Source organism: Bradyrhizobium sp. WSM1253, from assembly GCF_000244935.1.
GTDB classification, from domain to species: domain Bacteria; phylum Pseudomonadota; class Alphaproteobacteria; order Rhizobiales; family Xanthobacteraceae; genus Bradyrhizobium; species Bradyrhizobium canariense.
Genome location: NZ_JH600073.1, coordinates 1,088,107 through 1,145,014, shown reverse-complemented (window position 1 = coordinate 1,145,014; position 56,908 = coordinate 1,088,107). Strand labels below are relative to the sequence as shown.

Here is a 56,908-nt window from a genome sequence, read left to right as displayed (position 1 = left end):
AACTCCGCGCAACAGAACCGCGGTAAATCGCGAAGCTAACGAATTGTGCGCGTGAGCAGCAGTCAACTGGTTCGCCTAGCCGAGACGAGCAAGCGACTATGATCACGCTCGAACGTCAAGACGGGAGCGTGCTACGTCAGGCGAAGTGCTACTCAGTTGCGGCATCGCCGCTGCACTGGCTGCACGCAGATCTGTGCCTTTCGTTGAGTCGCCTCAGCGCCGCTGGCGCATCGCACCATCCGCGAGGCGCTGATTCCGGATCTCGCGGAGGAGCAGTATGCGTTTGGTTTGGGCGGCATTGAGCAGCCCCTCGAACATCACGAAAATCTCGCGCGCCTGCACGTAGACTTCCGTGGTGATGACGTGTTGATCGAAGCCGTGATTAGCGAGACGCGTGTCGATCTCGGTTGCAGCCGCTGCATCGATCCGCCAGCTCAGCGCGTTTTGTAACGTGTAGTACTCGGCCTCATCTTCGAACCCTGGGACGATCCCGACCATGTCGATGCTGCGAAGCGCAGCTTCGATTGCGTTTTGACGATAGGTCTCCAGAACCTTGTGGCGCAGCACTCGGTAGCGCTGGATCTCCCAGGAGAGTTCGGCGAGATCCACCGCGAGCAGCCATTCAACGGCGGATCGTGGCGCAAGGTCGGCGAAGATCGCCTGCCGCAGCGCCTGGTAATGCGCAAGAGTTTCGCCCGGCAGCAGCAAGGGAGGCGGCGCCAACACCTCAAACTCTGCCGGCAGCGCCGTCGCGGTCAGTTGGTCCGCCGTTTGGAAGGACCCGTTCATCGTGGTGCGGCCTCCGAGCCAAGGTTTGCGGGTAAGGCTGCGCTCCGGATCGTGGCTTTGGTTGCATCGTGGACCGGGCTAGCCGCCCACAAGCCATGCGCCGCCGGCAACGGCGCGATCTGCAGGTTCGCCCACCAAGCCCGCTCGTCGCCGTAGCGGTGCAGCTCGTGGTGATGGACGCGGCACAAGGGGACCGTGAACTCGTCGCTGACCTTGCGGCTCAGGGTCCGCGGTTGGGCGAATTTCAGATGGTGGGCGTCGCACGGGGTTTGCTGGCAAACGAGGCAGGGCTGGTCGCGGACAAACAACAGATGCGCCTTGCTGCGCTTGCGCGGCGGCTCCTTGGGATGGGCCAGTCCAGCTTCCTGCGCCGCCGGCAGAGCCGGCTGCAGCGCGGCCTCGGCGGCGGCCTCCGGGAGCGGTTCTGGCGGCGCGCCTTGCGCTCGATCTAAGACAGGCGCTTGGCCGGCCGTGCTTGCTGCAGGACGGATCGGGTCCTGAAGCTTGCTCTGATAGGCGGTCTCCACCAGACGGGCGTCAGGTTCCAGAAGAGTGTTCTTGAGCGGGAGGCTGGCCTTCGCCCAGGCAAGCAGGCCCTCACCCTCGTGCAGGGCGGCGAGCTGGCGCAACAGCCGCTCCCGGAGCTCCGCGGACTCTGGCGGCCCCAACACCGGTGCGCGGTTGAGAACGTCCTTGGCGAGCTTGGCTTTCGCGCCAGAGGCTGCGTGCGGCACCGCGGCGGGCGGGCCGGCGACCACATCGGGGGCGTCGAGATCATCCTCGCCGGTAATCCCGACCAGCGCGAACAGGGCATAGCGCCTTGTGTAGGTCAGCGCCGCGCCCATGCGGTGCGGCGCCTCGACGTCCTTGAGTGCGCAGACCGGCCAGTCCGAGGAGATCCACTCGCCGGAGGCATGGGCGAGCAGGGTGGTGAGGTGAATGGTGGCGGTGGCCGTCTCGACCCGGGTGGTCTGGATGGTGGCGATCTCCTGCTGGCTTAAGGTCTTGCGCACGATATCGAGGCCGGACGCCAGAGAGCCGTAGCGAAACGTCCGATCGTCATCGCGCAGAAATGGCGAGCGGATCTGAGCCGTCAGGGTCTTCTCCGGGTTGGTCAGTTCCGCCTGCGCGCGGGCAAGCGCGGCGGCGATCGTTCCGATTTGCTCACTGGCCTGGTGCATGGATGCCCCCCATCTCCACCGGATCAAAGCTGATCGCGCCGGCTTTGGAGCGTTTGGCACGAAGGCCGTGGCCAAACGCTTCCTTGGCGTCCTCGGGCAGCAGCTTCTTCAGCTCGGCCTTGGCCAGTTCGTGCTCGCCATGGGCGGCGCGGGTGCGCAGATAGGTCGCCGCGCACTCCGCCCATAGATTGGACGCGGTCATGTCGACGACCTTGACGGCGGCTAATCGCGGCCGCGGCGGCTCGATCCCGAACAGGAGCGGCGGCTCGCCGGACTGCACGCAGCGCCAGAACTTCTTTTCTGCCGTAAGCAGCAGGTGCTGGTAGAGCGGGTCGGCATGCAGAGTGAGCTCGACCCATTTGCCGCCGCCGGTGATTATCGACAGCACCGCGGAACGGGCGGCGACCACCCACATGTTGTGCTGCAGTTGCGCCATGTGCTTGTCGGCCGCGGCGTCCTCGGTGAAGGCCCAGGGCAGCATGAACTTGGCCTCGAACACCGCGCCAGTTTCTAGGACGATGCCATCGAGCGTCGCCGCCATCCAGCGGTGGACGGGATGTCGGATCCGCTTCTGAATGTCGGTGACGGTCTGACCCGACGCGCGCTGATACCAGGTCCGGTTGAGGTCTTCGGTGACGGTGCCGAGCTGCACGATCAGGTTGTGCGCAAGATCTTGCGGCGCGATCTCGCCGCGCTTTTCGCGCCACAGACGCGTAAGATCCTCCTGATCATTGCCCATGATGATGCGGGCATCCGAGCCGCCGATGAAGGCCCGCCGGTCAATGGGGTCGAACTTGATGACATGATGTGGCGCCTCGGCGCCATTGGCTGAGATCGTGGCCACCCGGTATCTCCTTAGGTCTGACGCGGCTTGGCGCCGCACCGCCTAAAGCCCCGCCATTGCGAGGTGAGATTCCGGGGCTGGTGTGCCCGGTCCGACTCAGTAACGCTCCGTTTGCACGGGAATGCCAGTGCTTTCTGCAGCAAGATTCTTGCTCTTTTTAGGCCCAAATCCTTGATGGTTCGGCGCTTTGGAGCGACGTTTTAACGGACCGAAAGCGCGGGTCCTGGAGATGGCGTCAAACCAACAAATCGAAGCCAATCGCACCAATGCCAAGCGCAGCACGGGGCCGAAAACGGTGCCCGGAAAAGCAAAGTCCAGCGGCAACGCTTTGCGCCATGGACTCGCCAGGGGTTGCAAACGGGATAACCCGGAGTTCGCGAGGCTGATGGTCGCCATTCGCTCGGGCCTGGCATGTGAGATTGGATTGGAAACCGCAGCCGCCGTTGCGCACGCCAAGTGCGACCTATGGCGCGTGCGACTGGTCCGCCAGGCGATGTTGGCTGATCTATGGGATTGCCCGGTCGTAGACATCGCGCGGCGCCTAAACAAGCTTGAGCGCTACGAGCGCAGCGCACTGGCCGCACAGAAGCGCGCGCTTCGATCGCTCAGATAGAGCGAGCTAAGGTTGCCAAAAATGATTGGCTTCGTTCTGGAGAAAATTTCGACTTTCCACCTGACGGGGATGGGTTATGGGAAGTTATAATCATACCCCTCTCGGCCGACCGAAATGATGTCAAGTTCGATGTCATCGAACATTGCGTGGTTGCCCGCCCATTTCAAAAATTGCGAGGTGCTGTCGACCTGGTCGTCGTGCTTGCCGTATGGAAATGCCAGCAGTTCCAGCAAATAGTCGTCGAGCCAGGGGGCATCTGCGGGCAGATGCACTTGTCCGGCCTCGATCCGGAAGGATTGTGCCGCCATGCGATCCGCCTTGCTGCCTTCGGGCTTGATGCCAATCGGGCGCGGCATGCCGTTCGGCGTATCGCGTTGCAGGTCCTGCAACATCGCTGTACCGGGACCGGCGTCCTCGATCAAAACCGCGTCCGCTTTATGTGTTGTCGCCAGCGCGGCCAGGGCGCGCCGCAGGTCGGGATATTGGTGTCGGCCGCGGTAGAGATCCACGAGGTAATAGTCATTCTTGATCACGCGCCAGGTGGTGCAGACCGAGTAATCGTTGGCCTTTCCGGTCATCATGGCGGTGTCCCAGCTCTGCACGACATAATCAGATGCGCCAGCCGCCGGCAGCTGATCGTACCAGCGAAACCAGTCGCGCTTGATCAGATTGCCTTCGAGCGGCACCGGCCGCTGCTGGTATTGCGCCGAGAATTGCAGGCTGCCGATTTCAGCCTTGATCCGCTCCAGCACCAGCTTACCTTCGCGCCGCGGATGCAAAAGGTCGCCGGTGCGGCGGCGAAACACCCGATTTTTGCCGACAGCGATGATGCTATCTTCGACGGCGATGGCCGGCAGATCCAGATGATGCCAACCGCCCGCCTGCAACAGATGACCTGCGAGATCGTCTTGATGCAGGCGCTGCATCACCACGGTGATGCGGCCGGTTGCCTTGTCGTTCAACCGCGACACCAGCGTGCCGCCAAACCACTCGGTGACGCGGTTGCGCCCGGGCTCCGACATCGCGTCCTCCGCCTTGAGCGGATCATCGATGATGATGAGGTCCGCTCCCCGACCTGTCAGCGTGCCCCCGACCGTGGTCGCGTATCGGCTGCCCCCTGCCGTGGTCACGAGTTCGGTGCCGGTATCCTTGGCTGGACGCATGGCCGGAAACAGCTCTTGATACCAACCCGACTCGATCACCATTCTGAATTGGCGGTGCAGCTCGGCGGAAAGTTCGCTGGCGTAGCTGACCACGATGATGCGGCGGCTCGGGTCGTGACCCAGCAGCCAGGCCACGAAAGCGACCGAGACCGAGAGCGATTTGAGCGAACGCGGTGGCTGGTTGATGAGAAGCCGCCGGCATTCGCCATCGTGGAGGCGCATGAGCTGGTAGACGATAGCGTCGATATGCCAGTTCGATAGATACTCGCTGCCGGGGAAGACGGTCGAGAACACCCTTTGGATGAAATAACGCAAGTCGGTTCGGAGCAGCGCCGCCACTATTGGCATCATGTGCCGTCCTCCCCATCGCGCTGGGTCGGAGCCGCAGCGGTCGCATCGGCCAAGATCTGCTGCCGGAATGCATCCAGAATGGCCTGATCGTCGACAGATGGGGTTTTCGCGGCGTCCGGCGCGGTGTTGTCGCTCATGGCCATCGCGAGGGAGAGGAATTTATCCAGCGCCCTGACGTCGCCTTTCAGGGCTTTTTCCCGGAGGCGAAGCAATGCCGCTTTCTGCGTGGTGACGCGCCGTGGCTTGCCGCCGTCATTTAAAGCGACTGGGGCCAGCAGGGTGTTTTTCAGGTCGGTGGTAAAATTCAAGCTGCCCTTCGGGCGCCCGCGCGGATTACCGGATTGACCCGGTTTGAAACGGCTGTGACGCGGGGGTCTGGCGTAGCCAACGCCCTGATCGGATTTTTTAGCCACGGGCGCGCTCCAGGCTCGCGGTGCTTCGTTGGCCGAACGGCTCGCCCGTCTCGGCGTGCACCGCCGTTTTGCCGGTTAGATGCTGCCAGCGCTGGATCGTGACATCGACGTAGGCGGGGTCGATTTCGATCAGCCGGGCCCGGCGGCGGGTCCGCTCCGCGGCTATCAAGGTGGTTCCGGCGCCGCCGAACGGGTCGAGCACGATGTCGTGCTCGTTGGTGCAATCTCGGATCGCGTCGGCGACCAGCGCGACCGGCTTGACCGTAGGGTGAAGAGAGAGCTTTGACTTTGACGAATTTGTCCGGGTATTTTGGCTGGGATAGTCCCACACGTTTGAACGGTTGCGACCATGCCGGCCGAGGTGAACGTTGTTAACGTGGGGTGCGCGGCCCTTTTTGAAGACGAAGACGAGCTCATGTTTGGAGCGGTACAGCGATCCCATCCCCCCGTTCGACTTATTCCAGATACAGAGGTTCTTCAGCTCGCTGTAAAGGGGACGCGTGGCATTGAGGAGCGCCTGCATCGCCCGCCAATCCGAGCAAATATAGTGAATTGAACCGTCGCTGGCGTGCTGGGAGACATGCGCAAACACCTCGGTCAGCAACGCCTCGAATTCTGCAGCGGATAATTCTCCCGAACCCATGACAAAGTCAGGGTGCTTAATCCTGCCCAAGCCCGAGGCATGGCCATCGATCGGCACGTTGTAGGGTGGATCGGCGAAAATCATGCGCGCCTGCGCGTGTTCCAGGAGCCGACCATAGCTCTCTGCCTGCCGCGCATCACCGCAGCGGAGATAATGCTCACCCAAGATCCAGAGGTCCCCAGGCTGGGTGATCGCGGGGCCAGATTCCGGTGGCGGCAAGTCGTCTTCCAAATCGTCTGGATCCGAAACGGCAACATCGAGTTCTCCGGTCGAAAAGCCCGTCAATTGCAGGTCGATTTGAGGGTCGAGGGTCAGAAGCTCGGTTAATTCGAGGCGCAAGGCCTGGACATCCCAGCTGGCGTCCTCGACCAGTCGGTTGAGCGTAAGCTTCAGCACACGCAGCTGCGCCTCGCCGAGATCGACAATGGTCACGGCGGGCACGACGTCCAGACCGAGGAGCTTGGCCGCGAGGACCATTGCCCAGCCCGCTACCACCCGGCGCGTGGCGTCGACGATGATCGGCAGAACGAACCCGAACTCGCGCAAGCTCGCCGCCAGCTTCTCGATTTGGGATTGGGGATGGCGGCGGGTTTGATGGCCAAGCGGCCTGAGCTCGCCGATCGGAACGAGAACGGGATTCAAGTTGTGGCGGAGTGCGGCGCCATTGGTCAGTTGTTTCTTCAAGAGGGCCTCCGTGTTCGATATGCCTATCGGCATATTGGCGGAAGGCCCGCGGGATGCACTTAGAAGGACCTCTCCCTGATTTCCGAGTTGGGAGCGCGGGCGCGATTTCGCCATTTGATGGCCGCGGCCATCCAGTTGCTGACGGTTTGCGGGCTGGCGGACAGCGGCGGCTTGCATGTCCACATGAAGTTCAGCACGAACAGACCGGCTGGGGTCTGAGGGGAGCCGTCATACGCCGTTCCCACGTAGGGGTTGTGGGTGAATGTTCCGCCGTAGCGCTCGACCAGTTCGGCGAGCCAAATCACGACCTGCACCATCGTCGGCTGCGGAAGCGGGCCGCCCCGTTTCTTGCTCGTTTCGAGCGCGGTCCGGGTGGCGTGTTCGAGCCGCTGCGCGATACGGACGGCATCGACCAGATGACGCACCTCATAGTCGTACGCCTCAGGCAATTCCCGAGAAATCTTGTCCGATGACGCCCAATCTAACAGCATCAGGACGTCCGCGAGGCGATCGGCGGCGTTCGCCAAAACCACGAGCTCAGCGATGTCAGCGTGCCGAGCCTTCTTCTTGGCATAGTCGGCAAGCGTTCTTAGCCGTCGAGGAAACAACCAAAAGACGGTGAGGGGGCCCGGGGCCAAGATCGGCGACTCCTCGACGATCCAGTCGGCGTGACGTTGCTCCGAGGCGTCGACGAAATGGCGAAGGAGCTGGCCGGTCTGGTCCAGCGCTTCGTGAATCTCAGCCCGTGTTGGTTGCTGTGATCGCCGAAGACACTCTCTGAGAGCGTCCTCGCGAATCCAATTCAGCCAATCATGGCACTCGGTCCGGTGGCCGTCGAGCAACGGCAGATCGAGATCTTTGATGAGGTCGTCACATTGGGCGCCGGCCAGTGGACGATGCAGAGCCTGGCGCTGATCTCCGGCAGGTTCGGAGTGGCTATCGAGCTCGCCGAGCGCGCCATCGGGGCTGGCGTAACCCTCCAGTCGGACCATTCCGGTCCAGCCCCATTTCGGGTTGACGCGCTTAGGCATCGGCTCCGCCCCGCATCCCAGGTGAAGTTCTTAGATTCGCAGCAGACAAATTCGTCACGAAATGTCGTTCACGCAAGACCGGGCGAGCACGGGCCACCGCGGCGCAGCCGGCTGCATCGGCATCGGGCGCCAGGCGCCCGTAGATTTCCGGATGCCGAAGAGGTCAGGCGTTCACCGGCTTTCAGCGCTGCAGGGGGATCAATTGACGACGGTTGCTGGGCGCCAGTTCCAGGGAAAGAACTCGTCGAGCCGGCTCGAGCAGCCGCGGCCGTTCACGGCGCGGCTCCGTTAGCCAATCCCAAATTCGAGATGGAGCCCTCGAGTACGCGTGAAACGCGAGCGTCATTCCACACTCGTGGGCGACCGCAGATTTCGCCCTGATGCGCACGCGGGCAAGCGACCCAGAAAAGCGTGAACTGTTGGGACGCTTGGCAGATCAGATCGCCATAGCGGCTCTTGCGCTTGAGCAGGTGGTCAAGAGACAAAGCGGGAGCTTAGGTTCGAGCGACACGGTGGCCAGGGCACCGTCGCCAATGCCTCCGCCCACAATTACGATATCTCGCGATGCGCTGGTCATCGTAATGTCCTTCGATTGACAATCGATTCGCGAAACGGGAATGGAGCGAGTTTCAACGATCGGCGATAGCAACAGCGACATTTTGCAATACGGCTGAGCGGCCGCCGGTCGCTTCGGTTGTACCAGCAATCGCGCCGGTGTTGGCGTCGATCGACGTGCCGAGCTTGGTCTCCGAAAGGAATTTATTAAAGACGATCGATCAACCCGTTCATGTTCCAAACTCACTTATTGCAGCGGCTGCTGCTTCCTTCTGTTGTTGTTTAAGGCCTGTGCCGGACGTGTATGCCACCAAGGCGACGTTGTATGCCTGCCAAAGCGTGTGCCGGTCGATATCCGGGAAACACTTCAACACGAGCGGCTCAACGTTAGCGACTTGATAGGTATCCAAGCATTGAAGAATAACGCAGCTGACGTCAGCGATGCTGTGGTGTTGCATCGCCATTGCTCCCGGTTGTGGACATCAGCTGGTTCCGCGGCCGCGGTCTCTTTGCTTGCCAGGACGATACGTGCAGCCACAAGCGAAGCGACCGCCGGCAAGCATTGAGCGATGGCCCCATCACCTTACCTGAGGAGCCTCGCTCGCCCGCAAGGTTTGCGGCAAGCGCGACGCCCTTCTCAGAGCCGGTCGCGACCCGATGATGACGCGCGGACACTGAGCTCTGATGAACCGCCCGGTCCGTCGGTATGGTGGAGCTGTTCGAGTCGCCTGTCGAGTTCTTGCTTTTTGGCAACGATCCTCGCGGCGAGAATCTGATCGACAACCGTGTAGAGAGCCCACAACTCGTCGACGGACATCTGCTCAAATTGCGGTCGGTAATCACGAATGTCCAAAGTCCAGCCCCCGGTTGGGGCGGGTCGCAGCAAAGTCAGTCGTCAAAGCCCGGACTCTTACGCCGAGTCAGATGGTCGCGTTGCTGGCCGGGCCGACCGCGCTGCCGTCATAAACCGCCTTCCTAGCTCTAGTTTCGCGTGCCGCACCGACGATTCTGCGCTCGGCCTTGGCTACTCGGTCTCGAAGGGTCGGAGACTTGAGAGGCGAGTGCCTCAAAATGTTGGCGCAGAGCGAAATGACAACCATCCAGTCGCGCACGAGCGTCCATTAGAACAGATGGCCTGCGATTGGGACCACCCCGAGACTAGTCAAATTGGGCCATCAGGTCTGTTCGCTTTCGCACGCTGGCTGTATGGTTTTCTCGGTGTGGCTGAGAGCGGCAATCTGCCGCTCGGGCCTCACGGTTTTCGGAGTCCAAAATGGGCGGCTCAGGGCGACTGCCGCCCGCGGACAAGGCCAGCCTTGGATCTCGCCATCGTACAAAATACCGCCGAGCACCTTCTGCGGCCCGGCATTTGGGGTTGTGCTGGGGCCGTTTCGATCTGCGCGCGTTGGCTTCGATCGGCCGGGCGCAGTATCCCGCGCCGAGGAAAAATGGGCAGCCGGTTCTGGTCGGTTTTGAACAGGGGCTGCGGCAAGCGCGGCGCAGGTCCGAGGCGCGGTTCCGACCCGGCCCTGAAGGGTGGGGACGGCTAGTCTAATGATCGGAAGTCACGCCGAGCGCAGGGGTAGGAGCGCCGAGTGGAACGTGATCGGCAGAACCTACTGTTCGAGCTCGACGTACCGACGAAGCCTGAAGACGATATCCGGCAAAGCGTGTCGCAGGCGTTCAGCGTCTTGGGACGTGGTCGAGAACGGTGCGAACCTGATCATGGCATTCCAAGGTCGACTTCCGTAGACGGTGATCGAGACTCCGGATTTCGCAAAGCCATCAACTTTGCGAAGCTCACCAAGGACGAGGTCGGCGATCGCCACAGCGGGCAGTCGCGCTCGTTTTTCATCGGGGCCGCCGGCGGACAAGGGAGCGACTGGCTTCGCAGGTGGCGCTGCCGCGGTCACGGGCTCCTCTTGGAGCGTTGGCGGCATCTCCGGCGCCGGAGCGGGCGACGCGGACGGAGCAAAAATGCCACGGATTAGCGCCGCAAGGCCTGCATTTTTCGCGTCATCGCTCATCGCTCTCTCGCAGTTGAGCGTAGCCTAGCAGCTTTCGGAAAGGATACCACCACGCCCTGGGCAAGCGCAGGGCGGTTCCTGTGTTCGCGATCGAACATTCAGGCGTGCAAAGTTTCGCTAAGCTTCTCCTCAGCGAGATACCTGATTCACGAAGGGGGCGTCGAAGGTGTTGGGTGGTCTGGTGATGCGCTGGCGTATGCGCAATTTTTTGTTGATTTGTCCATCTTGCAAAAATGCCGCTTCCGCGATCCGCGGGCGCTACATGCTCGGCCAGGAGCGATTGACGTGCGATCGCTGCGGAGCGACTGACTCTGTGACTTTCTGGCGTTTTGAAGGGATCGCTCATCGCGCGTGCGCGATGAGCGGTCGGAAGGACTCTTGCGTTCAGGGCTAGTTAGCACGCCGCTTTTTTGGGGGATAAGAGAATGACAAATTGTGTGATCGTTCGGGCCTATGGAAGGCAATTGGATCAGTTGCGCGGAGAGGCATCCCGCATTTCGCGGGCAAACAAAATCGACTGGTGGATCGAGCGCGGCATCCAAGGCACACGATTTTGCTTTGAGGACGCTGAGGCGAAGAGGGCGTTCGTCTCAATCTGCGAAAACGTCGGTGTTTCGCATATTGATGGCGCCCCGCCAGCGTGAACAGGCGGGACCGCGACTGGTTTGGTCGAGGCGTTCTCCGAATGCCTTGATGGCGGCAGCAGCCAACCGGAGCGTGAGCATCGAACACTAATTCCATGAGGTTCGGAGGCAACCCAGGCTTCCGATGTAAGACCGGGCTCAACTTTCCCCAGCGTTGAGTGCTCTTCCAACTAGACGCGATTGGCATAGGCAACGCCCGCACCGAACTCACGACCAGTGCTGCCGAGCCGGACACGCCAAAACGCCTCGCCATATCGAACACGCAGCTGGCTCTCGTTCGCCCATCCTGGTTCTCCTTTCATCTGCACATCGAGGAGGAGAACAGATCGCGTCCACGCGCCGCGAAACACGTGTGTGAGAAATGGACGCTTAACGCACCGGATATCGCTCCCTGCTCAGGGCGACCCCATTCCCTGTTCGCCGGGCGCAAATTCCCTGTTCCGAGTTGGGCGCAGCGCGCCGCGAGGGGTGGGATTTCCCTGCGATTCTAGGATATTGCCGCAATTTGGGATGAGATTGCTCCTGCGGTGGAGGCGTGTTTTCCCTGTAAATTTCCCTGTTTGCAGGGAAAGATGCTTTCGGGCCCAAAAAACGTTCAATGGCGCAACTCCTGCGGGACGGTATTGGCTGCTGCGGGTCAATTTTGCCCAATCACAGCATCAGCGTGACGGCTGCCGCTGCGGACGATGACAACAACGCCATTGCGAACGGTAAATCGTGCGCCGAGCAGTTTCCGCACCTTCTCCGTGATCGGAGAGGGAAACGGAACGGTGTCTCCCACGACGGGTTCGCCGACCTTGATCGTTTCAGTCGCGGAGCCTGCAACTGGTGCAGGCTTGATATAGTCTCGGATAAGCTGAATCTCTTCACGAGATAGGATGAGCGGAGCCTGGTCAGGACGGGTCTCCAACGGCGGCTTGGATGTTTCACTGCTTGCTTTTTCACGTATCTCATAGGTGCTTGCGATCTGATCGAGCCTGGCTACGCGTAGCTTGAGCGCGATGATGTCACGTTGCAGTGTTGCGATCTCCAATTTGCGCGCGTTGGCCTGCATGAAGACGATGATCGCGCAAACGCAGCCCACGACAAAGCCGACGGTCAGCAATGCGATCAACCACCGCTCAAAGTTTCCCATCGACCGTCCGGCCGTCCGGGGGAGTTGTTCGCGCTGGAGATGGCTCCGCCAGATGCGGCGTGCTCGGTCCATCCAGTCTGTAGAGCCCGTTACGCTTGCCGCCGGCCGGCCTGACCCAAAATGCGCGGGCGACGAGGCGGCTTCCTCTCGGGCCGGATCAACTAACGACGCCGTGTCGACTTGCTCAAGCTCTAGATCCTCGAGGACGCGATCCTCCGTAGTCGGATGAGCGGCAGGGTGGAAGGGATCCATCTGCTTATCGAGCCGGCCCATCTCCATTCTCCGTGGAGCCATCTATCAACTTCACCAGTTCCGCCGACGCGGATAGAATAGGGTACCCGAGGATTCGATCAATCGGAACGAAAAAGGCGCCAAGCCGCGCCGTGAGCCGTTCTGAGGATAGCTTCAGGAGATAGGGCACCAACAGATGCCAAGGTTCGCCCCGCGAATGCACGTTCCGACCACGCGGACCGTAGACAGTGCAATGAGGCACCATGATCGCGCGACGAATGCCCAATCTCAGCTGGTTAAGGGTGCGACCGGTAAGTTGGGCTTGTTTAAATTCTTAGGCAGAACAAACCGGGTCTCGTGTAACGCTTTTAATGGTCGCACGCCGTGCGACGAGTCGGATAATTAGGACCGAGCCCATCCACCACTGTAGCACGAGACCCACCGGTCTGCGTTCAGCTCGTCATGACTTCCTTCCGCACCTACAGTTCAAGCCTGTCGATACCAGAATCGGCGCGAGCCGCATTGCGGGCGCGGTAGTGCTTCACGATGGTCTGCGCGCTTCGGTATGAATGCCCAGTGATGTCGCAGATCGTCAGCAACCGTAGATTCCGCTGCTCCGTCAGCGGGCGCTAACGTGCAACCAGACCGTTATGCGGCTGAATATCGAGGAGGCCGCGAGTTTTTCCGGGTTTTCGTCACGAGCGAGCGCGTTGATTTTGATTTGATGAGGTCGCTTTTGTGCGAAACAGGGCGTTAGAAATCGGCGAAAGCCGCCCAGGTATTTGCTTCGCTGCGATTTCCCTCTCGCTCAGGTCTGCCTCATGCCGATTGCTTGCGATATTCCGCAGGCGTGAGGTTCATGTGTCGGCGAAAGACCCGGTTGAGATGGCTCTGGTCCGAAAACCCGCTGAGCAGCGCGATCTCCTTCAGCGGCAAGCGGTCCTTGCGGAGATGCTGGCAGGCGTGTTCCACCTTGCGGCTCAGCACATAGGCGTGGGGACGCATTCCGTAATGCACATGGAATTTGCGCGCGAACTGCACGGGCGTGCAGTTGCAGATGTTGGCCAATTCCTCCAGCGTGATGTTCCTGGAGATGCTCTGTTCGATATAGTCTTCGATCAGCCGCGCATGGGCAGGCCTGAAGCGCCCCTGCGAGCAGGGCATCTTGAACTGCACGGAGGCATATCTTCGCAGGATGTGCACGCTGGCCTGAAGAGCCAGCGCATCGTAGCAGAGGCGGCCACCCGGTCCTCCGGCGGAAACCTCTTGCACCATCTGGTCGCCGATCCAGGTCAGGACCGGATCTTCGATCTTGAGGAGGTCGTGCAGTTCGACCGCCTCCGCGTCGCGATCGAAGGCCTCGCCCGCAGTCTTTGCCATCAAGGTCGGTGAAATGTAGAAATGGCTGACTTCGAGATCATGGCTCCATCGCCAATTCGAAGCTTCCGCGCGCGTGAGCAGCGTCGTAACACCTCGGCCGACGTGATCTTGCTTCCACGCGCCGCTGACGCGGCGGTTCATCGCAGTCGAGCCTTCGCGATAGATGACGATCAGATAGTTCTCGGACGGGGGGACCCAGATGTCGGATGGCGCATAGCGGAACACCCGCAGCCGAAAGTCGGCCTTTCCTACCGCCGAACTGTCCAACATCAACTTGCCAGGCGCGTACCGTGGCAGCTCGTCGACCGTAATGAACCGGCCCATCGCGCGAACTCCCTCCCTCTAAGGCGCGGTTGACCGCTTCTTCTTCTCATGAGCCGAACAGCTGCGCAGCAGCATAAGCCGCTTTTGGCTTTTGCCAAGCGAACTGCGTCCGGATCAGCTCCTTGAGACCGCGGCACCAGTGGCCTCGTTCAAAGGATTGTCGGTTTTGTTCAAGCCCCAGGCGCAGGCAATCTCGTAGCGTGCCGCAGTCCCTTGCCGAGTGGAAAGAACGGCACGAGCGTCGCAAGCAGAACAAGCCCATCCGATCGAGCCGTCGGGATCAACAATGACGCGATGCACCATCATCCGGTCACAGCACGGATGGGGGAGGCCACGCGCTCTTACACCCTAGGAAGGGGAAAATGGCAGAACCCGTGACCGAGTTCGACGGAAGCAACGGCGCGCATGTAACGGCGAAATTCGACGCCGTGGTGGTTGGAGCCGGCGTCGCCGGACTCTATCAGCTCTATCGCCTGCGTGAACAGGGATTGAACGTCAGGGTGATCGATGCTGGATCCGGCGTCGGCGGCACCTGGTACTGGAATCGCTATCCTGGCGCGCGCTTCGACTCCGAAGCCTATATCTACCAGTACCTGTTCTCCGAAGAGCTCTACAAGGGATGGAGCTGGAGCGAGAAATTCCCTGGCCAACCCGAAATCGAACGCTGGCTGAACTACATCGCCGATCGCCTCGATCTGCGCAAGGACATCCAATTCGGTACGACGGTCAAGAGCGCTCATTTCAACGAAGCCGCCCAGCGCTGGCTGGTCACGACCGACAAGGGCGACGTGATCGATACCCAGTTCCTGATCACCTGCTGCGGCATGCTTTCGGCCCCGCACGTGTCCTTTCCGGGGCAGGAGACCTTCAAGGGGCAGTTGTTCCACACCGCGCGCTGGCCGAAGCAGCCGGTCGATCTGGCCGGCAAGCGCGTCGGCGTCATTGGTAACGGCGCGACCGGAATCCAGGTCATCCAGACGATCGCCAGCGAGGTCGGTCACCTCAAGGTCTTCATTCGCACGCCGCAATACATTATCCCGATGAAGAATCCCAAATACGGCGCGGCGGATGTCGATGCCTACAAGTCGAAATTCAAGTCGTTCACGGAGCGCCTCCCGCACACCTTCACCGGATTCGAGTATGACTTCGAGCACGCCTGGGCCGAACTGTCGCCAGGGCGGCGCCGTGAGGTGATCGAGGATTGTTGGAATGACGGCTCGCTGAAGCTGTGGATATCCTCGTTCGGCGAGCTGTTCTTCGACGCGGAGGTCAACGCCGAGATATCCGAATTCGTGCGCGAGAAGATGCGCGAACGGCTCAAAGATCCAAAGCTGTGTGACGCGTTGATCCCAGCCGATTATGGCTTCGGGACACACCGGGTGCCGCTCGAGCAGAAATTTCTCGAGGCCTTCCATCGCCCGAATGTCGAGATCGTCAGCGTCAAGGAAAATCCAATCGAACGGGTGACACCGACGGGAATCCAGACCGCCGACGGCGCCATCCACGAGCTCGACATCATCATTCTGGCCACCGGATTCGACGCCGGAACCGGAGCCTTGACGCGCATCGATGTCAGAGGTCGCGGCGGCCGCTCGCTGAAGGAGGATTGGAGCCGGGACATCCGCACCACAATGGGCCTTCAGGTTCACGGCTATCCGAATCTCTTCACGACGGCCGTGCCGCTCGCCCCTTCAGCGGCGCTCTGCAACATGACCACGTGCCTGCAACAGCAGGTCGAATGGATCGATGATTGCATCAGGCATATGCGCGGCAAGAATCTGAAGGTCGTCGAGCCGACGAAGGATGCGGAAGACGGATGGGTGGCGCATCACGATGAGATCGCCAACGCGACGCTGATCGCGAAGACTAATTCCTGGTACCTGGGCTCGAACGTCGAAGGCAAGCCGCGCCGGGTGCTGTCCTATTGCGGCGGCGTCGGCGCCTATCGCCAGAAATGCGATGAAGTCGCGGCGAGCGGCTACCCGGGTTTCGACATGCATTGAGGGCTGCCAAGGGAAGTGTCGACCCAATCAATCCAATTCAGGCTGGAGAACAATCATGACCATGAATTTTGGTGCGGTGGCAGACACCGTTCTCGACGATGTCGTTACATCGACGCCGCACGTACCCGGCGTCGTCGCGATGGTGACGAACCGCCATCGTAACATCTACGAAGGGGCAGCCGGCAAGCGCCGTCTCGACCAGGCGGCCAACATGACGACCGACAGCATCTTCGGGATATTCTCAACGACCAAGGCGATCACCGCCACGGCCATCCTGCAGCTTGTCGAGGAAGGCAAGCTCGATCTCGATGAGCCGGCCAAGCGATACGCGCCCGAGATCGGCAAGCTCCAGGTGATCGAGGGCTTCGATGACAAGGGCGACCCGATCCTGCGCCCTCCGAAGCGCGACATCACCACGCGCATGCTGATGACGCACACCGCAGGCCTGAGCTATGATTTCATCAATCACACCTACAATCGGCTGGCGCAGGAAAAGGATCAGCCGAGCGTGATCACGGCGACCAAGGCCTGCCTGATGACCCCGCTGCTGTTCGATCCGGGCGAGCGGTGGGATTATGGCACCAATCTCGATTGGTGCGGCCAGATCGTCGAGGCCATCACCGGCCGAAGGCTTGGTGACGTCTTCAAGACGCGCATCTTTGAACCACTCGGCATCAAGGACATGACGTTCGAGCTGACCGATGCGATGCGCGGACGGCTGGCCGGGATCCATGCGAGAGGTGCCGATGGCTCGCTCACCCCGATGGATTTCGAGCTGCCGGCCAAGCCCGAAGTGCATATGGGCGGCCATGGCCTTTACGGCACGGTCGGCGACTACATGCGCTTTATCCGGATGTGGTTAAACGACGGCGCGGGCGAGCACGGCCGCGTGCTGAAGGCGGAGACCGTGCGCATGGCTGAAAAGAACCATCTGGGCGACAAGAAGGTGACGCCGATTACCGGCGTCATCCCGTCGCTGTGCAACGACGCGGAGTTCTTCCCCGGCCAGTCAAAATCCTGGGCGCTGAGCTTCATGATCAATGATGAGCAAGCCCCTACCGGGCGTCCCGCCGGTGCTCTGGGCTGGGCTGGCCTTGCCAATCTGTTCTATTGGATCGATCGGCAGAATGGGGTCGGTGGCTTCTGGGCCACCCAGATTCTTCCCTTCGGGGACCCGACATCGTTCATCGGCTACATGAATTTCGAGACGGCATTTTACCAGAGCCTGAAACAGCGAATGGCGAGCTAGGTTTGATGGAACGACACGAAACTGTAGGAATTGCGTGACGGTGCACTTAGCTGTGAGCGTTCGAACTCGCAAAAGGGACCGGAGCCATTGAGTGCACTGTCACTATAATCCCATGCCTTTTGCGGCACCGGCTTTGCCGAGCCGCAGCTCGCGAAGCAAGCGAAAGCTGGCGGGCCCGGCAGGCCTCGAACCTGCAACCAGACCGTTATGAGCGGCAGACTATCGATCGGGTTCGCTGATTTCGCTGCAGTTTCGTTCGGGCTCGATCGCGTTCGTTGCGGTTCGTTCACGCCGTTTCTGAGGCGAAACTGGTGCGGCTGCCCGGTTCGTGGCTCTAAGGATGGACCATCGTTTGGCCGGTGCTGACCACCTAAGTCGCTTACGAATCTTTGCGCGTTGCATGAGGCCAAGGGCGTCGACGCAACGTAGAGCTCAAGTTGGCAACGTAATCGGAAGAATGTTGACAAGCGCTTCAGCGCTGTCGGGTCCAAAGGTCGCCTTCATCCAGGGCAGCATGAACGCACCGACGACGGCGCCGATCGCCCTCGAAAGGGGAGCACCGTCGGTTAGATCGCAAGCCGAACTGAATGCCAGTATCGGTGGCTGCGTCTCCACGATTTTGAGCTGCGGCAGGATCATGGATCGAGAAGCAAGGAGGAAAGAGCGGTCCTTGTTTTGTCGTCTGTGAGAGTACACCGTCCCCGATTGCACCCAATTGGACATCGGTTGCCGGAGCTAGCTCATACTTGCCCATGATGGCTTGGAGGGAGAGACCAAGGTCTTGAACGGGCGTCGCGCTATCGCGGCGGAAATCTTCTCTGCTCGTCCCAAAAATGTCATTGCCGCTGACCGACAAGATCATGTCGAGCGCGGGCTCGTGGGGCCGCCGATACATGCCCGAACAGCCTGCTTGCAATGTTTAGTATATCGTGGTTCACTAAACAAATCGAGCTTGGCTGAATCCCTAAGAATCCAGGCAGGCACGAGGAAACGTCCGTTAGTCGTTCAGCCCGTGAAGGACTGTATCGCTCTGCTCGAAGCATTCGAGCGGGTTGGAGAGTCGCGCCATGTCGATGGCCGGCCCCACTGGGAGGGAAAGCGTTATGAAACAGACAGTAAAGGCGCTTCTTACTAGTTTCGGAGTTCTGGCATCCGCGCTCAGTGCCGGAGTGGGGACTACCCCTGCGCACGCGCAGGCGAAGACCATCACGCTGTGCTGGGCCGCGTGGGACCCTGCCAACGCGCTAGTCGAACTGTCGAAGGACTTCACCGCTAAGACCGGCATCGGTATGAAGTTCGAGTTCGTGCCGTGGACCAACTATGCCGATCGCTTCCTGAACGAGCTTAACTCGCACGGCTCGTTGTGCGATCTCATCATCGGAGATTCTCAGTGGATCGGCGGCGCCGCGGAGAACGGCCAGTACGTCAAGCTCAACGATTTCTTCAAGAAGGAAGGAATCAGCATGGACGACTACATGCCGGCCACCGTGGTCGGCTATTCGGAGTGGCCGAAGAATACGCCAAACTATTGGGCGCTGCCCGCCATGGGTGACGCGGTTGGCTGGACCTATCGCAAGGACTGGTTTGCGCGGCCAGAGATCCAGAACGACTTCAGGGCCAAGTACGGCCGCGATCTCGCTGCGCCGAAGACGCTCGACGAACTGCGAGACATCTCGAAATTCTTCCAGGGCCGTGAGATCGACGGCAAGAAGGTCTATGGCGCTTCGATCTATACCGAGCGCGGCTCGGAAGGCATCACCATGGGCGTGTCGAACTATCTCTACGATTACGGCTTCCAATATCAGGATCCCAAGAAGCCCTATGCGATGGACGGCTTCGTCAACTCGCCCGGCGCCGTCAAGGGGCTTGAGGCCTACAAGGAGCTCTACAAGTGCTGTACGCCACCCGGCGCCTCCAACTCCTACATGTCCGAAGGACTTGATGCGTTCAAGTCAGGCCAGGTCGCGCTGCAGATGAACTTCTTCGCCTTCTTCCCAGGCCTCTACAAGGATCCGAACGTTGGCGGCGACAAGATCGGCTTCTTCAGCAATCCCGCGGGCCCCGCGACACAGGCGACGCAGCTCGGCGGACAGGGTATCTCGGTTGTTTCCTATTCGAAGAACCAGGGCGAAGCGCTGCAATACATTAAATGGTTCTCCGGCGGGGATGTGCAGAAGAAGTGGTGGGCGCTGGGCGGTTATTCCTGCGCCAAGTCCGTGTTGAACGATCCGAGCTTCCCGAACAGCGCGCCGTTCGCCGGGGAGTTTCTGAAGTCGATGGGAATGGTCGTCGACTTCTGGGCCGAGCCCTCCTATGCGCAACTCCTGCAGGCCGAACAGAAGCGCGTGCATGACTACGTGGTGGCGGACAAGGGCACCGCGCAGGAAGCGCTCGACGGTCTGGTGAAGGACTGGAAGGCCATCTTCAAGGAAGAAGGCAAGAAGTTCTAAGGCAACCGCCTGGGGCGCACGCGAGCGCGCTCCAGGCACTCTTCGGCAATCTCGGCAGCTGTCGCATAGCTGATGGTCCCGGCGCGAGGATCGACCAAAGCCATGAACGATTTGAGTGCTTCGTCCCAGATCACCCGTCGGGCCGTCCCGGCCCGGCCAGCCGTGGCGCGTCGTATCCGGGGTTTGTCGGACCAGGCGCTCGCCTGGCTCTTTATCACGCCCACGATCGTGCTGCTGGTGGCGATCAATATCTTCCCGCTGGTGTGGACGATCTATCTCTCGTTCACCAACTACCGCGCCAATCGGGCGAACGCGCCGACGATATGGCTGGGCACCGACTGGTACCAGTCGATACTGACCGATCCGGATATCTGGGCGGCGATGCAGGTGACGGCGCATTTCGTGATCTGGACGGTGGTGATCGAGACCGTGCTCGGATTTGGCCTTGCCTACCTCATCGATAAGAAGTTCCGCGGCCACGGGATGTGGACCACGATCATCCTGCTGCCGATGATGCTGTCACCTGCCGTCGTCGGCAATTTCTGGACGTTCCTCTATCAGCCGCAGATCGGATTGTTCAACTACGTCGTCGCCTTCTTCACCGGACGCGCGGCCTCGTCGTTCCAGATGCTGGGCGACGTCACGCTGAGCCCCTGGGCCATCGTCATCGTCGATGCCTGGATGTGGACGCCCTATGTGATGCTGATTTGTCTCGCGGGCCTGCGCTCGATCCCTGGATACATCTATGAAGCGGCGGAGGTCGACCGCGCGTCGAAATGGCGGCAGTTCTGGTCGATCACGCTGCCAATGGCGCTGCCGTTCATCATGCTGGCGGTGCTCTTCCGCGGTATCGAGAACTTCAAGATGTTCGACATGGTCAACCTGCTGACCGGCGGTGGGCCGGGGTCGACCACGGAAGTTGCGTCGATCACGCTCAAGCGTGCGGCGTTCGAGAGCTGGCGCACCGGCTATTCCTCGGCCTTCGCGATCATCCTGTTCGTGACGGTCTTCGGCCTCGCCAACATCTATGTGAAGGCGCTGAACAGGGTGAAAAGCCGATGATCTCAGCCACCACAGCCCATTCCGTCGTCGAGCCGTCGACCACGACGCGGCGTTTTGCCGGCTCGCTCGTCGTGCTCTATGCCATCATCACCATGATCCCGCTGGTGTGGATCATCCTCACCGCGTTCAAGTCGCCGGACGATGCAATCTCCTATCCGCCCAAGATGATGTTCAAGCCATCGCTCGAAGGCTTCTGTAACGTCTTCACGACCCGCTCGCGCCAGACCCCGGAGTTCATCCGTTCGCTGGGGCCGCCGCAGGGGCTTTGCGACAGCCTCGCGCGCAGCCGTAACATGGTGGTCGCCGGTCCCTCGAACTATGTGCCGCGCTTCGTCAATTCGCTGATCATCGCGTTCGGCTCGACCGTGCTCGCCGTCGCGCTCGGCACCTTGTCGGCCTACGGCTTTTCGCGGTTCCGCGTGCCCCTGAAGGACGACCTGATGTTCTTCATCCTATCGACCAGGATGATGCCGCCGATCGCGGTCGCGATCCCGATCTATCTGATGTACCGCAGCATCGGATTGTCCGACACCAGGCTCGGCATGATCCTGCTGTACACCTCGGTCAACGTCTCGCTTGCGGTCTGGCTGCTCAAGGGCTTCATCGACGAAATCCCGCGCGAGTATGAGGAGGCGGCCATGATCGACGGATACACCCGCTTTCAGGCCTTCGTGAAGGTGGTGCTGCCGCAGGCCACGACGGGAATTGCGGCGACGGCGATCTTCTGCCTGATCTTCGCCTGGAACGAATACGCCTTCGCGGTGCTTCTCACCTCGGGCAATGCGCAGACCGCGCCGCCCTTCATTCCGATCATTATCGGCGAGGGCGGACAGGACTGGCCCGCGGTGGCGGCGGGCACGACGCTGTTCCTGGTGCCGATCGTGGTGTTCACGGTGCTGCTGCGCAAGCATCTGCTGCGGGGCATCACCTTTGGAGCCGTCCGCAAATGAGTATCGATGCCACCCGATCCGTCGCGCGTCGCGGTGTTGCCGATCGCGTTCTGCGCCGTGGTCCGCTCGAAGCCGCCGCGACCGCGATCATCGCCGCCGGCGTCGTGATGCTGATGCAGCCATTCTCCCTGACGCTGTATTCCTGGTCGTTTGCGACGACCCTGTTCGGCACGGTGATGTTCACCATCGTGTCGAAGGTTCGGGAGTAGGGCGCGATGGCACAGATCAGGGTCGAGGCACTCGACAAGTCCTTCGGGACGTTCCATGCGGTCAAGTCCGCCAGCTTCACGGTCGAGGACGGCCAGTTCCTCTGCCTGCTTGGACCGTCCGGCTGCGGCAAGACCACGACGCTCCGCATGATTGCGGGCCTGGAGCTGCCGACATCCGGCACCATCCGGCTCGATGGCGAGGACGTGACGATGAACCGCGCATCGGCGCGCGACATCGCCTTCGTGTTCCAACTCTTCGCGCTCTATCCGCACATGGATGTCCGGCGCAACATCGGCTTTCCCCTGAAATGCGAAGGGATCAGTGCGGCCGAGCGCGATCGGCGGGTCGTAGAGGCCGCGCGCATCCTGCGGATCTCCCATCTGCTCGACCGATCGGTGTCGGGCCTTTCCGGCGGCGACCGTCAGCGCGTCGCGCTGGGGCGAGCGATCGTGCGCAAGCCGAAGTGTTTTCTGATGGACGAACCGCTCGGCGCGCTCGATACCGAGATGCGCGAGGCCATGATTCATGAACTACGCGCCCTGCATGACCGCCTGGGAGCAACCACCGTCTATGTCACGCATGACCAGCTCGAGGCCATGGCGATGGCCGACAGGATCGCGGTAATGAACAATGGCGTCGTCGAGCAGGTTGCGAGCCCGCGCGACATCTACGACCGGCCTGCTTCGCTCTTCGTTGCGGATTTCATCGGCTCGCCGCCGATGAACCTTCTGCCGTTCCGTGGTCACCTGCAGACGGGCGCGGAGGCGATCCGGCTCGGTGAGCGCGACGTTCCAATTCCTCCCTTGCGCGAGGCGATGGCGGAAAGCGAGTTCGTGCTGGGGGTGCGGCCCGAGCATGTGCGCTTCACCGATCGCGGCATGGTCCGCGGGGTGGTCTATGGCACGGAATATCTCGGCACGACGCAGATCGTGACCGTGACGACGCACTACGGCGCACTGAAGGCCCGCTCACCCAGCAGCAGATCCTTCCGGACCGGCGAGACTGTCGGGCTCGATTTCCGGCCCGATACGCTGTCAGTCTTCGACAAGGTGTCGGGCCGGGCCATTCGTACCGCGTTGCATGAGGGAGGCGCGCATGGCTGAGGTCCAGATCAACGCCATTTCCAAGGCCTTCGGCAAGACGCAAGCTGTGAACGATCTGTCGCTGACAATTGGCGATGGCGAGTTCGTCGCGTTGCTTGGGCCGACTGGTGCCGGCAAGAGCACGGCTTTGCGCTTGATCGCGGGATTGGAGCAGCCGGACAGCGGTTCGATCCGCATCGACGGGCGCGACGTGACCTGCGATGCACCGGCGGACCGTGACGTCGCCTTTATCTTCCAGCAATATTCGCTGTATCCGCACCTGACGGTGTTCGAGAACATGGCCTTCGCGTTGCGCGCGCCGACCCGGCGCGTGCCGGAAGCCGATATTCGCGCGAAGGTGCAGGAGGTCGCACGTCTTCTTCATATCGAGACCAAGCTGGACAACAAGGCGACGCAGCTGTCGGGCGGGCAAATGCAGCGCGTCGCGATCGGGCGGGCTCTGGTCCGTTCGCCCTCGATCTACCTGATGGACGAGCCGCTCTCCTCGCTGGACGCGAAGCTGCGCGGCGAACTGCGGCTCGAGCTCAAGCGGATCCAGGTCGATCTCGGCGCCACGATCCTCTATGTCACCCATGATCAGACCGAGGCGATGACCATGGCGTCGCGCATCGGTGTAATCGAAGGCGGGCGGCTGATGCAGGTCGGCTCGCCGCGCGAAATCTACGAGAACCCGATCAACGCGCATGTCGCGGCAAGGTTGGGCCAGCCGACGATCAATCTGCTGCCGGCGGCCCTGTTCGGCGGCGCGCCTGATGGCGCCGAGACGATCGGTGCGCGGACCGAGCACCTGACGATTGCGCGCGGCGGTGGCGATGTGTCGGCGACCGTCAAACGGGTTGAACATCTCGGCGATCAGAGCCATCTCCATCTCGACCTCGCCGGCCGGCCGGTGGTGACGCTGGCGGATCCCGAGGCGGGCTTCGGCGCCGGTGATGTGGTGTCGCTCTGTCTGAACAAACCTCTGTTCTTCGATGCGATGGGCTGGAGGGTAGCGGCATGAGCCTTGATCGGGTAGCCAGGGAAAGACTGGTGCGAGCGCTGGCGGGGTCGATGATCGAGCACGCCGACGAATTGACGAGCCTCGACCAGGCGATTGGCGATGGGGATCACGGACTGAATATGAAGCGTGGTTTCGAGGCAGTGCTGGCGGCATTGCCGGGCCTTGCCGACAAGGCGCTCCCGGACATGCTGAAGGCGATCGGAACGACTTTAGTCATGAAGGTCGGCGGTGCTTCGGGGCCGCTGGTCGGAACTTTCTTCATGGAGCTGGGCAAGGCACTTCCGGAGCAGCCGAGCCGCGCTGATCTCGTCGCAGCGACCGAGAAGGCGATCGACGCCGTCAAGGCGCGCGGGCGTTCTGAGGCGGGGCAGAAAACGTTGCTGGATGTCCTGGTGCCGGTGCAGGTCGTGTTGGCGGGCGGTGGCGATGCCGAGGCGATTGCAGCGGAAGCGGCGCGAGCGGCCGATCGCACCACGCCCATGCTTGCGATCCGCGGCCGTGCGTCCTTTCTCGGCGAACGTTCCATCGGTCATATGGATCCCGGTTCGCGTTCGGCGTCCCTTTTGATTGGCGCGGCAGTCAAGGTACTGGAATTCGAGGCAAGTTCATGAACAGTTCAAATTCCTGCAATGTCGGGATCGTTATCGTTTCACATTCGCGCAAGATCGCGGAAGGCGCGGCGGATATGGTGCGCCAGATGGTAGGCAGCGCCGTGCCGCTCGCCTGGACAGGCGGCGACATCGATGGAGGGCTCGGCACCAATGTTGCCGGGATCCTCGACGCGATTGAAGCGGCGTGGTCGCCCGCAGGCGTGGCGGTGCTGGTTGATCTCGGCGGGGCGGAGACAAATTCCGAGATGGCGGTGGAAATGCTGCCTGAAGATCGACGCGCGCGCGTCGTCGTCTGCAATGCTCCGGTGGTCGAGGGAGCTGTGATTGCGGCAACCGAGTCTTCGGGTGGCTCGCCGCTTGCCGCTGTCAAGCGTAGCGCGGAGGAATTCTATGCATGATGCTCACGCCAGCCGGCCGGGCGAAACGGCGGTGCCACTGACAGCCTCGGCGGTTCTCGTCAACAAAGTCGGACTTCATGCGCGACCGTCGGTCAAGCTCACGCAGTGCGCAAAGGGTTTTACCGCGAAGATAGAGCTCGCCCTCTCGGCGGACGGGCCCTGGACGGACGCCAAGAGCCCGGTAAAGGTCATGCGTGTGAAGGCGCCGCAGGGCGCAACACTGCATTTCCGCGTTACCGGTTCCGATGGCAAGGCAGCACTTGCTGCTGTACTGGCGCTTGTGCATGACGGTTTCGGTGAGGCCTGATCGCAGTGGCAGAGATCCATCTCACCGGCCGTGCTGCCTCGCCGGGTCTCGCGATCGGACCGGTCACCATGCTGACTGCGGCTGTGGCCAGGCGGACAGCGAGCGACGATCCCGCGCAAGAGGCGGCGGCACTGCGGGCGGCGATTGAGGGCGCGAGGGCGGAGATCGCCAACCAGATCAAGACGATCCGGGGCGATGTAGCCGACATTCTGGAATTCCAGGTCGCCATGCTTGAGGATGATGCGCTGGCGGAGCCGGCATATGGGGTCATCTCGGACGGGATCACTGCCGACCACGCCTGGCGCTTGGCACTCGACGTGGAGATAGCTGGCTATCGCGCTGCTGAAGATGAATATTTCCGTGCCCGTGCGGCCGATATCGTCGACATCCGCGACCGCGTGCTTGCGCATCTGAGCGGCGTGGACACGGTCGCCAGGATTACCAGCGGCTCGATCGTGGCGGCTGACGACATCACCCCTTCCGCTTTTCTTGCTGCCGACTGGTCGCACGGCGGCGCCATCGCGCTGGCTGCGGGCTCACCTTCCTCGCATGTTGCGATGTTGGCGCGGGCGCGCGGGGCGCCCATGGTCGTTGGGCTCGGCCCACTGTCGTGGAACGGACAGCCACCTGCGCTGGCGCTCGTCGACGGCGATGCCGGCACCGTGATCTTTGATCCCGAGCCGGAAACGCGCCGCCTGTTCGAACAGCGCATGGCGGTTGCGAATGCCGCCCAAGCCGCCGCCGATGCCGCCTGCCTTGAGTCCGCACGCACGGCCGACGGCCGGCGGATCGCGGTCCTTCTCAATATCGCCGCGCCCGAGGACCTCGCCGGCCTCGATCCTGCAATCTGCGACGGCATCGGCCTCGTGCGTACGGAATTTCTGTTCGAGGCGGCCCAAGGCCTGCCGGATGAGGATGCGCAATATGCAGTCTATCGGCGCATTCTCGAGTGGGCCGAGGGAAGGCCGGTGACAATCCGCACCCTCGATGCGGGCGGCGACAAGCCAATCGCCGGCTTGACGATCGATAACGAGCGCAATCCGTTCCTCGGTCTGCGCGGCATCCGTCTCTCGCTCGCGCGGCCGGAAGTGTTTCGGGTGCAACTGCGGGCACTGTGCCGCGCGGCTGTGCACGGGGCGCTGAAGGTGATGCTGCCGATGATCGCGGTTCCTTCGGAGCTCGACCGTGCGAATGCCCTGCTGGATGCAGAGTTCACGGCGCTCAGGGCCGAAGGGATCGCCTGCGCCCACCCGCCGCTCGGCATCATGGTCGAGGTCCCGGCGGCGGCGCTCCGCGCCGAGGATTTCGGCGCGGCGTTCTATTCCATCGGCTCGAACGACCTGACCCAGTACACGATGGCGGCGGCGCGCGACGTCGGTGCCGTCGCGGACCTCAACGATACCGGCAATCCGGCGGTGCTGGCGCTGATCTCTCGGACTGTCGAGGCCGGACGAAAGCGTGGCGTGGAGGTCTCACTCTGTGGTGACGCCGCGGCCGATACGCGCCTGACCGCGGCGCTGATCGCCACCGGGTTGACAATTCTCTCGGTGTCGCCGATTGCCGTCGCGCGGCTCAAGGCCGCAATCGCAAAGGTGCGTTCATGACGGATGAAGCAGGCGAGGATACCCGCGCGCCTGGTGACAGCAATGTGGCGGATTACAAGGCCATCCTGCGACGGGTGCTCGACAATAGGCCCTCGGGGACGCGGCTGAAGCTGGCGGCGGCGTTGGGCAAGAATCGCTCCTTCGTGACCCAGATCACCAATCCGGCCTATCTGGTTCCTATTCCGGCGAAGCATGTCGCGATCATCTTCGAAGTCTGCCATCTGTCCGGCACTGAGCGTGCGGCGTTCCTCAAAGCCTATGGACGCGCGCATCCCGGCCGGCTGCGCGCACCCCATCGCGAGGCGCGCACCCGCATTGTCTCGGTGACCGTACCCGACCTCGGCGACGACAAGAAGAACCGTGCGCTCGAACAGCTGATTGTGGATTTCGCCGCGCAACTCGCGCGCTATGCCGAAAGTGTGGGTTGAGCCATTGATTTGAACTTTAGACGAGATGGGAGGACGTTCATGAAAAAGCTGATCAACAGCACCGATACGATACTCGAAGAAAGTCTGGACGGTTTCGCGGCAGCTCATGCGGGTATCCTGCTTCTTGGTGCCGAGCGCAAATTCGTCCGGCGCCGCACGTTGAAGCCAGGCAAGGTCGCGCTGATTTCGGGTGGCGGCGCGGGACATGAGCCGCTGCATGCGGGCTTTGTCGGCCTCGGCATGCTCGATGCCGCTTGCCCCGGTCAAGTCTTCACCTCGCCGACGCCAGACCAGATGATCGAGGCCGCGGAGGCCGTCGACACGGGCGCAGGCGTGCTCTTCATCGTCAAGAACTACGAAGGTGACGTGATGAATTTCACCATGGCAGCCGAGATGGCCGCACGGGAAGTTGCGAGCGTGGTGACTAACGACGACGTGGCTGTGGAGAAATCGACCTATACGACCGGTCGTCGCGGCGTCGCGGGGACATTGATCGTGGAAAAAATGGTCGGCGCTGCGGCCGAGACCGGAATGCCGCTTGCCGCTCTCACGGCGCTCGGCGAAGAGGTCAACCGGCGCACGCGCTCGATGGGGGTGGCGCTGTTGCCATGCACCGTGCCGGCCGTAGGGCGGCCAAACTTCGCATTGGCCGACAATGAAATGGAAATGGGCGTCGGCATTCATGGTGAGCCCGGCCGGCGCAGGGTGACGCTGGCGTCCGCCGATGCGATTGCCGCCGAGCTGCTCGATGCGATCCTGAACGATCTTGCGCCCGGCAAGGGGAGTGAAGTGCTGCTTCTCGTCAACGGGTTTGGCGCGACGCCTCTGATCGAACTCTATCTGATGGTCAATGCCGCAAAGCGGATTCTGGACAGCGCGGGGGTGGCAGTGGCGCGCTACCTGACCGGTTCCTACGTCACATCCCTCGACATGGCTGGTGTCTCGATCACCGTATCTGTGCTCGATAGCAAGTCGACGAAATTATGGGATGCCCCGGTGCAGACGGCAGCTCTGCGGTGGGGCGTCTGATCTCAGCTCGCGGCTTGGTTTTGATCACAAACAATGACTTATCGACTCCGCTCCCGCGAAACTAAGCCTCGTCGTTCCCACCCAAGAGAAAATCCATCGAAAGTTCAATGCAGCCCTCGCGGCTCAATTGTTGGAATGGCCCGCATCGCGCGGGCCATTCTTGTCTGGCGATGGATCGCCACGCTATCGGGCTGTACTCTGCCAAGCGAGCATTCGCTGCTCGACGAGCGACACCGCAATTGAGGTCAAATATCCGGTCGCACCGAGCAGAATGACGCCGGCGAACAGGTCGGCGGATCGGAACGCACGTGCCGAGAGCAAGACCCACTGGCCAAGGCCGTCGAGTCCGGCCAGGATCTCGCAGACCACCGAAAGGATCAGCGCGACCGTCAGGCTGAGCCGCATGCCCGCAAGGATGTCGGGCAATGCCGAGGGCAGGGCGATCTTGCCGATGACGGCGCCGCGCGACATCTGCAGCGAGCGGGCGACCTCGTAGAGCCGCGGCTCGACCACGGCAAAGCCGTGGATGGTTGCGAGCATGATCGGCCAGATCGCGCCGAAGGCGATGACGAACAGCGCCATGCCTTGCGTCAGCCCGAGCATCGCGATCGCGACCGGGATGATCGCGGAGACCGGCAGGGGCCGCAAAAATTCCAGGGACGGCGCCACATAGGCGCGCATCATCCTTGACGATCCGATCAGCGCGCCGAGCGCAATGCCGGCGATCGAAGCGGCGAGCCAGCCATAGGCCATGTGTTCGAGCGTGCCGATGAGCTTGCTTGCGAGATCGCCGCTCGAAGCCGCGCGCCAGGGCAGCCCAGGCTCGGTCCGGACCGGGCAGGAACACCGGTGAGACCAGCCGCAGATCGGCGACGAGCTGCCACGCCGCGATGAAACCGGCCGCGACGAGGATGCTTGCGAAACGCCAGAGGATCGCAGCGCGGCTCATGGATTGTCTCCGGTGAGCGCGGCACGGCCGAACAGCCGGCGCTGGGCCGCAATCAAAAGGAGGTTCAGCGCGTAGCCGATCACGCCGATCCAGAGCAGATAGGCGAGCATCAGGTCGGCGCGTAGCGCCTGCTGCGCCAGCATGATGCCGGCGCCCAGGCCGATCGGATTGATGGCGATCTCGACCGTGACAGCGACGATCAGGGCGATACCGGCCGACAGACGAAAGGCGATGAAGATCCGCGGCAGCGCGGCCGGGATCACGATCTTCGCGATCCGTTGCGCCGCGCTCAGCCGCAAAGCCCGTGACACTTCCATCAATCGCGGCTCGATGCCACGCACGGCGCTGCGCGTCATGATCAGCATCGGCCAGATGCAGGCGAACGCCACGATCACGATCTCCATCCGGTAGCCGAAGCCGAGCGCAATCAGCGTGATCGGCAGCAGCGCGATCGAGGGAATTGGGCGGATCGCCTCGACCGTTACCTCCATCAACCGGTCAAGCGGCCGCGACATTCCGAAGGCAATGCCGAGCGAAAGCCCGATGGCACTGCCGATCGCCAGTCCGGAAAAGGCGGCGAACAGTGTGTCGCGGGTCGCGGTCGGAATCGAGAGATCGGTAAGCGCCGCGGCCAGCGCCGCGAGGATCGCGCTGGGCGGGGCGAGGCTGTCGCTCTGCAGGTGGGTGAGGCGCGCCCAGAGCTCGAACGCAAGCATCAGCGTCAGCGGCAACAGCAAGGGCCTGGCGCGGTCGAGACTCAATGTTCGGTCGCCTTGATGAAGTCGAACAATTGCCGGCGCAGCCGCAGGAATTCCGGATGCTCGCGAGTGGCCAACTGGTCGCGAGGGCGCGGCAGGTCGACGTCGAGCTCGATGCCGATCCGGCCCGGATGCGGCAGGAGGCCGACGACGCGGTCGCCGAGGTAGATCGCCTCCTCGAGATCGTGGGTTACGAAGATCACGGTCGTTTGGCTCATTTGCGTCAGCGACAGGACCTCGTCCTGCAGCCCCTGGCGCGTCATCGCATCCAGCGCGCCGAACGGTTCGTCCATCAGCAGCGTCGTCGGCTCCTGCGCAAGGCAGCGCGCGATCTGCAGGCGCTGCTGCATGCCGCCCGACATTTCGGTCGGATATTTGTCAGCGTGATCGGACAAGCCGATCTTGCGCAGCAGCGCCGCGATGCGCGAGCTGCGCTCGCGTGCCGGAACACCGGAGGCTTCGAGCGCCAACGAGATGTTGCCGGCCGCGGTCCGCCACGGCAGCAGCGCCTTGCCGTAATCCTGGAATACGATCGCGACCTCGCGGCGCGGCCCGGTGATCGGCTCGCCGTCGAAGGTCACGACGCCGCTCGTAGGGCTGTAGAGGCCCGCGGCGAGCCGCAGCGCTGTGGTCTTGCCGCAGCCGGAGGCGCCGACAATGCAGAGGAATTCGCCCGGCCGCACCTCCAGATCAAGATTCTCGATGATGGTCTTGCCGCCGAGCTGCAGTGTCGCGGTGCTGAACGCGATCAGCGCCTTTTGCCGTCGCGCCGCGCGCGCCTCGTCGAGTCTGGCAACGACACTCATAATTGCTCCCCGCTTGTCGCCGGATACACGAAATTGATGGTCGAGTGCAGATGCGCGGCCAGCATCGCTTGCGCGGCGGCAAGATCGCGGGCGAGCACGCGGTCGGCGAGCATCTGGTGGCTCCGTATGAATTCCTCGCCGCTGTCGATGGCGCGCATCATCATGCGGCGGTAGCGATAGGCCTGATCGTAGAGGTCGGAATGGGCGGTCAGCATGCGCCGCGAGCCGCAGGCCGCGAGCAGCGCGGTGTGAAAGCCCTTGTGCAGCCGATCGAAATCGGCCGCACCCTCGCGGAATTCATTGCCGGTGCGCTCGATATGCCGGCGCATCTGATGCAGCGCGCTGACGATGCCGGCCTCCCAGGTGACGTCGCCGCGGAGGATGGCGAGCCTGACCGCCTCAATTTCGACCGCCGTCCGCATGCAGGTGATGTCGGCGAGATCGTCATGGCTGACCTCGGCGACACGAAAACCACGCTGGCCGATGCCGACGATCAGGCCGCGCGACATCAGCCGGGACAGGCCTTCGCGCAGGGGGGTGGCGCCGATCTCGTAGCGCTGCACGAGATCGACGATGCCGAGCCGCGATCCCGGTGCGAGATCCCCGGAAAGAATGTCCTGCTCGATGAGGTTTGCGGCGCGCTCGCTCAAAGTGCCGGCCTCAGCCGGAGGACGTTCGAGAGTGCGCTCGGGGGCAGGCATTGCCAATGTCCTCAGTTTAGCACCAGTTTGGCGGTGTCGAGTTTCGACTGCAGCATCTTCTGCGACGACATCACATCGATCCACCAGGCGAGGTTTTCCGGCTTGAGATTCGGCTCGGACTGGTTCGGCGGTGTCGCCTTGACGAGCTCGAGTGGCTGCTTGGTGAACTTGGCGATCGAGGCGGAGGCCTTCTCGCGATCGCTATTGACGATTGCGGCGGCCTCCGCGATGGCTTCGCGGAACTTCTTCACCGTCGCCACATTCTTCTCGGCCCAGTCGCGCCCCGCGGCATAGAAAATGATCGGGTCGGTGCGGCCGAGCTCGGCGCCGTACCGCGCGCCGACCGAACCGATCCCCGCATTGGTCATGCGCGTGACGAACGGCTCGGCAGTGAGCACCGCATCGACGCCGCCTGACTTGATGATGTCAGCCATGGTCGGGAAGGTGACTTCGACGAAATTGACGCTTCTGGGCGGGACGCCTTTCTCCACGAGCCATTTCACGAACAGCACGTGGAGAAAGGCGTTGAGGCCGGGCGCGCCGACCTTCTTGCCGATGAAATCCTTCGGCTCCTTGATGGTGATGCCGTTGCGGACGAAGGCGGCGATCGCGGTGTTCGAGGTCGGGTTCATGACCGAGGCGCCGGCGATCGCGACAAGGTCGAGGCCGCCGTCGACGGCCTGGAGGAAGACGGTGGAGGTGGGGCCGCCGACCTGAATCGAGTTCGACAGGATTGCCGCCGGGATGTTGGAGTTGATCGCAATCGGCGTCATCTCGACATCCAGCCCGTGCTTTTTGAAAATGCCTTCGTCGACAGCCACCATGGCCGAGGCGCAGTCGGAGGTCGCAGTGCAGCCGATCTGGATCTTGGCCTGCGCCAGCGCGGGTGCCGTCCAGGCAACGGACCCTGCAACTCCAAGCGCGAGACCCAACATCGCCTTGATCTGCGTTCGCCTCACCGCGCTCTCCCCAATTTGCATTTTTCAGGCTTGTTTATCGATATTTTATCTGATCATATATTTCAAACGATAGCAAGGGGTACCCAAGATGAAGCTCGCAACATTCAGATCTGCCGGTCAGGAGAAGATCGGAGCCGTCCACGACAATGACAGCCAGCTGTTCGACTTCGCCGCCGCCGCCGCGCGGGACGGCCAGGCCGATCCGGCCTTCGGCTCGATGCTGGCGCTGATCGACGCCGGGCCCCGCGCGCTCGATCGGGCCAGGGCCCTGCTCGACAAGCACGGCCCGGACGCGACGCTGTCGGCGGCAGTCAGTGCCGTCGACATCCTCGCGCCGGTGCCGGAGCCGCGGCAGATGCGCGACGGCATGTCGTTTCCCCTGCACATCCTGCAAGCGCCACGCGGGCAGCGGAAGCTCGCCGCCCGCGCCAGGGGCGACATGGCCGAACTGGCCCGCATCGACGCCGAGCCGCTCGGCGAGCTGCCCGAGGTCTATCGCAAGCAGCCGATCTTCTACATCACCAACCGCTTCAGCGTCCGCGGCACCAACACCACCGTGAAATGGCCGCGCTACAGCAAGGTCATGGACTACGAGCTCGAATTCGGAATCATCACCAAGAACAAGGGTGCGAACGTCTCCGCCGCGAACGCGAAGGATCACATCTTCGGCTACACGATCTTCAACGATTTCTCCGCGCGTGACGCACAGCGCATCGAGATGGAGGGACGGCTCGGCCCGGCCAAGGGCAAGAGCTTCGACGGCGGCAACGTGATGGGTCCTTGGATCGTGACACCGGACGAGATCGGTGATCCCTATCATTTGAAGATGGAAGCGCGCGTCAACGGCGAAACCCGCTCGAAAGGCGTGAGCGAGGGCATGTTGTTTTCCTTCGAGGAGATCATCGCCCATGTCACGCAGGACGAGACGCTGATGCCCGGCGAATTCATCGGCTCCGGCACGGTCGGCAATGGCTGCGGCCTCGAGCTCGGCTGGTTTCTCGGGCATGGCGATACGATCGAGCTCGCGGTCGAGAAGATCGGTATTTTGAAGAACCGCGTCGAGCGGCAAGAAGTCTGAAGGGACGCCTGACGGCCCCAACGAGAACAATCAACGAGGAAGCGCCATGACGACCAAGCTGATCGACATTTCCGTCCCCCTCCAGAACGACGTGCCGGCCGACCCGCCCGGCAATCATCCGACGATCCAGTATATCGACCACCAGCAGGGCCTGCCGCGCATGCTGCAGTTCTTCGACGGGTTGAAGGCCGAGGATCTGCCCGACGGGCAGGGTTGGGCGGTGGAACAGGTCAGTCTCTCGACCCACAACGGCACGCATCTCGACGCACCCTGGCATTTTCACCCGACCATGAATCGCGGCGAGCGTTCCTGGACCATCGACGAAGTGCCGCTGGAATGGTGCTTCCAGCCCGGCGTGAAGCTCGACTTCCGGCACCTGCCCGACGGCTATGTCGCAACGGCCAAAGACGTCGAGGCCGAGCTCAAGCGTATCGGCCATGAGCTGAAGCCGTTGGAGATCGTCGTGGTCAACACCAGCGCCGGTGCCAAATATGGCCGGCAGGACTACGTCACGTCGGGCTGCGGGATGGGCTATGAAGCAACCATGTACCTGCTCGAGCGCGGTGTGCGCCTGACCGGTATCGACGGCTGGAGCTGGGACGCGCCGTTCGTTCATACCGCGAAGAAATACGCCGAAACCAGGGACGCCAGGCTGATCTGGGAAGGTCACAAGGCCGGCCGCCATATCGGCTATTGCCATCTCGAGAAGCTGCACAATCTCGAATTGCTGCCGTCGACCGGCTTCAAGGTGTCATGCTTCCCCGTGAAAATTGAGCGAGCCTCTGCAGGATGGACGCGAGCGGTCGCAATTTTGGAGAGCTAGCCTCTCAGGCCCCGTGCGCGCCAATCGCGGTTCAAATGGCCATCATCAGCAATAGTCGGTCTCCGGTTGCGCTTGCACCATTGAACTTACCGTTCGACATGCTTCTGAGTTTGGGCGGACGATCGCAGGAAATATCGCAGATTTGAGTCATGTTGGGGAAAAGCGATAGCGGTTTCCCGACTTGAGCCCCCGACGAGTCAAGATCCGTGTTCCGCCGCGCTCTGGTTAAACTGAGACCCGTCATTCCGACGAAGAGAAAACCCACGGTAGGTCCAATGTAGGTCTGGCGGTGAAGTTGTCGGAATGGGCATTGATCTTCCAAGCAAATCATACGCCTCTTAATCGGCGGGTCCCAGGTTCGAGCCCTGGTGCGCCAAGACGGATGGGGTCGACGAGAAAAAGGCGGATCTCGTGCGACGTTTTTTGCGATCGTGCCCCGGATAGCAGTGCGACTTATGCTTTTTCTTTATTTCTGCATCTTCGCGCAATGCGATACGGTGTGCAGATTCAACGGTACAGGCCGACTACGCGCTCGTCGTAGAATAGGATACTAGGGCGGGCAAAACGGACAACCTGTTTTGCCCAGTCGCCTCGTGATCCCTCGACCGTTCTGCGACAGCTTGGTGATTTAATCCCCGCCGCGGCAGCCGGGATCGGCAGGGCTGTGATCGACTTGATCTTCTCGATCGCAAAGCGCGAGGTGCGTGCTCGAAGTTGGAACCGGCAATCCGGCCACAATCAAGAAGCGTCGGCAGGGTGGGCCGGTACGGTGAAGTGAAAAATTGCGCCGTGGGGCTGGTTGCGCGTCACCCACAAGCGTCCGGCATGCGCTTCGATAATCGAACGACAGATCGACAGTCCCACCCCCAAACCGCTGGGCTTCGTCGTGTAGAAGGGCGCGAAGGCGTGCTTGAAGGTTTCAGAGCTCATCCCCGGTCCCGAGTCCTTTACCTCGACGAGAACACCGTTCGGTGCAGCCTGCGCGGTGGTGATCAGCACTTTGTTGGCTCCATTCGCGACCGTGCCGATTGCCTGGACAGCGTTGACAATCAGGTTGAGAACCACTTGTTGCAATTGGACGCGGTCGCCCTCGACAAGCGGCAAGCTGTCTGCAAATTCCGTCTGCACCGAGATGCCGTTCTTCATCGCTTCGCCGCGGGTAAGCTCAATAACGTCCCTGATCGCCTCATTGATGTCCAAGCGATCCTTCCGGGGCGGTGCTTTTTTGACGAGATCGCGAATTCGTTGGATGATGTCGCTGGCCCGAGCGGTATCGTTCATAAGCCAGTCCAGTGATTCCCTGACCCTCTCAAGATCCGGCGGATTTCTCTCCAGGAATCGCGCGGCCGCACCGGCATTCATGGATGCCGCGGCAATCGGCTGGCTCACTTCATGCGCGATCGAGGCCGTGAGTTCGCCCATGGTGGCGAGGCGGTTAGCGTGCGCAAGCTCCTTCTGTATCTCGCGCAGCGCCTCTGCGGCCCGCTTCTGTTCGGTGATGTGCCGTCCAACGCCGCGATAACCGATGAAGTGCCCGGACTTGTCGAGCACCGGCAGCCCGGAGACGGACACGTAGCGCTTGCCGCCATCGGGCGTAGGGCGCGCGAGCTCGAAATCGCGGAACGGAAGGTGGGCATCGAGCGTCTCCCGATGCTTGCGCCAAGCCTCCTCGTCGGGCTCCAAGTAGGGCACTTCCCAGCGCGTCTTACCAAGTTCAGAGCCCGACGCGGGTGCGTCGACCATGCCTTCGGCGAATTCCTGGCGAATGAAACGATGCCGCGCATCGGATTCCCAGTACACGTCGAAAGAGAACTGTACGAGAGTCCGGAAACGCTCCTCGCTCTCCTGCAGAGCCACTTCCGATCGTTTGCGCTCCGTCAGGTCAACGACAAAGGAGACGCCCTGGTCTCGTTGTTCGTCGAACGCAGCCATGCCGATCAACACCGACACGCGGCTTCCGTCCTTGCGGAAATACTCTTTCTCGAACGGCTGCACGCTACCCATCTTTTTTAGTTCCGGGATCCACCATCGCTCGTGGCGGTCGAGCCATTCAGGCGGCGTCAGGTCAGTCCAGCGCAGGCGGCCCGAGACGAGATCCTCACGGTCGTATCCCACGATGCTGAGAAACGCATCGTTGGCCTCCAGAATCGAACCTTCAAGCTCCCAGATGATGATTCCGATGATGTTGGCATCGACAAGGCGTCGGATTTTCGCTTCCCGTTCTCCGAGATCGCGGTACAAAGCCGCATTTTCCAGCGCGATTGCTGCCTGTGAGGCGAGCAGCTTCAGCACCGCAATTCGCGCCGGTGCAACAACGTAGGGCGTCAGTGTATTCTCGAGGTAAAGCACGCCGATAACTTTCGCACGGTTGATCAGGGGCATGCAGAGAATGGAACGAGCGCTGCGCTGATTAACGTAGGGGTCCGTGGCAAAGGGAGGCTGGACCGTGGCATCCCCGAGAACCGCGCACTCTCTGGTTCGCAGTACGTAATGGAGAACGGATTCGGGAAGGAGATCCGCGGTCACCGCTGTATTGCGCAGTTCAACAGTAACTTTATCGCCGGTTGTCGTGGCTTCCGCTTCAATGCGCGGCTCGGTGTCGTGCGACAGGATCAGCAGACCGCGTTCAGCCCCTGCTTGTTCGATGGCAGTGCGCATGAGCGTCTCGATAAGCGTCTCCAGCACCATCTCACCTGACACCGCTTCCGACACCTTGATGACAGTGGCGAGGTCGAGATGCTCGATCGGCGCTCCAATCGTGCTCATCGGGCCTGGCTCTGATCTCGCCTCCCTGAGGTGCGGGTGCATATCCTCAAGTTGCCGCACTTTACCGTCTGCCCCCCAACGAACATAGCAGTCGCGCGCTCTCCGCAAATAGATGCCAGCAAATTCTTCGAAACCACGCGCGCCGTAAAACCGCGCGGCCAATTCATAAGCGATCGCCTCGTGGTGGACGAAGCCGTTGTCGCGAGCGGAGCGGATGGCTTGTTCATAGAGACGCTCCGCGTCCAGTTCTCTGCCTTGGAGACGGGCGATCTCGGCGCCCGTTAGAATAGCGCGGTCCGCGAAATTCTCCGGGCAATTCTGTGCCCACAAATCGAGCTGCGTGTGGTGCCCAGTCAAGGCCTCAAGGTGCCCTTGACGTTGTTCGGGGTGTGCCGAATTCCAGCATGCAGCGTGCGATAGCGCTGCATAGAACTCGTATTCCACCGTCTCGAGTAGCTGCGGTGGTGACCACGGCAGTCTCCGCGCCTTCGATGCGGCGTCGACGGCCGGCGAATAGTCGCCGGCAAAGAAGCACGCTTGCAGCTTGCGGATCCAATACCAGCTCTCGGGCAGCGCGAATGCCGGATCGGCGGCCAAACTCCGTTCGAACCGAAGCTCGTCGGACGGGTCGTCGTGCAGAGCGCCGAAACGCCGCGTCAGGCCGCGCAGCATACGGATTAGCCCAAGCTGCGGCATTATGATGTCGGCCACCAACGCAAACTTCGCCTTCTTGCTCAACTGCAACCCGTGCTCGGCTTCGCGCTGCGCTTCTGCAAGCGCATCGCCCGCCGCAAGGAAATTCGTATTCAAGCTGGCGCAACTGAAGGCCGCGAACGTGACGTCGCCACTGCTGCTCGCGGCCTCAAATGCGCGCTGAAAGGCGTCTCGGGCATGCTGGAGGTGCTTGGTCCATGAAAGGACAAGGTTGCCATAGTTCAGGTAGGTCCTGGCGTGCACGCGCGAAAATCCGCGCCGCTCGACCAGCTCAGTGCCGATACGGCTGAATCGAAGGCCCGCCTGATAGTCGCCGAAGCGCGCGCCGGCAATGGCGCCGAACATGACGTAAGGAACGCATGAAGCATCGTTGTTCCCCCACTCGAGGCTGATCTCCACCGCTTTTAGGGCCACCAGCGAGCGAAGGTTCGCATCAGTGAAAAACGCCGGCGGCATGAGCGCCGTCAAAAGATCTATGGTCGCTAGTGCGAGTGCATCACTCATCAACGGCAGATCCAATAGCTCCTCGACCGACCGATTCCCGAGCCGAGATCGGACGTGCTCGTATTCGCGTCGGACGTCATCATCGCTTGGGTGGACTACCCATCGAATCCCGAGTTGTTCCAGATAGCTGAGACCGGCGCTAACCGCGCGGTCCGGCTCACTGAGCGCCGTATACAGATCCACCCGGCGGCGCGCGACGACAGCAAGGTCGGCGGCGGTCGCGGTTCGCGTCGTCAGCTCCTGCAAGCGCTGTTCTGCCTCCAGGACCGAGCCAGTCACGAACTCGCATTCGGCGCGATGCAACTCGAACGCAAAGGCAAGCTGCTGGCGTTGCTCCCAGCAGTCGTCTGGTAACAACGCGGCACCGGCAGCGGCATAGTTGAGCGATGCCGCGTAGGCCGCCGCCCCCCACGCGCGCAGGCTGGCTGTCAGATTAAGCTCTGCGAGTTGCTCGCGTTCGTCGCGCGAGGTGATCAAGGGCTCGCCACGGTTGAGCTGGTTGACGATCTCGAAAATAGCCCTCTCCCACTTCTCCCGGGGGGTCTGCGCCAGCAGCTCCCGACCGATTCGCAAATGCAGCGCCGCGCGTTGATCATCCGCAATCAGCGAGTAGGCGGCTTCGTGCACTCGATCGTGGACAAACCGATACACTCCTGGCTGGTGCTCGACCAATTCCTGGCGAATGGCCTCCCACAGATCCGCGTGTACCCGCTGCTCGGAGCGACCGAGGACGATCGAAATTGTCCTCGTGTCGGCGATGTTGCCGAGACAGGCCAGCCGCTGCAGCGTGATCTGCGTCTCGGCAGGCAGGCGGGTCAGCTTTGCGATCATCAGATCCACGACATTGTCGGTGTGGCCCTTGACGTGAATGCGAGCGAGATCCCAGCACCAGCACCGTGCGTCGTGATCGAAGCGGACCAATCCCTCTTCGGCAAGCGCCTGAAGGAATTGAATCACAAAGAATGGGTTGCCAGCCGTCTTATCGTGAATCAACTTCGCGAGTGGCGCGGCACGCGTCGAATCGCAGCGAAGAGCATCGGAAATCAAACGCGAAATGTGTGAGCTGGCAAGCGGCGCTAGAATGATCTGCTGCACGTTAGCGCCAGCACTCTTTATGGCCTCAAGCCTGTACCACAATGGATGAGCGACGGTGACCTCGTTGTCGCGAAAGGCGCCGATCAGCATCAGGTATTGCAGTTCGGAGCGGGTTAAAAGGTCCTCGATCAGATCGAGCGTGGCGGCATCGACCCACTGGAGATCGTCGAGGAACAACGCCAATGGATGCTCGGACTGTGCGAATACCCCTATGAAGCGCCGGAGCACGAGACGGAAGCGGTTCTGTGCTTGCTGCGGAGGGAGCTCAGGGACGGGTGGCTGCTCTCCGATGATCAACCGCAATTCAGGGATCAGATCGGTAACAAGTCGTCCATTGGCGCCCAGCGCACCACGAAGCGCTTGGCGCCAGTGCGTCAGCTCGGCTTCGTTGTTGCTCAGAAGGAACCGCACGAGACTCTGAAAAGCCTCCACTACCGTTGAATAGGGAATATCGCGTTTGTACTGGTCGAACTTGCCTGATGCGAACAGCCCGTGGGACGGAACAAGGCGACGATGGAGCTCATTGACTACCGAGGATTTACCAACGCCGGAATAGCCGGTAACCAGCATCAATTCCGGCGCGCCGCTCTTGATCATCCGGTCAAAGGCGGCCAGCATGGCTTCAATCTCGCGGTCCCGTCCGTAGAGCTTCTCAGGGATCCGCAGTCGGTCGGGCGTGTCGTATTGTGCGAGCGCGAACTCTTCGACGCGGCCTCCGGTTTCCCATTCAATCAGGCAGCGGCGTAGATCATGTTCGAGACCTGAAGCGCTCTGGTAGCGTTGCTCGGCGGATTTGGCGAGCAGCTTGAGGACTATGGTCGAGATTGCAGCCGGTACAGTGCTTACCCGCTCGCCGGGCGCCACTGGCTTTCGCGCAATGTGGCAATGCACCCACTCCATGGAATGTGCCGCTGAGAACGGCAACGAGCCGGTCAGCATCTGATAGAGCGTAACGCCAAGTGAATAGAGGTCACTCCGGAAATCGATCGACCGGTTCATCCATCCGGTCTGTTCGGGAGCCATATAGGGCAGCGTGCCCACGATGAATTCCGGCGGCCCAGGGGCGCGTCGCTCGCGGGCGAGGCGCGAGGCGATACCGAACCCGGTGAACCGGACCCGTCCGTCCTCGCAGTTCACCATAATATGCGCCGGCTTCACGTCCTTGTGGACGAGGCCGCGTTGGTGCACCTTGTTCAGGGCTGCGGCGATGCCGATCGCGAGCTGCAGAAAGCGTCCGATGTCCATGGGCGCACCAAGCAACTGTTCGAGCGGCTGGCCACCAGGATCCTCGAGCAGCAGCACTGGACGGTCACCATCGCACTCCAGCCCGAGCGGCCGCATTGCCCAAGTCTCATCTAATTGGTCTTTCAGCGCAAACTCGTGATCAAGACGATCGAGGAGGCCGGACGAAGCGTGTTTCGCCTTGGGAAGTACGGCCAATACAGTTCTGCAGGCGCCATCGGAAGCCGGACGCAATGGCCGGCAAAAGATGCGGTCATCGTCCTCCCATAGCACTTGGAACCGGCTATCCATGCGCATCAACCCAAAACGCTGGGTTCAACCCCGAAGCCTCCGCGTGACCAATATCGGGCGAGGAGGTACTGTGTTGCGCTCTGTGGCTACATCGACACTGCCATAAAAGCGGGCTTCTGCCCAGCGTAAGCTGCGGCGCCAGGCAGATGACGGCGAGAAAGCCGAAGCGCCGCTAGCCGGACACCAACCGTGTTCGCGCGCGAGCCGGCGGGCGAATTCAGCTGCGTATCGAACTCGAAATATGCTGCCCGATGCGTCGCCACAACTTCTGCTGGCCGTCCGGACCGGCTCGAATGCGAACGGCTTCTGCGGCTCAGGTGTGGTCTGGGCACCGGATTGCTATGCGGTGCGGCCCACGAGCTGATTGGCTCATAAAGCGGACGCGCACCGCCTTTGATTCCGGTCGCCTTCATCCCACTCTATGGTAGCAATCCGTTGTTAATGTCCACCATCATTCAGAATTCAGAGCATTTGTTAGTTGGCGTCGTGTGCACCGGGACATCAAACAAAATCTCTCTAAAGGCGGCGGAGGCAGGCGAAAGAGAAGCGGATGTGTGCGCCACTGCAGAATGGCTGGCGGGCGATGCAGATCGAAGGTGTGATGGAGCAGCAAACCCAACCCGCCTGCACCACAGCTTGAACGATCAGCGAAGAATTCCTCGCACTCGCCGATATCGTTGACAAAGCTGAGGTCAACTTGATCTTGTCGAAGTGAAAAGCGGTGCAGATGGCCGAGTGATTAATTCTCAGTGCCGAGGCATTGAGCGCAACGCGAGCGGCCATTATCTTTCCCTGTCGAATTAGGGATTGTCGCCGCAGACGCCGGCAGAGACGTTCGCAGCCCTTCCGAGATGACTCTTAAGTCTTCCAAGTGCCTCGGCCGGCCAATTTCGGAGATTGGCCACCGCAACCCATGCATCGGGATAGTGTTCTGGCGCGTAGACATGGCCATAACCGAAGGGCGTGCCGGTTGCGACCGCCATGTCAACGGCGATCTGCAGCATGGTCACGACCGGATACCATCGAAGTTCAGGCGAAACGTCCGGACCGCGCGGTGCATTCATCTAGGCCGGGCGCCGGTAGGCGTACCGATAATCGAAGAATACGATCGGGTCACTTGCAACCTGCTGGTGGCCGGGCGAGTTTCCGGACTGCTTCGCCAAAATCGTCCATCCGACCGCATCTACGGCGTGCTGCCGATGTCTCACATCGTCGGCTGTTCCATTCTGCTGATTTCGACGCTGATGCACGGCAGCACCTTGCACGTCATCGCCAAGGCCGATCCGGCTGCGCTCGCTCATGCCATCGCCGAGGAAGGGATTACCAGGCTGTTCGGCGTGCCGGCCACGTATCAGCGCTTGCTCGAATACAAGGCGGTCAAGGGCATCCAGATCGAGGACGAGCTTGGTATTCCGCTCCTGAACAATTATAGCATTACCGAATGTTCACCGGGTCTCTCCGGTGTCCGCTCAGACCTGTTCCAGACGAGTCGGTTGGCCCCTTTCTTCCCGGTATCGAGCACCGGATCGTGGACGGGCAAGGCAGGACGGTTGCGATCGGCGAAGTGGGCGAGCTGCACGTTCGCGGCCCCAACGTGATGCTGGGCTACTATCGTGCTCCGGAGCTGACGGCGGCGGCGATCGACAGCCAGGGCCGGTTCAACACAGGGGATCTCGCCCGGGTGAACGGTGAGGGCCATCTCTACATCGCCGGCCGCACCAAAGAACTCATCATTCGCTCCGGGTTCAACGTCTACCCCGCCGAGGTCGAGGCGGTTCTGAATGCGCACGATCAGGTCGTGCAATCGGCCGTGGTGGGACGATCTGTCGATGGCAACGAGGAAGTCGTTGCGTTCGTCCAACTGCTGCGAAGCGGGATCTGCAAAGGCGTTGGGAAGGTCCGCGCCTGTCCAAAGAATGTAGTCGTCGGGTTGGCCCGCCACGCCAATTTCGAGGAAGCGCGCATAGTTTAGGCCATCTATCGTAAATTGCCTGTTTGAGAAATTCTGCTTCAGCTATGTAATGCCGTGGAAGATTGATTTAAGCGCTTCCGCAACTTTTTCCTGTGCCACTGTCGGAAAGTCTTTCTTATCTGTCCGGTTCTGGACACAGCGCCTTGAAGCGTTCCGCCACCGGCGCGGGCAGTCTTTGCAGTCACCTCAGAATCTTGGCATAAGGACGTAATTCGCTCAAGAAAATGAAATTGAGGAACTGATGTCTGCCGGGTCATCCAATCGGGGCTACTTCGTTTTAACGCTCGCACCCTTATCGGGAGACGCGGAATACACGGACGCTGGCACCTTCGATGATTTCGATGAAGCAATGCGTGAGGCGGAAAAGCTTAGCGGAGCTAATCAAGACAAGGGCGTCTACCTGAGCGAAGCTGCGGTGTTCAAAGTCGGACGTTCCTCAAAGGAGGAGCCGATGATGTTCTGGTGGAACAAACCCTACGCTGACATGCTCGAAGAGGTGCCTCGCGCCAGAGGATACGGCTACCACACGCCTAAGAGGGGCGGCGCGAGATTTATCGAGTACGAACCAGACCCAGCTTTTCAAACATTCGAAGATTTGGAAGAACAGCTAGGCGATGCCGATGAAGCACAGTCGGACGAGGCCGAGTACGCCACAGGACATTGCGAATCCTGCGGCAAGATCGTTCCCCTTTACGAGCTGAGCGATTTCACCACCAGCGAAGAAGCCGGTCGTTTATCGGGATCAACTCGCACAGGACGGTCTTCCTCGAGACGCACTTCGCCTAGGAGCTCTTCATACACTAGCGGCTCTTCGTCTTCGAGTTCGTCCGGGCGCGGAGAAGGCGACGCGGGAATGGACGAAATCCCAGCCAGCGCCGCGTCTCTTGTTCGGACCACTGGCGAGAAGAGCCGGGTCGCTGAGCCGGGACAGGTCGACCACGTAAAGCCCTGCATCGCCGCGGAATGGCGCTCACCACCGGACGGTTCGGCTGCGCCTTCGCGCGGCGCCTGATGCACTCCGCCGAATTAACTTCCAACAGCAACATACGATTCACATATGTGGATGCTGGAACAACGTCGGCGGATTTCAGTCTCCGTTGCATCATTTTCCCGATTGGTCCACCGGCGGGCCATGATCCAAGCTTGTTAGAAGGCTTGGTTGGGGGTTACACGACATGCGTGATATCCCGGTCCAGCGGCTGACGCCATTGTGCGGCTGCATGAGCGTCTAGAACAGCTTACGTCTCAATTGTCCGAACTGGAGTGTCTTCGGGCCCGCGTGCTCGAAGCGGAGCGGAGCGTACTGATCACTGTCGAAACCGCTCCGTCCCGTTCGCGAGCGCCATCGCGGCATACGCGTTTTCCAGTTTCCCCAGTCCGTTCATCTCTTTGAAGTTGTGGCACGCGAACTTTAGCCTCCCCTTGACTTCGTCCGAGGCTCTGGCAGAGGCCGCTAGCGACGGTGCGGCGTTGGAACGCTTCGCCGATTACCGAATGTTCCCGGCACACGGCCCCAAAGTGGGCAATGCAGTCGTGCCCCAGCTCCCCCAATCCCTCGGAGCCGGGGCAACCCGGTCCACCACCATGTTTAGAGGTTTTGCTATCGCGCTATTTGGGCTGACCATTCTTTCGCAGCTCGATCAGGCGCTCTTCCTATGGTCGAAATACTGACGCTGCGCGCAGGCTTGTGCGGCAGATTAGTCGCAGTTTTGGGTTGTAGGTGAGCCGTGCTGCCATCATTCGCGCGAGGCATGTGAGCTTCCTCAACGGCTACTTCTTCAACAGTATCCCTACCTGAACAGACGAAGCGTCCGGGAATAATGCATTGTATTCGGTGCCAGGCCGCAATACCGGAACCGCTATTTCCCCTTCAACGTGACCAAACATAACTGGGGTTTGCACGTATCCAAATCGCGCAGCATCCGCGCGCACTCGTACGGTAGTGTCATGAACCAGCTTTACAACACTGTTTGCGATATCGCCCTCCTGAAGGAGCGGGATGATTGCTTGGGTAAAAAGCCCATGTTGAGAAATCGGATCCTCAAGCGCCTCTTCGGTCACACCGCACGCAGCGAATAGAACGCGCCCATTACCGGTAATCTCCACAAAGGCTGACCCAGCGTCGCGAGGAATTGGGCTACCTTCGAGAACGCGCGCCGGGGCGCCACCACTAAAGCAACAATCGAGGAAACAAATGACGGCCTTTGCGCGTGAGACCTTGAATCGACGGGCTAGCTCATCCATTGGGAGAGTCGTGGCGGCTAGGTCAGAAAATTGCGTGTCATGAGTGACTAGGCGATGGTCATGGGTACCATGGCCTACGAAACTCAGAATGACCGTGTCTTCAGGTCCTGCTGCATCAAGTGTTGAAGTGAGCAGGTCGCGGATGGCTGCAAGGGTATCCCCGACGTGAAGGTCGACGATGTCGCCGAACGTTCGAGCCTGCACAGCAGCCTTCGGTTTTGGTGATCCACTGCGGTCGATGTTGCGCTCCATATCGAGCGCCCAAGTCCTCGCCGTCCTTGCGCCGGCGGAAAGTCTCTGACACGTAGCGGTTCTTGCGGCGGACCTGGACGCGCCAGTTCCCGGAAGACAATTGCGTGAAGCTGGCCACGGCCGTGTGCACTCCCCAATTCGTGTGCGCTACGTGTGCACTGAGAGGTCAAAACAGGTACAAACGTGTGCAAATTCGGCTAGTTTGGAGTGCACACGTTCATGCTTCATCCTATTGAAAGCACAAGGTAAATCATTGAAATCGCAACACTATCGCTTTTCTGTGGCGCCCATGATGGATTGGACCGACCGGCATTGCCGGGTGTTCCACCGTCACCTGACGCGGCGGGCGCTGCTCTATACGGAGATGCTGACCACTGGTGCCATCATTCATGGTGACCGGGAGCGGCTGCTTGGGTTCGACATGGTCGAGCACCCGGTCGCGCTTCAGCTTGGCGGGTCGGATCCGCGCAAGCTGGCGCTGGCGGCGCGGATCGGCGAGGAGTTCGGTTATGACGAGATCAACCTCAACGTCGGCTGCCCCTCCGACCGCGTGAAGGACGGCCGTTTCGGCGCTTGCCTGATGGCAGAGCCTGATCTCGTGGCGAGGTGTGTCGAGGCGATGAAGGGTGCGGTGGCCGTGCCCGTGACCGTGAAGTGCCGCATCGGTATCGACGACCAAGATCCGGAGGTCGCGCTCGACAAGCTTGCGCGCGCGGTCGTCGCCTCCGGCTGCGATGCGCTTATCGTGCATGCCCGGAAAGCATGGCTCAACGGTTTGTCACCGAAGGAGAATCGCGACATCCCGCCGCTCGACTATGATCGCGTCTATCGCCTCAAGCGCGCGATGCCCAATGTGCCTGTCATCATCAACGGCGGCATCCCCGGTGTCGACGAGGCCAAAGCACATCTCGATCACGTTGACGGCGCGATGCTCGGACGGGCCGCCTATCAGGAGCCATGGCGGCTGCTCTCCGTCGATACCGACATTTTCGGCGAGGAGGCGCCGCATGCCTCGATGCAGGATGCGCTCGAAGCGATGATGCCCTACATCGAACAACAGCTCGCGCGCGGCACGCGGCTGCACTCCATGACGAGGCATTTCGTCGGCGCATTCCATGCCGTGCCCGGCGCGCGCGCCTTCCGCCGCCATCTTGCCGAGCAGGGGGTGAAGCCGGGCGCCGGCCTCGAGGTGCTGCGCGATGCGATTGCACGTGTCGGTGCCCGCGCGCCGGCAGAGGCGGCGGCCTAGCCGTAGTCGCATGACGAGCCGGATTGCAAAAGTCTAGTCGACTGCCAGGCGCGAGCGGCGGTGACTGGTCTGGAGCTCCGGATAACCGGTGAGCATCAGCTTGTCGGCGCGCACGCCCCAGCTCTCCAGGCGATCGAGGAAGCTCATGCCGAGCAGGTTGGTCTTCATCTGTCCGCGCTGCACGACGAGGGCCGGCACCGATTTCTCGACGAGGTGGCCGACGGAGAGACGGTCGATCGTGAGGCGGGCCGCCTTGGTGTGACCGCCCGCGGTTTCGAGATCGACGTCGTATTCGAGCATCTCGAGCGGCAGCCCGATCGCTTTCGCGGTTTCCCAGGTCAGCACCACCGAGGTCGCGCCGGTGTCGATGACCATCGGTGCGGCCACGCCGTTGATCTTGGCGCGCAGCGCGAATTCGCCGCCCTGGCCGCGCTGAATCTGCACGGCGGGGGCGGGCGCTGCGGTCTGCGTGCGAAAGATATGCGAGACCTTGCTGCTCGCGCGCGCGATCTGGTCGGAATCGCCATAGGCGACGACGGCACCGGCCGTGCAGGCGAGCATGATGAGAACGAGCAGGAACCGGATCATTGCGCATCTCCCGATGCGCTCAGGCCGGTCAGCTGCGTTTCGGCGATCCCGCGATGGGCGCAAGTCCAGCCTGATTCATGCGCGCCGGCAACAGCGCCATGAGCGCGAGCCGTTCCGCGCTCTCCATGGCGTGCCAGCGCGCGATCTCCGGCAATGTGCGTCCGCAGCCGAAGCACAGCCTGGTCTTGGGATCGATCATGCAGACGGCCACGCACGGCGTTTCTTTGCTCATTCGGACATAGTGGCGGATGGTCGGGCATGACTGCAAGCATCTCGTTACGAGCCCGTACCTGCGCTCATGATCGGCTTGCGGCGGGGCCGGCGCTTCTCGTCCGCGACCGCGGAACTCTCGGGTTGGAGCGGCGGAGAATCATCCGATATCGGCGCCAGCGCGCTCATCACGCGCTCGGGCGGGAAGGTGACGATCACTTCGGTGCCGATGCGCAGCTTCGATTTCAGCGTGAACGTACCGCCGTGCAGGTCGACCAGATTCTTGGCGATCGGCAGGCCGAGACCGGCGCCCTGTTCGGCCGACTTGATCGAGTTGGAGCCTTGGCCGAACGATGCCAGCACGACCGGGATCTCGTCCTCGGGGATTCCGGAGCCGGTATCCTTCACCGAGAGATATTGTCCGCCTGAAGCCGTCCAGCCGGCCTTGAGCCAGATCTCGCCGCCCTGCGGAGTGAACTTGATCGAGTTGGAGAGCAGATTGAGCACGACCTGGCGGATCGCCCGCTCGTCGGCCCAGAGCCGCGGCATTGCCTGCTCGAACACTTCGTGGATGGTAATGCCACGGCTCGAGGCGCGCAGCTTCATCAGATGATGGCAGTCGGCGACGATGCCGACCAGCGAGACCGCTTCCTCGTTGAGCTCGTAGCGGCCAGCCTCGATCCGCGACAGATCGAGGATCTCGTTGATGAGGTTGAGCAGGTGGACGCCGGAATTGTGGATGTCGGCCGAGTACTCCTTGTAGACCGGCACGGCATGCGCGCCGAAAATCTCGCTCTTCATCACCTCCGAGAAGCCGAGGATCGCATTGAGCGGCGTCCGGAGTTCATGGCTCATCTGCGCCAGAAAGCGCGACTTGGCGACATTGGCGGATTCGGCGCGGTGGCGCGCCTCGTCCGAGATCGCCTTGGCCTGTTCGAGCTCGCCGATCAGCGCGTCCTTCTCGGCGCGCGCCTCGAGCGTGGCGAAGGTCGAAGAGTGCAGACGGTGGGCCAGCAGCACGAAATAGCCTTCAGCGGCGAGGGCGAGCGCGGCCAGGATGTAATTGTCCAGCGAGCCGGTCATCACGAAGCTCAGCGCCATCGCGACCGCGACCGGTGCGGTGGCGGCGAGGGCGGCGATCGGCAGATTGGCGGCCAGCATGCTCGATACTGCGATCACCAGCAGCATCAGGAACATCATCAGCGATTCCGTGATCATGTCGAGCACGGGATGGATCAGGATCGCCATCCAGCAAAGGCCATAGAGCAGGTCGAGGACGACGAAGCGTGTCTGCCATGCGCGCGTTCCCGCGGGCGAGGCGGGCTCGGCCAGGAAGCGGTGGCAGCTGCGGATCATCGCGGCATGGATGCAAAGCATGCCGGCGGTCCAGGCCGCGGCCGGGATCGGCTGCATCCACAGCCCAAACAGCACGCCCGTCGCGACCACAAGCAGCATCACGACATAGGAGGCCGACAGCCGGGTCTGGGCGTAATGGCGCAGCATCTCGGCGTCGAAAGCCGGCCGGGTTCCACTGGTAGACGTTAACTTGTCGCGCGCCTCGCGCACCCGCTGTGCCGCAGCCCGGCGATGGCTCGCCGACGGCACGCTCACCGGCTCGGCCGGAAGCTGCACAACCTCGGGCTTTTCAGCGGGTTTACTCATCGCACAACAACAATTCCTGCCCGCGCGGGACGGGCCTTCTGCATTGTCTATCTCTGGCAAGAAATCCTTAAGAGGTGACTTAAGGAGCTAAAGAATTACGTTAACCCGGCGTTAATTTTGGATCCGGTGTGAGCCGCTCAATGCAGCGCCGCGTGCTGTGCGATGTACACCACTGCTCCCGCCAGATAGCCGGCGAGCGCCGGGAGGGCGATGCGACGGGCGTACCAGAGGAACTCGATGCGCTCGAGCCCCATGGCGGCGACGCCTGCGGCCGAGCCGATGATCAGAATCGAGCCGCCGGTGCCGGCGCAATAGGCGATGAATTCCCAGATGAAGCTGTCGGGTGGATAATGCGCCAGGTCGTACATACCCATCGTCGCGGCGACCAGCGGCACGTTGTCGATGACGGCGCTGAGCAGCCCGAGCACGATCACGATGATGTCCTGTCGGCCGATCGCGGTGTCCAGCCATTTGGCCAGCATGGAGAGCAGGCCGGCATGTTCGAGGCAGGCAACCGCGAGCAAGATTCCGAGGAAGAACACGATCGAGCCCATGTCGATCCGCGTCAGCGCATTCGCAAGCGTGAGCGGACCGCGGACATGCTCATCCTTATTGCGATGAACGATCTCGCCGACCAACCACACGATGCCAAGCCCGAGCAGGACGCCCATGAACGGCGGCAGGTGCGTGACCGTCTTGAAGGCGGGCACCGCAATCAGCACGCCGAGTCCGAGATAGAACATCACGTTCCGCTCGAACGGATCGACGCCCTGCAATCCGTCCTCTTTCGGCGGCGGTGCGATGGTCTTGCCCTTGAGCGAAAAGCTGATGAATGCGAGCGGCACCAGCAGGTTCAGCAGCGAGGGCAGGAACACCCCGCCCATGATTTTTAGGGGCGAAATCTGTCCGCCGATCCACAGCATGGTCGTGGTGACGTCGCCGATCACGGTCCATGCACCACCGGCATTTGCGGCGATGACGATGAGTGAGGCGAACAGCAAGCGGTCGTCGCGCTTGGCGATCAACCGCTGGATCAGCGAGACCATGACGATGGTGGTGGTCAGATTGTCGAGGATTGCGCTGAGGAAGAAGGTCACGAAGCCAATCAGCCATATCAGACGGACCTGGCTGGTCGTGCTGATGCGGGAGGTGATGACCTCGAAACCGTCATGGGCGTCGATGACCTCGACGATGGTCATCGCGCCAACCAGGAAGAACACGATCTGCGCGGTGGCGGCGACGGACTCGTCAAGCTGACGGCCGACCAGCGTGTGGTCGCCGGTCGCGAGCGCGTAGATTGTCCAGAGCACGCCCGCGCCGAGTAGAGCAGACGCGCTCTTGTTCACCCCGATCGGATGCTCAAGCGCGATCGCCGCATAGGCGAGGACGAAGATTGCGGCGAGTGCGATCAGCAAGGCAGGATCACTTCGTCAGGTGTCAGCGATTAAGGCGCGCGAGCAGGCTCGACGTATCCCAGCGCTTGCCGCCCATCTTCTCGACCTCGGCGTAGAACTGGTCGACCAGCGCGGTCACGGGCAGGTTGGCGCCGTTGCGGCGGGCTTCAGCCAGTGAGATCGAGAGATCCTTGCGCATCCATTCGACCGCGAAGCCGAAATCGTACTTGTCCTCGTTCATGGTCTTGTAGCGGTTCTCCATCTGCCAGGACTGCGCGGCGCCCTTTGAGATGGTTTCGATCACGGCGGCGACGTCGAGGCCACTCTTCTTGGCGAAGTGAATACCCTCGGAGAGGCCCTGGACGAGGCCGGCGATGCAGATCTGGTTGACCATTTTGGTCAGCTGGCCGGAGCCGGCGGGCCCCAGCAATTTGCACATCCGCGCATAGGCGCCCGTGATGATCGGCTCGGCACCCGCATAGGCGTCCTGCGTGCCGCCGCACATCACCGTCAGCACGCCGTTCTCGGCGCCGGCCTGGCCGCCGGACACGGGTGCGTCGATGAACTTGAAGCCGGCCTTGGTCGCGGCAGCATCAAGCTCACGCGCGACCTCGGCGGAAGCGGTGGTGTGGTCGACGAAGGTCGCACCCTTCTTCATGCCGGCAAACGCGCCGTCGACACCGATCGTGACCGCGCGCAGATCGTTGTCGTTGCCGACGCAGCACATCACGAAATCCTGGCCCTCGGCCGCGGCCTTCGGGGTCGCCGCGGTCTTGCCGCCGAACTTGTCCGCCCACTCCTTCGCCTTGGCCGCGGTGCGGTTATAGACGGTGACCTCATGGCCCCCTTTTTTCACGAGGTGTCCGGCCATGGGGAAGCCCATCACGCCGAGACCGAGGAAAGCGACTTTAGCCATCTGTGGTACCTTGTCCGTAGTTTGGGTTTTACGGTTCTTGCCGGGCGAGGGGCGCCCGGTTCCGCCATTGCGGCAGATCGGGCGCACCATAAACCCTTGAGGCCGGAGGGCAACGGCTTCGTTTGGCCCCTGCCTGTGCTAGGATGGCGGACTTACGGACTTCAAAAAAATGGAGCGAAGGCATGGGCGGCGTAAGCGTGGGCGTGCTCGATCATTTCAACATCCGGACCCGGAATCTGGCCGAGACCGCCCGCTTCTACGAAGACGTGCTGGGCCTGGAAAAAGGCCCCCGGCCGAATTTCGCCTTCCCCGGCGCCTGGATGTACAGCGAGGGTAAACCGGTGGTGCACCTGGTCGATATTTCTCCGACTGCCGAGCCACAAAAGCCGGATTCCGGCGTTGTCCACCACGTCGCCTTCGCCAGCCGCGGCTTTGACGGCATGAAACAGCGGCTGGCCTCAAAGGGGATGAAGTTCGACTCCCGCCAGGTGCCCGGCGGCGAACTCTGGCAGATCTTCGTCCATGACCCGAACGGGGTCATGATCGAGCTGAACTACGAAGCGGCCCTGGAGCAGGGCGCCGCGCCCGCCGAGATGGCTGACGATATCGGCAGGCAGTAGCCTTTTGGGCGTTTCCGCTCTAATGGGGCATCTTGAATTCTAGGAGATGCGCTTTGAGCGTGACGCAGCAACAGGTTCTCGACAGCCTCGCCAGGATCAAGTCGCCCCGCGGGGTCGCGCTCACCAATGCCAATGTGCTGAGCGCGATCAGCGCGGCCGACGGCAAGGTGTTCTTCTCGATCAATGTCGATGCCGCCGAGGCGCGCGCCTGGGAATCCGTCCGGGCCGAGGCCGAGGCCGCGGTGCGGGCCATTCCCGGCGTCACCACCGTCATGGTGGCGCTGACCGCCGAGCGCAAGGCCGGCGCGGCGCCGCCACCGCCGCCAACTCCCAGCCGCGGTACGCCAGGCGTGCAGCCGGTCCATGCCCACAAGCCGCCGCCGCAGGGCGGCGCCCAATCGCCGATGGCGCGGCAGTCCGAGATTCCGGGCGTCGCGGCCGTGATCGCGGTTGCCTCGGGCAAGGGCGGCGTCGGCAAGTCCACCACTGCTCTCAATCTTGCGCTGGGCCTGCGCGATCTGGGCCTCAAGGTCGGGCTGCTCGATGCCGACATCTACGGCCCCTCGGTGCCGCGGCTGACGGGCCTGCATGAGAAGCCGGAGCTGGATGGCGAGCGCAAGATGATTCCGCTCAGGCGCTTCGGCCTGGCGATCATGTCGATCGGCTTCCTGGTGGAGGAAGAGACGGCGATGATCTGGCGCGGGCCAATGGTGATGTCGGCGGTGACGCAGATGCTGCGCGACGTCGCATGGGGGCAGCTCGACGTCCTCGTCGTCGACATGCCGCCAGGGACCGGCGATGCCCAGCTCACGCTGGCGCAGAACGTCCCTTTGAAAGGCGCCGTGATCGTCTCGACCCCGCAGGACCTGTCGCTGATCGACGCAAGGCGGGGGCTTGCGATGTTCAAGAAGGTCAACGTGCCCGTACTCGGCATCGTCGAGAACATGAGCTATTTCCAGTGCCCGCAATGCGGCACCAAATCCGACATTTTCGGCCATGGCGGCGCGCGCCACGAAGCCGAGAAGCTCGGGGTACCGTTCCTGGGCGAGGTCCCCCTGCACATGGCGATTCGCGCCACCTCGGATGCGGGCACGCCCGTTGTGGACAGCGAGCCGGACGGTCCCCATGCGGCGATCTACCGCGCCATTGCGGGACAGGTGCGGGACCAGCTCAAGGGCGTCGTCGCCGCGGCCTGAGCGGATCCAAGGCAATACCTTCAAGCAACCCCCTGCAAACCAATACCCCGGGGACATGCGACTTTCGTAGAGCCCTGTCATGCCAATGTCGCGTTTCGAAAGCGGGGCTTCCGTGTTAAAGGCCCACGGCAGTCAAGCCCCTTCGGTTCGACGCGGCCCAAGAACGCGTCGCCGGAATGAGCGGCAGCAAAGAGGAAGTTAGGGGAAACGCCCCAACAAGGAGAGACTGAAGATGAAGCGTCGTGATTTCCTGAAAGTGTCGGCAGCCGGTGCGGCGGCGACCGCCGCGGTGGCCTCGCCGGCGATCGCGCAGTCCTCGCCCGAGATCAAGTGGCGCCTGACGTCGAGCTTCCCGAAGTCGCTCGACACCATCTATGGCGGTGCCGAGCAGATGGCGAAGTACGTCGCCGAGATGACCGACAACAAGTTTCAGATCCAGGTCTTCCAGGCGGGTGAAATCGTCCCGGGCCTGCAGGCGCTGGATGCGACGCAGAAGGGCACGGTCGAGATGTGCCACACGGTGTCGTATTATTACGTCGGCAAGGACCCGACCTTCGCGATCTTCGCATCGGTGCCTTTCGGCCTGAACGCACGCCAGCAGAATTCCTGGCTGTACCAAGGCGGCGGCAACGAACTCGCCAACGAGTTCTTCAAGAAGTCGAACGTGATGGGCTTCCCCTGCGGCAACACCGGCACCCAGATGGGCGGCTGGTTCCGCAAGGAGATCAAGACCGTTGCCGACCTCTCGGGCCTCAAGATGCGCATCGGCGGCATTGCCGGCCAGGTGCTCCAGAAGGTCGGTGTGGTGCCGCAGCAGCTCGCCGGCGGCGACATCTATCCGTCGCTCGAGAAGGGCACCATCGACGCGGCCGAATGGGTCGGCCCCTACGATGACGAGAAGCTCGGCTTCGCCAAGGTCGCCAAGTACTACTACTACCCGGGCTTCTGGGAAGGCGGTCCGACCGTTCACGCCTTCGCCAACATCGATAAGTGGAACGAGCTGCCGAAGAACTATCAGGCGATCCTCACCAACGCGACCGTCAATACCAACACCTGGATGGCCGCGCGCTACGACATGGTGAACCCCGGCGCCCTGAAGCGTCTGGTCGCCGGCGGAACGCAGCTTCGCCCGTTCACCAATGAAGTTCTGGAAGCCTGTCTCAAGGCCACCAACGAATTGTGGGGCGAGATCTCGGCCAAGAATCCCGACTTCAAGAAGTCGATCGACGCCATGCAGGCCTACCGCTCCGACGAATATCTGTGGTGGCAGGTCGCCGAATACACCTACGACAGCTTCATGATCCGCTCGCGCACCCGCGGCTGATCTTCGAACAAGTCGCAAGACGACACGCCCGGTCTCGTTCGCGAGGCCGGGCTTTTCTTTGGGGCGACGCGGTCGGAATAGGCGAGGCCGATGCCGCCGAGCGGCGGTGTCGCCGGGGGACGGGCGGCGCCTCCAACAAAAAATCTGAAAAACAACCCCATGCACAGTAGACGAGGGTTGAGAGGACAAGGCGTTGCGAGTGCAGCCAACAGCTTGATGCGATGGAGCTAATTGGCAGGCAGGCCCGAGCATCGCGCGGTCGATGGCAACTTTGCATTTTGGGAGCGAAAGCGGGAGGCGCACCAAGCGCGTGCTTCAGCGAGACCGTTTGACTCGTCGGGCAAAACAGTGGCATAAAGGCATTATCGCAAAATCCGAAATGAGCGCCTCGGCGGCTGGCCTGGGTTGACGATGAGCTTCGATCCCGATGAGGTTCAAAGCGCGCTGCGCAAGGCCTGGTCGTCGTCGACATCAAGCCAATGGACGGTAGACAATCCAGCCGCAGGGCAATGCAACGTCACCGCGTTACCGATTCACGAACTGTTCGGCGGCAAGCTGCTGAAGACGCCGCTGCCGGCCGGCGACCATTTCTACAATCGGATCGGAGGCGAGAGGTACGACTTCACGGCGAGCCAGTTCGATCGGCCGATCGCCTACATGGACGTGCTGACGGATCGGGCCGACGCAGAGCTGGGTGCAGCACACGATCAGTTGGCGGAACTTAGGGCCGCTTTCCGGGTGCACTGTCCGCACTCGGACTAGGGTGTGTCTTCATAAACGTCGGCTTGCCAACGGATTGTGTTGCCAAACTCCGGTTGAGACGACTCGCGAACCGTGATTCCGTTGGTGTGAGGCGGCATTTGCGGGAGCAGCGGATGTTAGGTCGGCAGGAGAGCGGTCAGGGCCAGTTCTTTTACTCCTTTGATCTCGACAAGGTGGTGCCGGTTGATCACCTGGTACGGCAAATCGACGGTTTTCTGGACCTGAGTTGGGTGCACAACGAGCTCGCTCCATTCTACTCCCACACTGGCCGGCCTTCGATTGATCCGGTGCTCATGATCCGGATGCTGGTCTTGGGCTACGTATTTGCACTTCGTTCCGAGCGTCGGCTCTGCGCCGAGGTCCAAGTCAATCTGGCTTATAGATGGTTTTGCAAGCTCGGCATCGAGGATCATATCCCTCATCACTCGGTGTTTTGCCGGGCGCGGCGCGAACGCTTCCGTGAGAGCGATGCCTTACGCCGGGTTTTTGAACGTGTACTGGCACTGTCTATTTCGGCGGGGCTGGTCGGAGGCGAAGCGTTCTCAGTCGATGCGAGCCTGATCAAGGCCGATGTGAACAAGACTAGGCGACTTCCCGGCGACCAGCCTATTACCTGGCCAAAGGCGAGGAAGCATCCCATGCGGTGCGCGAGTACATCGCAGCGATTGATGCCGCCAATAGCGATAAGGACGGCGATGAAGACGGCGGCGGTTCAAGTGAAGGCAGCCGTCGCCGCAGCCTCCCAGGAAGTCTCGCTCACCGATCCGCAAGCAACATGGGTTACGAGGCCGGGCGTGGATCCATTCTTTGCTTATGATGCGAACTATCTGATCGACAACAAGGCCGGGATCATCCTCGATGCGGTAGGCACGCGCGCGAACCGTGCAGTTGAGATTGCTGTCACCCAGATCATGGTGGACCGTGTTGAGCGTCGCTTCGATCTGCGCCCCAAGAGATTGGCAGGCGACACGGCTTACGGCGCGGTCAGATTGCTCAAATGGCTAGTGGATCGCAAGATCACGCCGCACGTTCCGGTGTGGGACAAGTCGGCACGCCCCGATGGCACCTTTAGCCGAGCGGACTTCGTCTTCGACAAAAAGCGCAATGTCTATGTTTGCCCGGGTGGCGCGGAACTGACCAGCACCGGCAATATCGATCAAGGTCACATCGTTTACTACAGGGCCAGCAAGAGCGATTGCTCTGGCTGCGCCTTGAAGCCCAAATGCACGACAGCGGACGTGCGCAAAATTACCCGTGACGTCAACGAAGATGTGCGCGATCATGTCCGTGCGCTGGCGAATACGGAAGCCTTCGAGCAATCGCACCGCGAGCGCAAAAAGGTCGAGATGCGGTTTGCTCATATGAAACGCATTCTCAGGCTCGACCGGCTTCGGTTGCGGGGCCTGAATGGCGTCAGGGAC

Annotated in this window: 49 protein-coding genes and 3 pseudogenes; 26 read left to right on the top strand and 26 right to left on the bottom strand. The window is 61.7% G+C overall.

Annotated elements, in window-relative coordinates; translation table 11 throughout:
• Window positions 1–213 precede the first annotated feature (213 nt).
• The 12 genes from BRA1253DRAFT_RS07405 to BRA1253DRAFT_RS07335 all read right to left on the bottom strand — a co-directional run bounded on the left by BRA1253DRAFT_RS07405 (window position 214) and on the right by BRA1253DRAFT_RS07335 (window position 14,008).
• The gene (locus BRA1253DRAFT_RS07405; protein WP_007592671.1) at window positions 214–789 is read right to left on the bottom strand and encodes a hypothetical protein; all 576 of its coding nucleotides are present in this window, start codon (window positions 787–789) and stop codon (window positions 214–216) included.
• Window positions 786–1,970, bottom strand: a complete 1,185-nt coding sequence (locus BRA1253DRAFT_RS07400; RefSeq protein WP_007592669.1) for an ERF family protein — start codon at window positions 1,968–1,970, stop codon at window positions 786–788. The genes BRA1253DRAFT_RS07405 and BRA1253DRAFT_RS07400 overlap by 4 nt, the downstream gene beginning before the upstream one ends.
• Window positions 1,954–2,805 (bottom strand): YqaJ viral recombinase family protein, encoded by an 852-nt coding sequence (locus tag BRA1253DRAFT_RS07395; protein ID WP_371261366.1) that lies wholly within the window; start codon window positions 2,803–2,805, stop codon window positions 1,954–1,956. Before BRA1253DRAFT_RS07395 ends, BRA1253DRAFT_RS07400 begins: the two co-directional genes overlap by 17 nt.
• Before the next feature lie 105 nt (window positions 2,806–2,910).
• The gene (locus BRA1253DRAFT_RS43430; RefSeq protein WP_157158553.1) at window positions 2,911–3,210 is read right to left on the bottom strand and encodes a hypothetical protein; all 300 of its coding nucleotides are present in this window, start codon (window positions 3,208–3,210) and stop codon (window positions 2,911–2,913) included.
• A gap of 291 nt (window positions 3,211–3,501) precedes the next feature.
• The gene (terL, locus tag BRA1253DRAFT_RS07385; RefSeq protein WP_245286072.1) at window positions 3,502–4,938 is read right to left on the bottom strand and encodes a phage terminase large subunit; all 1,437 of its coding nucleotides are present in this window, start codon (window positions 4,936–4,938) and stop codon (window positions 3,502–3,504) included.
• Window positions 4,938–5,354 (bottom strand): DUF5681 domain-containing protein, encoded by a 417-nt coding sequence (locus BRA1253DRAFT_RS07380; RefSeq protein WP_007592662.1) that lies wholly within the window; start codon window positions 5,352–5,354, stop codon window positions 4,938–4,940. Before BRA1253DRAFT_RS07380 ends, terL begins: the two co-directional genes overlap by 1 nt.
• Window positions 5,347–6,681 carry a DNA methyltransferase gene (locus BRA1253DRAFT_RS07375; protein WP_007592660.1) on the bottom strand — a complete coding sequence of 445 codons (1,335 nt, stop codon included), beginning with the start codon at window positions 6,679–6,681 and terminating at the stop codon, window positions 5,347–5,349. The genes BRA1253DRAFT_RS07380 and BRA1253DRAFT_RS07375 overlap by 8 nt, the downstream gene beginning before the upstream one ends.
• 59 nt (window positions 6,682–6,740) lie before the next feature.
• Window positions 6,741–7,712: a hypothetical protein gene (locus tag BRA1253DRAFT_RS07370; protein WP_007592658.1), complete on the bottom strand. Its 972-nt coding sequence runs from the start codon at window positions 7,710–7,712 to the stop codon at window positions 6,741–6,743.
• A gap of 785 nt (window positions 7,713–8,497) precedes the next feature.
• The gene (locus tag BRA1253DRAFT_RS07355; RefSeq protein WP_007592656.1) at window positions 8,498–8,725 is read right to left on the bottom strand and encodes a hypothetical protein; all 228 of its coding nucleotides are present in this window, start codon (window positions 8,723–8,725) and stop codon (window positions 8,498–8,500) included.
• 1,158 nt (window positions 8,726–9,883) lie between these two features.
• A complete protein-coding gene (locus BRA1253DRAFT_RS07345) occupies window positions 9,884–10,294 on the bottom strand; it encodes a hypothetical protein (protein ID WP_035992923.1) in 411 nt (136 codons plus the stop codon).
• 1,281 nt (window positions 10,295–11,575) lie between these two features.
• Window positions 11,576–12,346: a hypothetical protein gene (locus BRA1253DRAFT_RS07340; protein ID WP_007592652.1), complete on the bottom strand. Its 771-nt coding sequence runs from the start codon at window positions 12,344–12,346 to the stop codon at window positions 11,576–11,578.
• 777 nt (window positions 12,347–13,123) lie between these two features.
• Window positions 13,124–14,008, bottom strand: a complete 885-nt coding sequence (locus BRA1253DRAFT_RS07335) for a helix-turn-helix domain-containing protein (RefSeq protein ID WP_007592650.1) — start codon at window positions 14,006–14,008, stop codon at window positions 13,124–13,126.
• A gap of 362 nt (window positions 14,009–14,370) precedes the next feature.
• Here BRA1253DRAFT_RS07335 and BRA1253DRAFT_RS07330 point away from each other — a divergent pair, with 362 nt between their 5' ends.
• The 14 genes from BRA1253DRAFT_RS07330 (at window position 14,371) to dhaK (ending at window position 28,412) form a co-directional block, all read left to right on the top strand.
• Window positions 14,371–16,011 carry an NAD(P)/FAD-dependent oxidoreductase gene (locus BRA1253DRAFT_RS07330; protein ID WP_007592649.1) on the top strand — a complete coding sequence of 547 codons (1,641 nt, stop codon included), beginning with the start codon at window positions 14,371–14,373 and terminating at the stop codon, window positions 16,009–16,011.
• Between the two features lie 55 nt (window positions 16,012–16,066).
• Window positions 16,067–17,260 carry a serine hydrolase gene (locus tag BRA1253DRAFT_RS07325; protein ID WP_007592647.1) on the top strand — a complete coding sequence of 398 codons (1,194 nt, stop codon included), beginning with the start codon at window positions 16,067–16,069 and terminating at the stop codon, window positions 17,258–17,260.
• A 1,103-nt stretch (window positions 17,261–18,363) separates the two neighbouring features.
• On the top strand, window positions 18,364–19,710 hold the full coding sequence (locus BRA1253DRAFT_RS07315) for an ABC transporter substrate-binding protein (protein WP_007592645.1): 1,347 nt from the start codon (window positions 18,364–18,366) through the stop codon (window positions 19,708–19,710).
• A gap of 102 nt (window positions 19,711–19,812) precedes the next feature.
• A complete protein-coding gene (locus BRA1253DRAFT_RS07310; RefSeq protein WP_007592644.1) occupies window positions 19,813–20,772 on the top strand; it encodes a carbohydrate ABC transporter permease in 960 nt (319 codons plus the stop codon).
• A complete protein-coding gene (locus tag BRA1253DRAFT_RS07305; protein WP_007592642.1) occupies window positions 20,769–21,722 on the top strand; it encodes a carbohydrate ABC transporter permease in 954 nt (317 codons plus the stop codon). The genes BRA1253DRAFT_RS07310 and BRA1253DRAFT_RS07305 overlap by 4 nt, the downstream gene beginning before the upstream one ends.
• Complete coding sequence (locus BRA1253DRAFT_RS07300) at window positions 21,719–21,931, top strand: hypothetical protein (RefSeq protein ID WP_007592640.1); 213 nt, start codon at window positions 21,719–21,721, stop codon at window positions 21,929–21,931. The genes BRA1253DRAFT_RS07305 and BRA1253DRAFT_RS07300 overlap by 4 nt, the downstream gene beginning before the upstream one ends.
• Window positions 21,932–21,937: 6 nt before the next feature.
• Entirely contained in the window at window positions 21,938–23,035 is a 1,098-nt protein-coding gene (locus tag BRA1253DRAFT_RS07295) for an ABC transporter ATP-binding protein (protein ID WP_007592638.1), read from the top strand.
• Window positions 23,028–24,035, top strand: a complete 1,008-nt coding sequence (locus tag BRA1253DRAFT_RS07290; protein ID WP_007592636.1) for an ABC transporter ATP-binding protein — start codon at window positions 23,028–23,030, stop codon at window positions 24,033–24,035. Before BRA1253DRAFT_RS07295 ends, BRA1253DRAFT_RS07290 begins: the two co-directional genes overlap by 8 nt.
• Window positions 24,032–24,646: a dihydroxyacetone kinase subunit DhaL gene (gene dhaL, locus BRA1253DRAFT_RS07285; RefSeq protein WP_007592634.1), complete on the top strand. Its 615-nt coding sequence runs from the start codon at window positions 24,032–24,034 to the stop codon at window positions 24,644–24,646. The genes BRA1253DRAFT_RS07290 and dhaL overlap by 4 nt, the downstream gene beginning before the upstream one ends.
• A complete protein-coding gene (gene dhaM / locus BRA1253DRAFT_RS07280; protein WP_007592631.1) occupies window positions 24,643–25,044 on the top strand; it encodes a dihydroxyacetone kinase phosphoryl donor subunit DhaM in 402 nt (133 codons plus the stop codon). Before dhaL ends, dhaM begins: the two co-directional genes overlap by 4 nt.
• The gene (locus BRA1253DRAFT_RS07275; protein ID WP_007592629.1) at window positions 25,037–25,351 is read left to right on the top strand and encodes an HPr family phosphocarrier protein; all 315 of its coding nucleotides are present in this window, start codon (window positions 25,037–25,039) and stop codon (window positions 25,349–25,351) included. The genes dhaM and BRA1253DRAFT_RS07275 overlap by 8 nt, the downstream gene beginning before the upstream one ends.
• Before the next feature lie 5 nt (window positions 25,352–25,356).
• Window positions 25,357–26,955, top strand: coding sequence for a phosphoenolpyruvate--protein phosphotransferase (ptsP, locus tag BRA1253DRAFT_RS07270; protein ID WP_007592627.1), 1,599 nt, complete (start codon window positions 25,357–25,359; stop codon window positions 26,953–26,955).
• Complete coding sequence (locus BRA1253DRAFT_RS07265) at window positions 26,952–27,383, top strand: hypothetical protein (protein WP_007592625.1); 432 nt, start codon at window positions 26,952–26,954, stop codon at window positions 27,381–27,383. The genes ptsP and BRA1253DRAFT_RS07265 overlap by 4 nt, the downstream gene beginning before the upstream one ends.
• A gap of 39 nt (window positions 27,384–27,422) precedes the next feature.
• The gene (gene dhaK, locus BRA1253DRAFT_RS07260) at window positions 27,423–28,412 is read left to right on the top strand and encodes a dihydroxyacetone kinase subunit DhaK (protein WP_007592624.1); all 990 of its coding nucleotides are present in this window, start codon (window positions 27,423–27,425) and stop codon (window positions 28,410–28,412) included.
• Window positions 28,413–28,595: 183 nt separating this feature from the next.
• Here dhaK and BRA1253DRAFT_RS07255 read toward each other — a convergent pair whose 3' ends face one another.
• From BRA1253DRAFT_RS07255 to BRA1253DRAFT_RS07235, 5 genes are all read right to left on the bottom strand, one after another.
• Complete coding sequence (locus tag BRA1253DRAFT_RS07255; RefSeq protein WP_245285869.1) at window positions 28,596–29,165, bottom strand: ABC transporter permease; 570 nt, start codon at window positions 29,163–29,165, stop codon at window positions 28,596–28,598.
• A gap of 192 nt (window positions 29,166–29,357) precedes the next feature.
• Entirely contained in the window at window positions 29,358–30,122 is a 765-nt protein-coding gene (locus BRA1253DRAFT_RS07250) for an ABC transporter permease (RefSeq protein WP_007592622.1), read from the bottom strand.
• Window positions 30,119–30,925, bottom strand: coding sequence for an ABC transporter ATP-binding protein (locus BRA1253DRAFT_RS07245; protein ID WP_007592620.1), 807 nt, complete (start codon window positions 30,923–30,925; stop codon window positions 30,119–30,121). The genes BRA1253DRAFT_RS07250 and BRA1253DRAFT_RS07245 overlap by 4 nt, the downstream gene beginning before the upstream one ends.
• Window positions 30,922–31,626 carry a GntR family transcriptional regulator gene (locus BRA1253DRAFT_RS07240; protein ID WP_007592618.1) on the bottom strand — a complete coding sequence of 235 codons (705 nt, stop codon included), beginning with the start codon at window positions 31,624–31,626 and terminating at the stop codon, window positions 30,922–30,924. Before BRA1253DRAFT_RS07240 ends, BRA1253DRAFT_RS07245 begins: the two co-directional genes overlap by 4 nt.
• Window positions 31,627–31,637: 11 nt before the next feature.
• A complete protein-coding gene (locus tag BRA1253DRAFT_RS07235; RefSeq protein WP_007592616.1) occupies window positions 31,638–32,585 on the bottom strand; it encodes an ABC transporter substrate-binding protein in 948 nt (315 codons plus the stop codon).
• Between the two features lie 88 nt (window positions 32,586–32,673).
• On the opposite strand from BRA1253DRAFT_RS07235, the gene BRA1253DRAFT_RS07230 reads away from it, so the two are divergent.
• A complete protein-coding gene (locus tag BRA1253DRAFT_RS07230; RefSeq protein WP_007592614.1) occupies window positions 32,674–33,663 on the top strand; it encodes a fumarylacetoacetate hydrolase family protein in 990 nt (329 codons plus the stop codon).
• Window positions 33,664–33,709: 46 nt separating this feature from the next.
• Window positions 33,710–34,486 (top strand): cyclase family protein, encoded by a 777-nt coding sequence (locus tag BRA1253DRAFT_RS07225; protein WP_007592612.1) that lies wholly within the window; start codon window positions 33,710–33,712, stop codon window positions 34,484–34,486.
• A gap of 738 nt (window positions 34,487–35,224) precedes the next feature.
• On the opposite strand, the gene BRA1253DRAFT_RS07220 is transcribed toward BRA1253DRAFT_RS07225, so the two are convergent.
• The 3 genes and pseudogenes from BRA1253DRAFT_RS07220 to BRA1253DRAFT_RS43420 all read right to left on the bottom strand — a co-directional run.
• On the bottom strand, window positions 35,225–41,104 hold the full coding sequence (locus tag BRA1253DRAFT_RS07220; protein ID WP_007592611.1) for an AAA family ATPase: 5,880 nt from the start codon (window positions 41,102–41,104) through the stop codon (window positions 35,225–35,227).
• A 510-nt stretch (window positions 41,105–41,614) separates the two neighbouring features.
• Window positions 41,615–41,881, bottom strand: a complete 267-nt coding sequence (locus BRA1253DRAFT_RS43425; RefSeq protein WP_157158552.1) for a hypothetical protein — start codon at window positions 41,879–41,881, stop codon at window positions 41,615–41,617.
• A 17-nt stretch (window positions 41,882–41,898) separates the two neighbouring features.
• A pseudogene (locus BRA1253DRAFT_RS43420) lies at window positions 41,899–42,225 on the bottom strand (alpha/beta-hydrolase family protein); the annotation flags it as partial.
• A 72-nt stretch (window positions 42,226–42,297) separates the two neighbouring features.
• Here BRA1253DRAFT_RS43420 and BRA1253DRAFT_RS46140 point away from each other — a divergent pair.
• The 4 genes and pseudogenes from BRA1253DRAFT_RS46140 to BRA1253DRAFT_RS07210 all read left to right on the top strand — a co-directional run.
• Window positions 42,298–42,420: pseudogene (locus BRA1253DRAFT_RS46140) on the top strand (hypothetical protein); the annotation flags it as partial.
• 119 nt (window positions 42,421–42,539) lie between these two features.
• Window positions 42,540–42,650, top strand: a pseudogene (locus BRA1253DRAFT_RS46135) (hypothetical protein); the annotation flags it as partial.
• 12 nt (window positions 42,651–42,662) lie between these two features.
• Entirely contained in the window at window positions 42,663–43,070 is a 408-nt protein-coding gene (locus BRA1253DRAFT_RS45065; protein WP_051058399.1) for an AMP-binding protein, read from the top strand.
• A gap of 241 nt (window positions 43,071–43,311) precedes the next feature.
• Window positions 43,312–44,082 carry a hypothetical protein gene (locus BRA1253DRAFT_RS07210; protein WP_007592608.1) on the top strand — a complete coding sequence of 257 codons (771 nt, stop codon included), beginning with the start codon at window positions 43,312–43,314 and terminating at the stop codon, window positions 44,080–44,082.
• 758 nt (window positions 44,083–44,840) lie between these two features.
• Here BRA1253DRAFT_RS07210 and BRA1253DRAFT_RS45060 read toward each other — a convergent pair.
• Window positions 44,841–45,566: a caspase family protein gene (locus BRA1253DRAFT_RS45060; RefSeq protein ID WP_035992912.1), complete on the bottom strand. Its 726-nt coding sequence runs from the start codon at window positions 45,564–45,566 to the stop codon at window positions 44,841–44,843.
• A gap of 253 nt (window positions 45,567–45,819) precedes the next feature.
• Between BRA1253DRAFT_RS45060 and dusA the strand changes: the two genes are divergently transcribed.
• Window positions 45,820–46,815, top strand: coding sequence for a tRNA dihydrouridine(20/20a) synthase DusA (gene dusA / locus BRA1253DRAFT_RS07195; RefSeq protein WP_083869798.1), 996 nt, complete (start codon window positions 45,820–45,822; stop codon window positions 46,813–46,815).
• 33 nt (window positions 46,816–46,848) lie between these two features.
• Here the strand turns inward: dusA and BRA1253DRAFT_RS07190 are convergent, their stop codons facing one another.
• From BRA1253DRAFT_RS07190 to BRA1253DRAFT_RS07170, 5 genes are all read right to left on the bottom strand, one after another.
• Window positions 46,849–47,403: a TIGR02281 family clan AA aspartic protease gene (locus BRA1253DRAFT_RS07190; RefSeq protein WP_007592605.1), complete on the bottom strand. Its 555-nt coding sequence runs from the start codon at window positions 47,401–47,403 to the stop codon at window positions 46,849–46,851.
• 28 nt (window positions 47,404–47,431) lie between these two features.
• On the bottom strand, window positions 47,432–47,635 hold the full coding sequence (locus BRA1253DRAFT_RS07185; RefSeq protein ID WP_007592603.1) for a DUF1289 domain-containing protein: 204 nt from the start codon (window positions 47,633–47,635) through the stop codon (window positions 47,432–47,434).
• A gap of 44 nt (window positions 47,636–47,679) precedes the next feature.
• Window positions 47,680–49,275, bottom strand: a complete 1,596-nt coding sequence (locus BRA1253DRAFT_RS07180) for a HAMP domain-containing sensor histidine kinase (protein ID WP_007592601.1) — start codon at window positions 49,273–49,275, stop codon at window positions 47,680–47,682.
• 137 nt (window positions 49,276–49,412) lie between these two features.
• Window positions 49,413–50,690: a sodium:proton antiporter NhaD gene (gene nhaD / locus BRA1253DRAFT_RS07175; protein ID WP_007592600.1), complete on the bottom strand. Its 1,278-nt coding sequence runs from the start codon at window positions 50,688–50,690 to the stop codon at window positions 49,413–49,415.
• Between the two features lie 22 nt (window positions 50,691–50,712).
• Window positions 50,713–51,585 (bottom strand): NAD(P)-dependent oxidoreductase, encoded by an 873-nt coding sequence (locus BRA1253DRAFT_RS07170; protein WP_007592598.1) that lies wholly within the window; start codon window positions 51,583–51,585, stop codon window positions 50,713–50,715.
• Between the two features lie 182 nt (window positions 51,586–51,767).
• On the opposite strand from BRA1253DRAFT_RS07170, the gene BRA1253DRAFT_RS07165 reads away from it, so the two are divergent.
• From BRA1253DRAFT_RS07165 to BRA1253DRAFT_RS07145, 5 genes are all read left to right on the top strand, one after another.
• Window positions 51,768–52,205, top strand: a complete 438-nt coding sequence (locus tag BRA1253DRAFT_RS07165; RefSeq protein ID WP_007592597.1) for a VOC family protein — start codon at window positions 51,768–51,770, stop codon at window positions 52,203–52,205.
• 53 nt (window positions 52,206–52,258) lie between these two features.
• On the top strand, window positions 52,259–53,401 hold the full coding sequence (locus BRA1253DRAFT_RS07160; protein WP_007592595.1) for an Mrp/NBP35 family ATP-binding protein: 1,143 nt from the start codon (window positions 52,259–52,261) through the stop codon (window positions 53,399–53,401).
• A gap of 232 nt (window positions 53,402–53,633) precedes the next feature.
• A complete protein-coding gene (locus tag BRA1253DRAFT_RS07155; RefSeq protein ID WP_007592593.1) occupies window positions 53,634–54,725 on the top strand; it encodes a TRAP transporter substrate-binding protein in 1,092 nt (363 codons plus the stop codon).
• A 411-nt stretch (window positions 54,726–55,136) separates the two neighbouring features.
• On the top strand, window positions 55,137–55,487 hold the full coding sequence (locus BRA1253DRAFT_RS07150; protein ID WP_007592592.1) for a hypothetical protein: 351 nt from the start codon (window positions 55,137–55,139) through the stop codon (window positions 55,485–55,487).
• A 113-nt stretch (window positions 55,488–55,600) separates the two neighbouring features.
• Window positions 55,601–56,908, top strand: a 1,308-nt coding sequence (locus BRA1253DRAFT_RS07145; RefSeq protein WP_007592590.1) for an IS1182 family transposase, incomplete at its 3' end; no start/stop codon positions are given.

What these genes read in the sequence shown, in the direction of transcription:
- BRA1253DRAFT_RS07405 (WP_007592671.1), bottom strand. Translation starts at nt 789, where the DNA reads ATGAACGGGTCCTTCCAAACGGCGGACCAACTGACCGCGACGGCGCTG.
- BRA1253DRAFT_RS07400 (WP_007592669.1), bottom strand. Translation starts at nt 1,970, where the DNA reads ATGCACCAGGCCAGTGAGCAAATCGGAACGATCGCCGCCGCGCTTGCC.
- BRA1253DRAFT_RS43430 (WP_157158553.1), bottom strand. Translation starts at nt 3,210, where the DNA reads ATGGCGACCATCAGCCTCGCGAACTCCGGGTTATCCCGTTTGCAACCC.
- terL (WP_245286072.1), bottom strand. Translation starts at nt 4,938, where the DNA reads ATGCCAATAGTGGCGGCGCTGCTCCGAACCGACTTGCGTTATTTCATC.
- BRA1253DRAFT_RS07370 (WP_007592658.1), bottom strand. Translation starts at nt 7,712, where the DNA reads ATGCCTAAGCGCGTCAACCCGAAATGGGGCTGGACCGGAATGGTCCGA.
- BRA1253DRAFT_RS07355 (WP_007592656.1), bottom strand. Translation starts at nt 8,725, where the DNA reads ATGCAACACCACAGCATCGCTGACGTCAGCTGCGTTATTCTTCAATGC.
- BRA1253DRAFT_RS07345 (WP_035992923.1), bottom strand. Translation starts at nt 10,294, where the DNA reads ATGAGCGATGACGCGAAAAATGCAGGCCTTGCGGCGCTAATCCGTGGC.
- BRA1253DRAFT_RS07340 (WP_007592652.1), bottom strand. Translation starts at nt 12,346, where the DNA reads ATGGGCCGGCTCGATAAGCAGATGGATCCCTTCCACCCTGCCGCTCAT.
- BRA1253DRAFT_RS07335 (WP_007592650.1), bottom strand. Translation starts at nt 14,008, where the DNA reads ATGGGCCGGTTCATTACGGTCGACGAGCTGCCACGGTACGCGCCTGGC.
- BRA1253DRAFT_RS07330 (WP_007592649.1), top strand. Translation starts at nt 14,371, where the DNA reads ATGGCAGAACCCGTGACCGAGTTCGACGGAAGCAACGGCGCGCATGTA.
- BRA1253DRAFT_RS07325 (WP_007592647.1), top strand. Translation starts at nt 16,067, where the DNA reads ATGACCATGAATTTTGGTGCGGTGGCAGACACCGTTCTCGACGATGTC.
- BRA1253DRAFT_RS07315 (WP_007592645.1), top strand. Translation starts at nt 18,364, where the DNA reads ATGAAACAGACAGTAAAGGCGCTTCTTACTAGTTTCGGAGTTCTGGCA.
- BRA1253DRAFT_RS07310 (WP_007592644.1), top strand. Translation starts at nt 19,813, where the DNA reads ATGAACGATTTGAGTGCTTCGTCCCAGATCACCCGTCGGGCCGTCCCG.
- BRA1253DRAFT_RS07305 (WP_007592642.1), top strand. Translation starts at nt 20,769, where the DNA reads ATGATCTCAGCCACCACAGCCCATTCCGTCGTCGAGCCGTCGACCACG.
- BRA1253DRAFT_RS07300 (WP_007592640.1), top strand. Translation starts at nt 21,719, where the DNA reads ATGAGTATCGATGCCACCCGATCCGTCGCGCGTCGCGGTGTTGCCGAT.
- BRA1253DRAFT_RS07295 (WP_007592638.1), top strand. Translation starts at nt 21,938, where the DNA reads ATGGCACAGATCAGGGTCGAGGCACTCGACAAGTCCTTCGGGACGTTC.
- BRA1253DRAFT_RS07290 (WP_007592636.1), top strand. Translation starts at nt 23,028, where the DNA reads ATGGCTGAGGTCCAGATCAACGCCATTTCCAAGGCCTTCGGCAAGACG.
- dhaL (WP_007592634.1), top strand. Translation starts at nt 24,032, where the DNA reads ATGAGCCTTGATCGGGTAGCCAGGGAAAGACTGGTGCGAGCGCTGGCG.
- dhaM (WP_007592631.1), top strand. Translation starts at nt 24,643, where the DNA reads ATGAACAGTTCAAATTCCTGCAATGTCGGGATCGTTATCGTTTCACAT.
- BRA1253DRAFT_RS07275 (WP_007592629.1), top strand. Translation starts at nt 25,037, where the DNA reads ATGCATGATGCTCACGCCAGCCGGCCGGGCGAAACGGCGGTGCCACTG.
- BRA1253DRAFT_RS07265 (WP_007592625.1), top strand. Translation starts at nt 26,952, where the DNA reads ATGACGGATGAAGCAGGCGAGGATACCCGCGCGCCTGGTGACAGCAAT.
- dhaK (WP_007592624.1), top strand. Translation starts at nt 27,423, where the DNA reads ATGAAAAAGCTGATCAACAGCACCGATACGATACTCGAAGAAAGTCTG.
- BRA1253DRAFT_RS07255 (WP_245285869.1), bottom strand. Translation starts at nt 29,165, where the DNA reads ATGGCCTATGGCTGGCTCGCCGCTTCGATCGCCGGCATTGCGCTCGGC.
- BRA1253DRAFT_RS07245 (WP_007592620.1), bottom strand. Translation starts at nt 30,925, where the DNA reads ATGAGTGTCGTTGCCAGACTCGACGAGGCGCGCGCGGCGCGACGGCAA.
- BRA1253DRAFT_RS07240 (WP_007592618.1), bottom strand. Translation starts at nt 31,626, where the DNA reads ATGCCTGCCCCCGAGCGCACTCTCGAACGTCCTCCGGCTGAGGCCGGC.
- BRA1253DRAFT_RS07230 (WP_007592614.1), top strand. Translation starts at nt 32,674, where the DNA reads ATGAAGCTCGCAACATTCAGATCTGCCGGTCAGGAGAAGATCGGAGCC.
- BRA1253DRAFT_RS07225 (WP_007592612.1), top strand. Translation starts at nt 33,710, where the DNA reads ATGACGACCAAGCTGATCGACATTTCCGTCCCCCTCCAGAACGACGTG.
- BRA1253DRAFT_RS07220 (WP_007592611.1), bottom strand. Translation starts at nt 41,104, where the DNA reads ATGCGCATGGATAGCCGGTTCCAAGTGCTATGGGAGGACGATGACCGC.
- BRA1253DRAFT_RS43425 (WP_157158552.1), bottom strand. Translation starts at nt 41,881, where the DNA reads ATGGCCGCTCGCGTTGCGCTCAATGCCTCGGCACTGAGAATTAATCAC.
- BRA1253DRAFT_RS07210 (WP_007592608.1), top strand. Translation starts at nt 43,312, where the DNA reads ATGTCTGCCGGGTCATCCAATCGGGGCTACTTCGTTTTAACGCTCGCA.
- BRA1253DRAFT_RS45060 (WP_035992912.1), bottom strand. Translation starts at nt 45,566, where the DNA reads ATGGAGCGCAACATCGACCGCAGTGGATCACCAAAACCGAAGGCTGCT.
- BRA1253DRAFT_RS07190 (WP_007592605.1), bottom strand. Translation starts at nt 47,403, where the DNA reads ATGATCCGGTTCCTGCTCGTTCTCATCATGCTCGCCTGCACGGCCGGT.
- BRA1253DRAFT_RS07185 (WP_007592603.1), bottom strand. Translation starts at nt 47,635, where the DNA reads ATGAGCAAAGAAACGCCGTGCGTGGCCGTCTGCATGATCGATCCCAAG.
- BRA1253DRAFT_RS07180 (WP_007592601.1), bottom strand. Translation starts at nt 49,275, where the DNA reads ATGAGTAAACCCGCTGAAAAGCCCGAGGTTGTGCAGCTTCCGGCCGAG.
- BRA1253DRAFT_RS07170 (WP_007592598.1), bottom strand. Translation starts at nt 51,585, where the DNA reads ATGGCTAAAGTCGCTTTCCTCGGTCTCGGCGTGATGGGCTTCCCCATG.
- BRA1253DRAFT_RS07165 (WP_007592597.1), top strand. Translation starts at nt 51,768, where the DNA reads ATGGGCGGCGTAAGCGTGGGCGTGCTCGATCATTTCAACATCCGGACC.
- BRA1253DRAFT_RS07155 (WP_007592593.1), top strand. Translation starts at nt 53,634, where the DNA reads ATGAAGCGTCGTGATTTCCTGAAAGTGTCGGCAGCCGGTGCGGCGGCG.
- BRA1253DRAFT_RS07150 (WP_007592592.1), top strand. Translation starts at nt 55,137, where the DNA reads ATGAGCTTCGATCCCGATGAGGTTCAAAGCGCGCTGCGCAAGGCCTGG.